This is a genomic window from Aurantivibrio infirmus (genome assembly GCF_054767315.1).
The window spans coordinates 403,699-461,369 of the sequence record NZ_BAAFSK010000002.1 but is presented as its reverse complement, the minus strand read 5'-3'; the positions used below and the strand labels follow the sequence as shown (position 1 = coordinate 461,369).

At 43.5% G+C, this 57,671-nt stretch carries 48 protein-coding genes and 1 other RNA gene (1 of these 49 running past the window's edge); 21 read left to right on the top strand and 28 right to left on the bottom strand.

Annotated features, from left to right (window positions below):
• Window positions 1–1,134 carry the 3' portion of a S8 family peptidase gene (locus ACYUCY_RS05765; protein ID WP_460225503.1) on the top strand. Its footprint begins 1,995 nt before the window's first position, so only the last 1,134 of its 3,129 coding nucleotides appear in the window; its start codon lies beyond the left edge, outside the window; its stop codon occupies window positions 1,132–1,134.
• 53 nt (window positions 1,135–1,187) lie between these two features.
• On the opposite strand, the gene dapB is transcribed toward ACYUCY_RS05765, so the two are convergent.
• From dapB to grpE, 5 genes are all read right to left on the bottom strand, one after another.
• Window positions 1,188–1,994, bottom strand: a complete 807-nt coding sequence (gene dapB, locus ACYUCY_RS05760) for a 4-hydroxy-tetrahydrodipicolinate reductase (RefSeq protein WP_460225502.1) — start codon at window positions 1,992–1,994, stop codon at window positions 1,188–1,190.
• A gap of 51 nt (window positions 1,995–2,045) precedes the next feature.
• The gene (locus ACYUCY_RS05755; protein ID WP_460225501.1) at window positions 2,046–2,624 is read right to left on the bottom strand and encodes a DUF502 domain-containing protein; all 579 of its coding nucleotides are present in this window, start codon (window positions 2,622–2,624) and stop codon (window positions 2,046–2,048) included.
• Between the two features lie 116 nt (window positions 2,625–2,740).
• A complete protein-coding gene (gene dnaJ / locus ACYUCY_RS05750; protein ID WP_460225500.1) occupies window positions 2,741–3,874 on the bottom strand; it encodes a molecular chaperone DnaJ in 1,134 nt (377 codons plus the stop codon).
• Window positions 3,875–4,078: 204 nt separating this feature from the next.
• Complete coding sequence (gene dnaK / locus ACYUCY_RS05745) at window positions 4,079–6,016, bottom strand: molecular chaperone DnaK (RefSeq protein WP_460225499.1); 1,938 nt, start codon at window positions 6,014–6,016, stop codon at window positions 4,079–4,081.
• Window positions 6,017–6,173: 157 nt separating this feature from the next.
• A complete protein-coding gene (gene grpE, locus ACYUCY_RS05740) occupies window positions 6,174–6,749 on the bottom strand; it encodes a nucleotide exchange factor GrpE (protein WP_460225498.1) in 576 nt (191 codons plus the stop codon).
• 330 nt (window positions 6,750–7,079) lie between these two features.
• On the opposite strand from grpE, the gene recN reads away from it, so the two are divergent.
• The gene (gene recN, locus ACYUCY_RS05735) at window positions 7,080–8,735 is read left to right on the top strand and encodes a DNA repair protein RecN (protein ID WP_460225497.1); all 1,656 of its coding nucleotides are present in this window, start codon (window positions 7,080–7,082) and stop codon (window positions 8,733–8,735) included.
• Between the two features lie 114 nt (window positions 8,736–8,849).
• Here recN and fur read toward each other — a convergent pair whose 3' ends face one another.
• Entirely contained in the window at window positions 8,850–9,257 is a 408-nt protein-coding gene (gene fur / locus ACYUCY_RS05730; RefSeq protein ID WP_460225496.1) for a ferric iron uptake transcriptional regulator, read from the bottom strand.
• Between the two features lie 361 nt (window positions 9,258–9,618).
• Between fur and ACYUCY_RS05725 the strand changes: the two genes are divergently transcribed.
• Window positions 9,619–10,005, top strand: coding sequence for an outer membrane protein assembly factor BamE (locus ACYUCY_RS05725; RefSeq protein WP_460225495.1), 387 nt, complete (start codon window positions 9,619–9,621; stop codon window positions 10,003–10,005).
• A gap of 144 nt (window positions 10,006–10,149) precedes the next feature.
• Here ACYUCY_RS05725 and ACYUCY_RS05720 read toward each other — a convergent pair whose 3' ends face one another.
• From ACYUCY_RS05720 to ACYUCY_RS05710, 3 genes are all read right to left on the bottom strand, one after another.
• Window positions 10,150–10,482 carry an RnfH family protein gene (locus tag ACYUCY_RS05720; protein WP_460225494.1) on the bottom strand — a complete coding sequence of 111 codons (333 nt, stop codon included), beginning with the start codon at window positions 10,480–10,482 and terminating at the stop codon, window positions 10,150–10,152.
• Window positions 10,483–10,548: 66 nt separating this feature from the next.
• Window positions 10,549–10,989 (bottom strand): type II toxin-antitoxin system RatA family toxin, encoded by a 441-nt coding sequence (locus ACYUCY_RS05715; RefSeq protein ID WP_460225493.1) that lies wholly within the window; start codon window positions 10,987–10,989, stop codon window positions 10,549–10,551.
• Window positions 10,990–11,012: 23 nt separating this feature from the next.
• Window positions 11,013–12,389, bottom strand: a complete 1,377-nt coding sequence (locus ACYUCY_RS05710; protein ID WP_460225492.1) for a sodium-dependent transporter — start codon at window positions 12,387–12,389, stop codon at window positions 11,013–11,015.
• Between the two features lie 187 nt (window positions 12,390–12,576).
• On the opposite strand from ACYUCY_RS05710, the gene smpB reads away from it, so the two are divergent.
• Entirely contained in the window at window positions 12,577–13,047 is a 471-nt protein-coding gene (smpB, locus tag ACYUCY_RS05705) for an SsrA-binding protein SmpB (RefSeq protein ID WP_460225491.1), read from the top strand.
• Between the two features lie 115 nt (window positions 13,048–13,162).
• On the opposite strand, the gene gap is transcribed toward smpB, so the two are convergent.
• A complete protein-coding gene (gene gap, locus ACYUCY_RS05700; protein ID WP_460225490.1) occupies window positions 13,163–14,185 on the bottom strand; it encodes a type I glyceraldehyde-3-phosphate dehydrogenase in 1,023 nt (340 codons plus the stop codon).
• 145 nt (window positions 14,186–14,330) lie between these two features.
• On the opposite strand from gap, the gene ACYUCY_RS05695 reads away from it, so the two are divergent.
• Complete coding sequence (locus ACYUCY_RS05695; RefSeq protein ID WP_460225489.1) at window positions 14,331–15,305, top strand: calcium/sodium antiporter; 975 nt, start codon at window positions 14,331–14,333, stop codon at window positions 15,303–15,305.
• A gap of 27 nt (window positions 15,306–15,332) precedes the next feature.
• Here ACYUCY_RS05695 and ACYUCY_RS05690 read toward each other — a convergent pair whose 3' ends face one another.
• Entirely contained in the window at window positions 15,333–16,715 is a 1,383-nt protein-coding gene (locus tag ACYUCY_RS05690) for a Do family serine endopeptidase (protein ID WP_460225488.1), read from the bottom strand.
• Between the two features lie 851 nt (window positions 16,716–17,566).
• Between ACYUCY_RS05690 and ssrA the strand changes: the two genes are divergently transcribed.
• Window positions 17,567–17,954: a transfer-messenger RNA gene (ssrA, locus tag ACYUCY_RS05685) on the top strand.
• 173 nt (window positions 17,955–18,127) lie between these two features.
• Here the strand turns inward: ssrA and ACYUCY_RS05680 are convergent.
• The 8 genes from ACYUCY_RS05680 to ACYUCY_RS05645 form a co-directional block, all read right to left on the bottom strand.
• Complete coding sequence (locus tag ACYUCY_RS05680; RefSeq protein ID WP_460225487.1) at window positions 18,128–19,249, bottom strand: ATP-grasp domain-containing protein; 1,122 nt, start codon at window positions 19,247–19,249, stop codon at window positions 18,128–18,130.
• A 34-nt stretch (window positions 19,250–19,283) separates the two neighbouring features.
• Entirely contained in the window at window positions 19,284–20,420 is a 1,137-nt protein-coding gene (locus tag ACYUCY_RS05675) for a CapA family protein (protein WP_460225486.1), read from the bottom strand.
• Between the two features lie 99 nt (window positions 20,421–20,519).
• Window positions 20,520–21,746, bottom strand: a complete 1,227-nt coding sequence (locus ACYUCY_RS05670; RefSeq protein WP_460225485.1) for a carboxylate--amine ligase — start codon at window positions 21,744–21,746, stop codon at window positions 20,520–20,522.
• Between the two features lie 24 nt (window positions 21,747–21,770).
• Window positions 21,771–22,514, bottom strand: coding sequence for a 2-phosphosulfolactate phosphatase (locus tag ACYUCY_RS05665; RefSeq protein ID WP_460225484.1), 744 nt, complete (start codon window positions 22,512–22,514; stop codon window positions 21,771–21,773).
• On the bottom strand, window positions 22,511–23,341 hold the full coding sequence (locus ACYUCY_RS05660) for a phosphosulfolactate synthase (protein WP_460225483.1): 831 nt from the start codon (window positions 23,339–23,341) through the stop codon (window positions 22,511–22,513). The genes ACYUCY_RS05665 and ACYUCY_RS05660 overlap by 4 nt, the downstream gene beginning before the upstream one ends.
• 475 nt (window positions 23,342–23,816) lie before the next feature.
• Window positions 23,817–24,683, bottom strand: coding sequence for a KPN_02809 family neutral zinc metallopeptidase (ypfJ, locus tag ACYUCY_RS05655; protein ID WP_460225482.1), 867 nt, complete (start codon window positions 24,681–24,683; stop codon window positions 23,817–23,819).
• A gap of 27 nt (window positions 24,684–24,710) precedes the next feature.
• Entirely contained in the window at window positions 24,711–25,535 is an 825-nt protein-coding gene (locus tag ACYUCY_RS05650; RefSeq protein ID WP_460225481.1) for a putative RNA methyltransferase, read from the bottom strand.
• A gap of 159 nt (window positions 25,536–25,694) precedes the next feature.
• The gene (locus tag ACYUCY_RS05645; protein WP_460225480.1) at window positions 25,695–27,005 is read right to left on the bottom strand and encodes an MFS transporter; all 1,311 of its coding nucleotides are present in this window, start codon (window positions 27,003–27,005) and stop codon (window positions 25,695–25,697) included.
• Window positions 27,006–27,272: 267 nt separating this feature from the next.
• On the opposite strand from ACYUCY_RS05645, the gene ACYUCY_RS05640 reads away from it, so the two are divergent.
• The 3 genes from ACYUCY_RS05640 to arsB are packed head-to-tail and all read left to right on the top strand — an operon-like array spanning window position 27,273 to window position 29,150.
• Window positions 27,273–27,605: a metalloregulator ArsR/SmtB family transcription factor gene (locus ACYUCY_RS05640; RefSeq protein WP_460225479.1), complete on the top strand. Its 333-nt coding sequence runs from the start codon at window positions 27,273–27,275 to the stop codon at window positions 27,603–27,605.
• A 27-nt stretch (window positions 27,606–27,632) separates the two neighbouring features.
• Window positions 27,633–28,106 carry an arsenate reductase ArsC gene (locus tag ACYUCY_RS05635; RefSeq protein ID WP_460225478.1) on the top strand — a complete coding sequence of 158 codons (474 nt, stop codon included), beginning with the start codon at window positions 27,633–27,635 and terminating at the stop codon, window positions 28,104–28,106.
• Window positions 28,107–29,150 carry an ACR3 family arsenite efflux transporter gene (arsB, locus tag ACYUCY_RS05630; protein ID WP_460225477.1) on the top strand — a complete coding sequence of 348 codons (1,044 nt, stop codon included), beginning with the start codon at window positions 28,107–28,109 and terminating at the stop codon, window positions 29,148–29,150.
• 34 nt (window positions 29,151–29,184) lie between these two features.
• On the opposite strand, the gene ACYUCY_RS05625 is transcribed toward arsB, so the two are convergent.
• The 3 genes from ACYUCY_RS05625 to ACYUCY_RS05615 form a co-directional block, all read right to left on the bottom strand.
• The gene (locus ACYUCY_RS05625; RefSeq protein WP_460225476.1) at window positions 29,185–31,470 is read right to left on the bottom strand and encodes a fatty acid cis/trans isomerase; all 2,286 of its coding nucleotides are present in this window, start codon (window positions 31,468–31,470) and stop codon (window positions 29,185–29,187) included.
• Between the two features lie 346 nt (window positions 31,471–31,816).
• Window positions 31,817–32,977, bottom strand: a complete 1,161-nt coding sequence (locus ACYUCY_RS05620; RefSeq protein ID WP_460225475.1) for a lipase family protein — start codon at window positions 32,975–32,977, stop codon at window positions 31,817–31,819.
• 506 nt (window positions 32,978–33,483) lie between these two features.
• Complete coding sequence (locus ACYUCY_RS05615) at window positions 33,484–33,663, bottom strand: hypothetical protein (protein WP_460225474.1); 180 nt, start codon at window positions 33,661–33,663, stop codon at window positions 33,484–33,486.
• A 55-nt stretch (window positions 33,664–33,718) separates the two neighbouring features.
• On the opposite strand from ACYUCY_RS05615, the gene ACYUCY_RS05610 reads away from it, so the two are divergent.
• Window positions 33,719–34,939, top strand: a complete 1,221-nt coding sequence (locus ACYUCY_RS05610; RefSeq protein WP_460225473.1) for a cytochrome c — start codon at window positions 33,719–33,721, stop codon at window positions 34,937–34,939.
• Window positions 34,940–35,337: 398 nt separating this feature from the next.
• Window positions 35,338–36,603: a hypothetical protein gene (locus ACYUCY_RS05605; protein WP_460225472.1), complete on the top strand. Its 1,266-nt coding sequence runs from the start codon at window positions 35,338–35,340 to the stop codon at window positions 36,601–36,603.
• Between the two features lie 17 nt (window positions 36,604–36,620).
• Here ACYUCY_RS05605 and ACYUCY_RS05600 read toward each other — a convergent pair whose 3' ends face one another.
• On the bottom strand, window positions 36,621–37,235 hold the full coding sequence (locus ACYUCY_RS05600; protein ID WP_460225471.1) for a LysE family translocator: 615 nt from the start codon (window positions 37,233–37,235) through the stop codon (window positions 36,621–36,623).
• Between the two features lie 17 nt (window positions 37,236–37,252).
• Window positions 37,253–38,137: an aminotransferase class IV gene (locus tag ACYUCY_RS05595; RefSeq protein WP_460225470.1), complete on the bottom strand. Its 885-nt coding sequence runs from the start codon at window positions 38,135–38,137 to the stop codon at window positions 37,253–37,255.
• A 169-nt stretch (window positions 38,138–38,306) separates the two neighbouring features.
• On the opposite strand from ACYUCY_RS05595, the gene ACYUCY_RS05590 reads away from it, so the two are divergent.
• Window positions 38,307–39,722, top strand: a complete 1,416-nt coding sequence (locus ACYUCY_RS05590; RefSeq protein ID WP_460225469.1) for an aminotransferase-like domain-containing protein — start codon at window positions 38,307–38,309, stop codon at window positions 39,720–39,722.
• A 73-nt stretch (window positions 39,723–39,795) separates the two neighbouring features.
• On the opposite strand, the gene ACYUCY_RS05585 is transcribed toward ACYUCY_RS05590, so the two are convergent.
• Complete coding sequence (locus tag ACYUCY_RS05585) at window positions 39,796–39,924, bottom strand: hypothetical protein (protein ID WP_460225468.1); 129 nt, start codon at window positions 39,922–39,924, stop codon at window positions 39,796–39,798.
• A gap of 563 nt (window positions 39,925–40,487) precedes the next feature.
• Between ACYUCY_RS05585 and ACYUCY_RS05580 the strand changes: the two genes are divergently transcribed.
• Together ACYUCY_RS05580 and ACYUCY_RS05575 are read left to right on the top strand one after the other, a co-directional pair.
• Complete coding sequence (locus ACYUCY_RS05580) at window positions 40,488–43,160, top strand: helix-turn-helix transcriptional regulator (protein ID WP_460225467.1); 2,673 nt, start codon at window positions 40,488–40,490, stop codon at window positions 43,158–43,160.
• 123 nt (window positions 43,161–43,283) lie between these two features.
• On the top strand, window positions 43,284–45,137 hold the full coding sequence (locus tag ACYUCY_RS05575) for a DEAD/DEAH box helicase (protein ID WP_460225466.1): 1,854 nt from the start codon (window positions 43,284–43,286) through the stop codon (window positions 45,135–45,137).
• A 78-nt stretch (window positions 45,138–45,215) separates the two neighbouring features.
• Here ACYUCY_RS05575 and ACYUCY_RS05570 read toward each other — a convergent pair whose 3' ends face one another.
• Entirely contained in the window at window positions 45,216–46,121 is a 906-nt protein-coding gene (locus ACYUCY_RS05570; protein WP_460225465.1) for a response regulator, read from the bottom strand.
• Window positions 46,118–49,507 carry a hybrid sensor histidine kinase/response regulator gene (locus ACYUCY_RS05565; RefSeq protein WP_460225464.1) on the bottom strand — a complete coding sequence of 1,130 codons (3,390 nt, stop codon included), beginning with the start codon at window positions 49,505–49,507 and terminating at the stop codon, window positions 46,118–46,120. The genes ACYUCY_RS05570 and ACYUCY_RS05565 overlap by 4 nt, the downstream gene beginning before the upstream one ends.
• Window positions 49,508–50,131: 624 nt before the next feature.
• On the opposite strand from ACYUCY_RS05565, the gene urtA reads away from it, so the two are divergent.
• The 7 genes from urtA to ACYUCY_RS05530 all read left to right on the top strand — a co-directional run bounded on the left by urtA (window position 50,132) and on the right by ACYUCY_RS05530 (window position 56,856).
• Entirely contained in the window at window positions 50,132–51,289 is a 1,158-nt protein-coding gene (urtA, locus tag ACYUCY_RS05560; protein ID WP_460225713.1) for an urea ABC transporter substrate-binding protein, read from the top strand.
• A gap of 181 nt (window positions 51,290–51,470) precedes the next feature.
• Entirely contained in the window at window positions 51,471–52,397 is a 927-nt protein-coding gene (gene urtB, locus ACYUCY_RS05555; protein WP_460225463.1) for an urea ABC transporter permease subunit UrtB, read from the top strand.
• Between the two features lie 9 nt (window positions 52,398–52,406).
• On the top strand, window positions 52,407–53,546 hold the full coding sequence (gene urtC, locus ACYUCY_RS05550; RefSeq protein WP_460225462.1) for an urea ABC transporter permease subunit UrtC: 1,140 nt from the start codon (window positions 52,407–52,409) through the stop codon (window positions 53,544–53,546).
• 13 nt (window positions 53,547–53,559) lie between these two features.
• Window positions 53,560–54,324 (top strand): urea ABC transporter ATP-binding protein UrtD, encoded by a 765-nt coding sequence (gene urtD / locus ACYUCY_RS05545; protein ID WP_460225461.1) that lies wholly within the window; start codon window positions 53,560–53,562, stop codon window positions 54,322–54,324.
• 84 nt (window positions 54,325–54,408) lie between these two features.
• Window positions 54,409–55,098, top strand: coding sequence for an urea ABC transporter ATP-binding subunit UrtE (urtE, locus tag ACYUCY_RS05540; RefSeq protein WP_460225460.1), 690 nt, complete (start codon window positions 54,409–54,411; stop codon window positions 55,096–55,098).
• Between the two features lie 32 nt (window positions 55,099–55,130).
• Window positions 55,131–56,363, top strand: a complete 1,233-nt coding sequence (fmdA, locus tag ACYUCY_RS05535; RefSeq protein ID WP_460225459.1) for a formamidase — start codon at window positions 55,131–55,133, stop codon at window positions 56,361–56,363.
• 139 nt (window positions 56,364–56,502) lie between these two features.
• Window positions 56,503–56,856: an FmdB family zinc ribbon protein gene (locus tag ACYUCY_RS05530; protein WP_460225458.1), complete on the top strand. Its 354-nt coding sequence runs from the start codon at window positions 56,503–56,505 to the stop codon at window positions 56,854–56,856.
• 290 nt (window positions 56,857–57,146) lie between these two features.
• Here ACYUCY_RS05530 and ACYUCY_RS05525 read toward each other — a convergent pair whose 3' ends face one another.
• Entirely contained in the window at window positions 57,147–57,626 is a 480-nt protein-coding gene (locus ACYUCY_RS05525; protein WP_460225457.1) for a PA2169 family four-helix-bundle protein, read from the bottom strand.
• Between the last annotated feature and the right edge of the window lie 45 nt (window positions 57,627–57,671).

The following is a 57,671-nucleotide window of genomic DNA, read 5'->3' as shown; positions in this document are numbered from 1 at the left end:
GGATTAAATTTACCGTTAACGTCAGATTCTGTGCCTTTAGCAATTGCTCCCTTTTGGGATGATTTAAACCCAGAAGCAGGTGGCAGTGTCGTTTGGGGTATTCAAGGTGTAGCGCCGAATCGGCAGCTAATTGTCGAATGGCGAGATGTGCCTCATTTCGAAAGTAACGCCAATCCTCTGCTGGCTGGCAGTGCAGGTGTAGTAACGTTCCAAGTGGTATTTTTTGAAAATAGTTCTGATGTTTTATTTAATTATTTAGATGTTGATTTTGAAGATCCTGCCTATGACGACGGTGCTTCCGCCACTATCGGCACCAAAGTAGCGCCAACTGGCATTACGCAATTTAGCAACAACAGCGCGAGTGTCAGCAACAATCTTGCTTTGTTGTGGCAAGTTGCCAATGTGCCACCGACTGCAAATGCGGGCCCAAATCAAGTGGTGCAACTACAATCACAAAATGTTGTGCTTAACGGCAGCAATAGTCGCGACGCCGATAATGTCATCGTCGATTATTTGTGGACACAGTTAAGTGGGACCTCTGTCACGATCAATAATGCAAACACAGCCATCGCTAATATCGATACCCCTACAAGCGCTGAAACATTACGCTTTAACTTAACCGTTACCGACGGAGACGGCCTATCAGCCAGTGACACCGTCGATATTCGTATCAATGCACCACCTAACTCGAACGCCGGAACGCCTCAAACCGTTGGCCGCAATAGCTTCGTTACTTTAAATGGTTCTGCCAGCAGTGACAGTGATGGCAGCATTTCAACTTATAGTTGGGCGCAAACAGCCGGCACTAGCGTGACTCTGAGTAACACTGCAATAGCGAGTCCAACATTTACAGCAAGTGGAACCGCGGAAGATTTACGTTTTGAATTAACGGTGACAGATAGTGACGGAGTTTCTGATACTGCAATGGTAACTATTACAGTCAGCGCCACCGCTATGACAGTTCCCAACCCCAGCACCCCACCCAGTTCTGGAGGCGGGAGTAGTGGCGGTGGCGGCTCAATCAATTTGAGCGTTTTATTATTTTTATTGTTGGTCGTTTTCTATGGTCGTTTTAGCCTTAAAGATTTAGACAACCCGCAACCTATTCGTCTTTTCCGTAGCCGTCAGCATTAAAACGAAGTAATAAAATAAAACTGACACCATGACACGAACAAAAAATGAAATGCTTATTTTAAATTAAGTACATCTTGCATTGAATACAAACCATTTGCCTGCTGATTAAGCCACTTTGCTGCACGTACAGCGCCACGAGCAAATACGATTCGATTCGAGGCTTTGTGAGTAATCTCAACACGCTCGCCATCAGCCAAAAACATTACAGTGTGATCTCCTACAACATCGCCGCCGCGAATTGTGGCAAAGCCAATGGTTTCGCGATCGCGAGCGCCGGTTTGCCCTTCGCGGCCATAGGTCGCGACTTTTTTCAAATCACGATCTAAGGCACCAGCAACAACTTCACCCATGGCCAATGCAGTCCCTGATGGTGCATCCACTTTATGCCGATGATGAGCCTCAACAATTTCTATATCAACATCATCACCCAAGGTTTTTGCAGCCAGCTCAATTAATTTCAGACTCACATTTAAACCAGAACTATAGTTTGCAGACAAGCACATTGCCGTCTCGGATTGATAAGTCGCTATGTCATTTTTTTGTTCTGCGCTTAAACCCGTTGTTCCAATAACTATTTTTTTATTATTTTCTGCACATAATTTTGTGTTGTTTAAGGTAGGAGCGGGCGCAGTAAAATCAATAAGAACATCGAAATCATTTAAAATTTCTTCCAAACTGGCGACCACTGTAATTCCATTTTTACCAATTCCTGCAAGTTCACCAGAATCCGTGCCCACTAAGCTACTGTCTGGACGCCCAATCGCACCAGTCAACGAAACACCATCCGTCTGCGAGATAGTTTCGATCAACATTTTACCCATGCGACCTGCTGCACCAGTCACTGCGATACGAGTTGTCATGTGTGTTCCCCTTGCATTAAATAAGCACTCACTAAAAATCAGTTAAAAAATTCAATCGCTGTTATTATTTACAACGTTAGCCGTTAACACCAACTGCATAGCTTGTTTTACGGAAAGATCCAATGGCTCACAACGTGACTTAGGTAAATACAGCAAGAAACCACCGATCTGATAACTCAGCGGCACATAAATTGAAATTTGCTCTTTTTGATCGCCTAATGTCACATCTTCATTGGTGACGAAGCCAATCATTTTAATATTGTTATCCAATGTAATGGCGACAACTTTTTGCATATTCTGGCTTTTATCGCCAGCAACGAACCTTAATAAATCCTTGGCGCTACCATATAAAGTATTTACAAAAGGAATGCGTCCCACCAAAGACTCAAGCCAAGAAAACAATTTATTAATTAGATAGGCTTGAACTAAAATTCCGTGCACGAAAATAATTATGAGAGCGGACACAACGCCCATACCCGGCATATACCAACCGCTGGGCAACATCCACTCTAAGGGAATCCTAAGAAGATCTTCAGCACTGACAAACAGCCAATAAATTAAGCCGAAGGTAATGACGATAGGCAAGGTAAAAACCAAGCCTTTTAAAAACGTATTGGCGATCGTTTTCATAGTTATTCCCGGTACCGCAATTACTGGAATTCGAATGATTCAATAAATCGCCTGACGGTGCAAACAATTTATGAAGCGGAAACCGGCATCATTACCGAAGCCCACAAAGGGGGTTTTTAGATTTTCATATCACCGAAGAAACTTTTCATTCCTTCAAACCAGCTGTTTTGACGTGGGGAGTTTTTCGTTCCCGTCATTGACGCCTGAAATTCTTTTAGTAATTCTTTTTGCTTGCCGCTTAAACTCACCGGTGTCTCAACAACAACTCGACACATCAAATCACCAGCCGCACCACCGCGAACCGAGGTTACACCCTTACCTCGCAAGCGAAACAACTTCCCGGTCTGCGTTTCTGCCGGTACTTTTAATTTTACTCTTCCATCGAGAGTGGGCACCTCAATTTCACCACCTAATGCGGCCTCTACGAATCCGATTGGCACTTCACAAAAAAGATTTTTGCCTTCGCGCTGAAAAATCTCATGATCTTTAACGGACATTTGCACATAAAGATCGCCGCTTGGACCACCATCAGTTCCTGCTTCACCTTCTCCGGCCAAGCGAATACGATCGCCGACATCAACACCGGGAGGCACTTTAACTGAAAGCGTTTTTTCTTCTTCAACGCGACCATGACCCTTACAGCTGTTACACGGATCAGTGATGATCGAACCTTTACCACGACAGTTTGGACAGGTTTGCTGAACCGAGAAAAAACCTTGGGACATTCTCACTTGGCCAACGCCACCACAGGTAGTACAACCCGTTGGTTTAGTACCAGATTTAGCCCCGGATCCATCGCAGGTTTTACAAGAAATTAATGTCGGCACACGAATTTTTACATTAGTGCCTTTTACTGCATCTTCGAGGGACAACTCTAATGTATAGCGAAGATCAGAGCCTCTTGCCGGCCCGCCACGAGATCTGCCGCCGCCTCCACCACCAAAAATATCACCGAACACATCGCCAAAAACATCACTAAAGTTTCCGAAGCCGCCGCCACCAGCGCCGCCCATTCCGCCCATCCCCTCAACACCGGAATGGCCAAAACGGTCGTAAGCTTCGCGTTTTTCAGAATCAGAGAGGACTTCGTAGGCTTCGCTCGCTTCTTTAAATTTTTCTTCAGCGTCTTTGTCGTCAGGGTTTCTGTCAGGATGAAACTTCATCGCAACACGGCGATAAGCTTTTTTCAGATCTTGTTCTGAAACACTTTTTTCAACACCCAATATTTCGTAGTAATCGCGTTTAGACATAAATTCTTTCTTTTAAATTAGACAAGCTTCTTCAACTTAACATCTGGTAACTATAGCGATCTATAGTTCGCGCTTTTCGCACAAAAGTATTGCTTCCCAGACACGCATAACGCGGGACATGTCCCGCGTTAGTTTTTTGCCAATTTAGTGTGCTAAAAAAGTACGTAAAACCGGCTATCAATTACAAATAATTTATTGCAAAAATTATTTGTTGTCTTCGTCTTTAACTTCTTCAAACTCGGCATCAACCGCACCATCTTCAGCAGCCGTTGGCTCTTCTTGTGCACTTGCGTCTGGCCCGCCTTCACCTTGCGCTTGAGCAGCTTGTTCCGCATACATTTTCTGCGCTAAAGAACTCGATGCTTCAGTTAGCTTAGTTGTCGCCGCGTCGATTTTTTCTTTATCTTCGCCTTTAACAACTTCTTCAGCTTCTTTAATCGCTTCTTCAATGGCAGTTTTCTCTTCCGCCGAGGCTTTGTCACCGGCTTCAGTTAAGGTTTTTTGCGTTGCGTGAATTAAACCTTCCAAAGTGTTGCGCGCCGTTACAATCTCCTCAAACTTACGATCGGCATCGGCATTCGCTTCTGCGTCCTTCACCATTTTTTCGATTTCAGCGTCATCTAAACCAGAAGAGGCTTTAATCACAATAGACTGTTCCTTTCCTGTCGCCTTATCTTTGGCGCCAACATTCAAGATACCATTGGCATCAATATCAAAGGTCACTTCAATTTGCGGAACACCTCGATGTGCAGGAGGAATATCAGCCAAATCAAAACGGCCAAGAGATTTATTCTGCGAAGCTTGCTTACGTTCACCCTGAACAACGTGAATGGTCACTGCTGTTTGATTATCTTCCGCTGTTGAGAAAATCTGCGACTTCTTAGTTGGAATCGTCGTGTTCTTCTCAATAAGAGGTGTCGCAACACCGCCCATGGTTTCGATACCCAAAGTAAGCGGGGTAACATCTAACAACAATACATCTTTAACATCACCTGCCAATACCGCACCTTGAATAGCGGCACCCATGGCTACTGCTTCGTCGGGGTTTACATCTTTACGTGGCTCTTTGCCAAAAAATTCTGCTACTTTGGCTTGCACTAAAGGCATACGCGTTTGACCGCCCACCAAAATGATATCGTCGATATCACTTACCGAGATACCGGAATCTTTAATCGCCATTTTTACAGGCTCGATAGACTTGGTAACCAAGTCTTCAACCAAAGATTCTAATTTCGCACGTGTTAGTTTAACGACCAAATGCTTAGGTCCACTTTGGTCCGCAGTGATGTAAGGCAAATTCACTTCGGTTTGCTGGCTAGAAGACAGTTCAATTTTTGCTTTTTCAGCGGCTTCTTTTAAACGCTGCAACGCTAAAGGATCATTGTGTAAATCGATACCACTGGACTGTTTGAAATCAGCCGCCAAGTATTCGATTAAACGCATATCGAAATCTTCACCACCTAGAAAAGTATCGCCGTTGGTTGATAAGACTTCGAACTGATGCTCTCCATCAACGTCAGCAATTTCAATAATTGAAATATCGAAAGTACCACCACCTAAATCATACACCGCAACAGTATGATCGCCTTTCGCTTTATCCATACCGTAAGCAAGCGCAGCAGCAGTTGGCTCATTAATAATTCGCTTAACGTCTAAACCGGCAATCTTGCCCGCATCTTTAGTCGCTTGACGCTGAGAGTCGTTGAAATATGCAGGCACAGTAATAACTGCTTCTGTAACCTTCTCACCGAGATAGTCTTCAGCCGTTTTTTTCATTTTCTTCAATACTTCGGCTGAAATTTGTGGCGGTGCTTTTTTATCGCCCGCGACCTCTACCCAAGCATCGCCATTGTCTGCCGCAACAATTTTGTAAGGCACCATGGAAATATCTTTTTGCACAACGTCGTCTTTAAATTTTCGACCAATTAAACGCTTAACCGCATACAAAGTATTTTGCGGATTTGTCACTGACTGACGCTTTGCGCTCTGACCAACTAAGATTTCGTTGTCATCAGTGAAAGCAACAATTGACGGTGTCGTGCGATCACCTTCTGAGTTCTCAATTACTTTGGCTTTGCCGCCTTCTAAAACTGAGACACAGGAATTAGTTGTTCCCAAGTCGATACCGATAATTTTGCCCATGAACCTTCTCCTCGTTACTCAAAAGCAACCTAGTGGTTGCTTTACATGTTAATTAACAGTGGCTTCACTTTATCTCGATTACAGCCGACTGATTCTTTAAATTCGTTGATTTCTAATATTGGCGCGATTGCTGATTTTTCAAGCCCCCGCAGCTCAATTACTTATTCGCTGCCTTCGATACAACAACCATCGCAGGGCGAACCAGGCGGCCGTGCAAGGTGTAACCTTTCTGAAACACGTCGAGTACGGTATTTGGCTCTACATCAGCATTTTCGATAGCTGTCATTGCCTGATGCAGTTGCGGGTCGAAAGGTAGACCCTCTGGATCGATTGCCTCTACATTGTGACGCTTAAGGGCATCCACCAAAGACTTCAAGGTGAGCTCTACGCCCTCTAAAACTGGCTTTAGTGCTTCACCGCCATCGTCAATCGCTGCCAACGAACGCTCTAAATTATCGACCACGACGAGCAGATCGCCGATCAATTTTTCTTGCCCAAACTTATGCGCTTTTTCGATATCCGCCGTCGCTCGGCGCGAAGCGTTTTGAGCTTCCGCTGTAGCCCGTAAGGCCTGCTCTTGAGCCGTGATCAATTCATTCTGTAAGCGCTCAATCTCAGCGGAGGCGTCGGCTTGAGCTTCGCCATCGTCATTCATTACATCGTCCAACTCCGCGCCAGCGGCCTCAAGCTGATCTTCTGAGGATATCTCTTCGTTGTTGTCTTCGTTTGTCACTCGGGTCTCCTCTATCACTTCGTCACTTCACTCGGGTCTGCCGTTTTGGCAATTGTTTACTTTTCTCTGTAGGCCGCAACGATACTTGGCTCTAAGTTTCCGCTGTATATGGGGACGACTGTGAAACATTCAAGCGTCGAAGCGCTATTTTTATGATTTAATTGGCGACTTTTAGACATTGATAAGCTCGCTTACGGTTTCTAGCAATTGTCTCGTCAGCCAAGCCCTGACGAACCATCTACGAGAGATCGATAAATTTTCTAGCTGGAAGCTCAAAAATACTGTATAAACAACCAGAAAAATCAGTGCCAAAATTAGTGGAGGCCTTCTGTGCTGACCCATTTAAGCATCAACAATTACACCCTCGTCGATAAGCTCGATTTAGAGTTAGATGGCGGTATGACTACCATCACAGGCGAAACCGGCGCGGGAAAATCCATACTTCTGGACGCCCTAGGCTTAACCCTTGGAGACCGTGCCGACGCGGATCGTATTCGTGCCGGAAAACAACGAGCTGAAATTCACGCTACTTTCGATATCGCAAAACTCAAAGATGCAAAAGACTGGCTCGATCAACATGAGCTTACACTTGATGACGAATGCCTTTTACGCCGAGTCATTTCCGCCGATGGCCGCTCTCGAGCCTACATCAATGGCCAACCTGTAACGCTAGTGCAGATTCGTGAACTGGGTGAAATGCTGATTGACGTTCACGCGCAACATGAACACCAGTCATTACTAAAGAAAGAAACTCAACGACGCCTTTTAGATGAGTATGCTGGCCACAGTGAATTAGTCGAACAAGTCCGCGAAGCTTTCCTCACTTGGCAAACAAAACTAGAGCATTACTCCTCACTCAAAAATAATGAAGAAGAAACTCTCGCTCGAGTGCAGTTACTGCGCTATCAAGTTGAAGAACTTGATCAGCTCGCCATAAAACCCGATGAGTTTGAGCAACTTGAAGCCGAACAAAAAACCCTGGCCAATGGCGAAGCCATCTTGCAACAGAGTTATCAGCTAAGCAGTCTTTGCGGTGGCGAAGAAAATAGTATTTTGGAGAATTTAAACAAAGCGCGTTACATCGCAAACACCTTACCCGCAGAGATCCCAGCCATTAAAGAAGCACAACAATTGTTGGCTTCTGCCCATATCCAAGTTGAAGAAGCCCAGCACGAAATCGAACGCCACATAAATAATTTTAATCTTGAACCTGAGCGCTTACAGGAAGTTGAGCAGCGCTTATCTGCGCTATTCGATATTGCTCGTAAACACCATGTTCCGCCCAATGAGCTGTTTACTCTCCATGCCAATCTGTCAGAAGAACTAGCAGCATTAGGGGGTGGTGACGCTGATCTCGAAGCCATGGCAAAAACGGTTGAAGGCTTAGAAACACAATTCCGCGACCTCGCGACCAAGCTGTCCTCACAACGAGATACGGCGGCGATTAAACTCGCCAAAACCGTTAATCAACAATTAAAGAAACTCGCCATGGAGCATGCGCGACTTAAGGTCGACGCTACGCCTCTGAAACAAGCTTCTGCTAATGGTTTAGAGGATATTCAATTGGTGATAAGCACCAACCCTGGCCAACCCATGAAGCCACTCGCCAAGATCGCGTCAGGAGGCGAACTTTCTAGGATCAGCCTAGCCATTCAAGTAGTGACTGCGCAAACGTCGACAACGCCGACTTTAGTATTCGATGAAGTCGACGTCGGTATTGGCGGTGCAACCGCAGATATTGTCGGCCAACTACTTCGACAACTTGGCGATAAAGCACAGATCATTTGCGTTACCCACTTAGCGCAGGTCGCCGGTAAAGCCCATCATCATTTACGCGTCAATAAAGCCACGAAAGGCTCTCTTGTTCACACCAGTATTGAGCATCTTGATGATGAGCAGAAAGTTGAAGAAATCGCGCGCATGATTGGTAGCAATAAAGTGACGCAGGCGTCTTTAGACCATGCCAAAGAAATACTCGGTGTCTAGCGCAACTGATCTAAAAGCTATCGCGCTGAATATTTAAAAGCGTTTGTTTAAAAAAACCTCGCCCCTTGATAAAGAGGCGAGGTTTTTAATTTGGGAAGTGCTTCGAGAAGGGTTTTACTTTTTAGGCTTTACGTAAAGCACCAAGGAATGACCAACGAGTTCATACCCAGCGTCATCCGCTATTTGCTGCTGTAGCTTTTCAATTTCCTCATTGTGGAATTCAATCACCTTGCCGGAGTCGACACACACCATGTGATCGTGGTGATCGCCCTTAGCCAGCTCAAAAACAGAATGTCCGCCATCGAAATTATGCCTCATCACCAAGCCAGCGTTCTCGAATTGAGTCAAGACTCGATAAACTGTCGCCAAACCGACGTCATCACCTGATTCGAGCAACGCCTTATAGACATCTTCAGCGCTCATATGGCGTTCGTCAGCGCCTTCAAGCATTTGCAATATTTTTACGCGAGGGAGAGTGACCTTAAGCCCGGCATTCCGTAATTCGACATTTTCGGCGGACATATTTATCCCCTTTTCTTTATGGTTATAAGTGGTGTTGTAGGTGTTGTTTTGAGCGCAATTTCGTTACCATGGCGGCCCTGATTCGCGCGGGTCCGTTTAGTTCCGAGAAGTGAGCAGTTGAAAACTCACCTGGTTTGCTACTTTACCCGAGGTCCAAGGTAAAAAGTAACTGGTCAATGTAATTTTTAATCAAAATCGTTGTCTGAAGCTTTCGCGCTGCAGACAATACTAACTAAACTGCACAAACTGAAGAAAATCCTACGGATCAAGGCAATCACGTTATTGTTATTAATCCTTACTTCTCAGCAGTGATTTAATTCGGGTATTATCCCCGTTCGTTGTAATTTGTGGAACCCCAGTAATGAGAAAAAAATCCTTAAACCAGTTAGTGTGCCTAGTCCTTACGGTGTGCGCAGTCGTCGCGATTACGGGATGTGGTCGATTCCAATTCCCAGGGGTATACAAGGTTACAGTTCAACAGGGCAATATCATTACTCAAGAAATGGTTGACCAATTAAAACCCGGCATGACCAAACGCCAAGTGAACTTCATTTTAGGCACTCCGCTTATCATTGATAGCTTTCAGCCAGACCGCTGGGATTATTTATACACCTTAAAAAATCGCCAAGGCGAAACTTCTGAGAAAAAATTCACGGTATATTTTAAAGAAGACCAGTTAACTCACTTTGCTGGAGATTTTAAACCGTCTTCGCCTACAGAAAATACGCAGGCATCCGACAACCAGTGAGCGCCCATTTAAGTAAGTATTTTTGAGCGAGTCTCACCAAACAATTCCTTGCTCGGGCTCTCATTCACTCTCGACAAGCTGCTACTCGCAGCACTCGTACTTCCTACACTTCACAACGTGTTCGCGACACTATTGCAAGACAAATTAATTATTATTTTCCTTCGCCAGCTTGGCTTTTTCTGCGCGCTTTCTGCGAATTTCTTTTGGATCGGCAATTAAGGGGCGATAAATCTCTACACGATCTTTCGCTTGCAACTCATACTCCTCCGCCGACTTTAAACCTTTCGCACCAAACTGCTTGCCGAACAACCCTAACTTTACTGTTTCAAAATCAATTTCGGGAAACTCTATCGTAATTCCCGACATTTCTGCCGCATGCTTCGCTGTAGTACCCGGTACCACTAACATAGAAATAATTTTTTGTTTTTCTGGTGTTGCGTAGGCAATCTCAACCGGTATTTTTTCTTGGTCACTCATAATGCTCTTACCACAATTCTTAATTCACCAAAATTAAATGTTTTCATTATCTGCCACCCAAAAACACTAGACGGCGTTATATAAAAATTCTGCTCGCTTACAAATCGCGTCCACTAACTGGCCGCCAATAGATTCAAACCAGGGGCTCGCGGTCAAATCGAGTATTTTATTCTTGAACTCAAAAACTAAACGCAAACTTACTTTACAACCTACATCCCCTAATTGCTCGAACTCCCAAACACCTTCAAGTATGCGAAAAGGTCCTTCGACAAGTTTCATTTCGATACGACTATTGGGGAATAACTGATTTCGTGTCACAAAACTTTGTTTTATTTTTCCCTTCTGTAAGCACAAGCGTGCTTCAACAAGCTCATCGGTTCTTAACAATTCTTCCGAATCGACACAGCCATCCATAAAATGCGGATACCGTGTAATATCATCAACTAAGTCAAACATTTGCTGCGCAGAAAAAGCGACTAAAGCGCTGCGTTCTATTATTTTTTCCATTATCGATGTCTAATCACCCGCATCTACGCGGTCATTAATTTCCAAATTAAATCTATAAATACTAAACCGACTAAGACTGGCGAGACCCAACGTATGAGCACATGCCAGATTTCAAAGACATCTTGGGATTCGTGTGACAATTCTTTTCTAACGTGGGTTTTATGCATACACCAACCCGCGAAAATCGCAATAAACATTCCACCTAAAGGCAGCATAACGTTGGCAGTAAGCTTATCGATAAAATCAAATACCGTAACGCCCATGATGTGGTAATCCGGACCGCTCCAATCGTTAAACGAAAAAACGGTTCCCAATCCCACAAACCAAGCAATACCTCCCAAGATCATGTTTGCAACTAAGCGGTTACATTTCTTGGTTTCAACTAGCCATGCAACACCCGGCTCTATCAATGAAATTGCAGAACTCCATGCAGCCAAACTAACCAAAATAAAAAACGCCGTACCAAAATACAAACCACCCGCCATATTTCCAAACGCCAATGGCAAACTAACAAATAACAATCCGGGCCCAGCACTTGGTTCAATGCCTTGATGGGCAAAAACAATGGGGAAAATTGCCAGACCAGCGACAATCGCCACCAAAGTATCAAGTGCCGCAACGATTAAAATCGTTTTACCAATTGGCGCATCATCCGGCATATAGGCGCCGTAGGCCATAATCGCACCCATACCTAAACTCAATGTAAAAAATGCATGGCCGAGTGCAGTCAGCACCCCGTCTCGGCTTAGCTTGCCGAAATCAAAATCAAATAAAAAATTAAATCCTTCGCTAAAATTACCTTCTTTGATTCCGTAACCTAACAACACCAACAATAATACAAATAGAATTGGCATTAGTATTCGAACTGCATTCCCTAAACCTTTTGTCACTCCAGCGGTAACAACAAGCAAAGTCATCAACATAAAAATGCTGTGCCACTGAATCAAGTCGGATTTATTTGCTTGGAGAGTTTCAAAATGTGCATTGACTGTGTCGGCAGTAGCATTTGCAAAATCGCCACTGGCCATCATAAAAATATACTTTAATGACCAGCCAGCAATGACTGAATAAAACGATAAAATCAATAAGCCTGCAATCACCCCCATCCAACCTATGCCAACCCAGGCTTTCCCCATACCCGCTTCAATCGTAAGATCTCGCATGGTATTAACGGGACTTTGGCGGCCACGACGACCAATCATGGTTTCCGCCATCATGATGGGAATACCAATCACGGCGATACACACTAAATACACAAGAACAAAAGCGCCGCCGCCGTTTTCACCAGCGATGTAGGGAAACTTCCAGATATTGCCCAAACCAACGGCAGAACCAGTCGCAGCCAAAATAAAGATCCAGCGATTTGCCCAGGTACCGTGCATTTTCCGCTTATCCATCATTCCCCCAACATCAGTCTTGTGCTTACGTGATTCATTTACCGCCCGTTAAAACTCTAATTTGAGTCTTATTCCACGGAATTTTTTGTCAAAAGTGGCGATTGTAGCAGGATTCTGCCCAAGCTAAAGCGTAATAAGGGTAGCTTTACCCCATACCACTTAGGGGCGATGCTCTATATAATCCGCCGCCATGGCCAAGAAACCGAAAGTATCCAGCAATACAATTGCTCTCAATAAGAGAGCACGCTTTGACTATCACATTGAGGATACGGTCGAGGCTGGCGTTGTCCTACAGGGCTGGGAAGTAAAAAGTATTCGCGAAGGCAAGGTACAGCTAACTGATAGTTATGTTTTGTTTAAAGATGGTGAAGCGTGGTTATTGGGTGCGCAAATTCAACCGTTAAATACAGCGTCTACTCACTACGTTACCGACCCTATTCGAACGCGGAAGTTATTATTAAAAAATAAAGAAATCGGCAAACTGCGAGCAGCAGCTGAACAAAAAGGTTATACCATTGTTGCTACAAAATTGTATTGGAAGAATCACTTGGTGAAATGTGCGATTGCGCTAGCTAAAGGTAAACAGGATCACGATAAACGCGCAACAATAAAAGAACGTGATTGGAATCGAGAAAAATCACGCACCCTAAAAGAACGGTAGTTAACTAAAATTTTACTTTACGAAAAGCGCCGGAAATATTCCGGCGTTTTTTCTTAGCAGTCGTTTCTTTAAATTAGTTTAAAGTGATTTATTTGGCACACCCACCCGAGCACAATCAGCTCGACTTCATGCCATCCATTTCTGCCAAACGCCCAATCAATTCTTCCATCCGCGTACTGTAACCCCATTCGTTATCGTACCAGCTGACAACTTTCACCAAGGTCTTATCCATCACCTGCGTGAGCAAAGAGTCAAAAATACTGGAATGGCTATTGCCGATAATATCCCCAGAGACGATAGGATCTTCGCAATAAGCAAGAATTCCTTTGAGCGGCCCCTCAGCAGCTTTTTTCATCGCGTCATTAATCGTCTCAACGCTTGCCTCTTTTTCTAATTCAACCGTCAAATCTACAATACTGCCATCAGGAACTGGAACGCGCATAGCGATGCCATCTAACCTACCCGCCAACTCGGGCAGCACGACACCAATGGCACGCGCCGCACCAGTAGACGTAGGAACAATATTGGAAGCAGCGCTGCGAGAACGACGCATGTCTTTATGAGGCGCATCAATTAATCGCTGATCAGAAGTGTAAGCATGCACCGTGGTTAGTAAACCACGCCTAATGCCAAAACTTTCGTGTAAAACTTTTGCCAGTGGCGCGGCGCAATTGGTGGTACAACTGGCATTGCTAATAATTCTAGAATCCATTTTAACGACGTGATCGTTGACGCCGGTAACCAAGGTTGACTCCAGGGCATCCTTTGGCGGCACAGTTAGCAACACTCGCCTCGCACCCGCATCAAGATGTTTCTGTAGATCAACAAGCTGTCGAAACTTTCCCGTGCTTTCAATCACGTAATCAACACCAAGCTCACGCCACGGCAATTTCGCCGGATCTTTTTCGGACAAGACTAAAAATGGATCGCCATCGATTTCCATTCTGTCACCCGCGACACTAATCTGGCCTGGATACGTTCCATGAATGCTATCGTATTTAAATGCGTATGCGAGTTGATCAGCAGTGGCCAAATCGTTAATCGCTACTACATCATAGTGTTTTCTTAATTTAGCGATACGCATTACCGTGCGGCCAATTCGGCCAAAGCCATTAATAGCAATCTTTGGAACTGTCATGATTGTCTCCAACTTCATTAAATAAAGTGTTTGAGTAAAGTGATGGACTATAAAACAACTATTCTGTGCAAAATACGAGTGTCTAGTTCATAATTCGCATTTTTAAAACATGCGCGTTCAATTCATTGATTTAAGTTAGGTAGAAATGTTTTTAGAGATAATAGCAATAATTATTGGTCTTGCCGCACTGGTTTGGAGTGCTGATAAATTTGTCGATGGCGCGGCGGCAACTGCTGCTCACTTCCATGTACCCCCTCTTATTATCGGCATGGTCATCATTGGTTTCGGAACTTCGGCACCTGAGCTCGTCGTTTCCGCTAGCTCCGCTCTAGAAGGTAATCCCGGCATCGCACTAGGTAATGCCTATGGCTCTAATATTGCCAATATCGGTCTTATTCTCGGCTTTACCGCATTATTAAGCCCTATTGCTGTTCACTCTCAAGTACTCAAAAAAGAATTACCTATCTTACTGTTTGTGACGCTTGTGCTCACCTGGGCAGTTTGGGATTTAGACGTTACCCGCATCGATTCAATCGTTATGCTGTTGGTTTTTGCTAGCGTCATGGGCTGGACAATTCGCCAAGGTATTAAACATTCTCCCGATGGCTTGAGCGCCGATGTCGAACGTGACTTAGCTGCCCATGAAATGCCACTGAAACACGCACTGGCTTGGCTAGCCGTCGGTATCGTTGTTCTCGCAGCCAGCTCGAAATCCTTGGTTTGGGGAGCGAGTGGCGTTGCTTCTGCTTTAGGTGTTAGCGACTTAATCATCGGCTTAACCGTCGTTGCAATCGGCACTTCCGCTCCAGAACTGGCTTCTTCTCTTGCCGCCTTGCGAAAAAACCAACACGACCTTGTACTCGGGAATGTGATTGGTTCGAATTTATTTAACACGCTTGCCGTTGTTGGGTTAGCTGGTGTTATTCAACCAATGAAAGCGCCTGCAGAAGTTATCACTCGCGACACCTTCGTGCTCTGCGGCATGACCTTACTGCTATTAATTTTTTGTTTTGGCTTTAAAGGGCCAAAGAAAATTAACCGAATCGAAGGTGGTGTGCTGTTGAGTATTTTTATCGCCTACACTTCGTGGCTAATTTATGTCGTCATTTCCGCAGTTTGATTTTTTATACCATAACTAAAAAAATAGTTAGCGAATGACGACGTAATAAGATTGCCCACTACGATTAATCTCTACTAATATTTCTCGTCGATTGCGGCGGACTGCTTTCACTAGACTTTCAAAATCTGAAACCCGCACTCGATTCACACCGTAAATAACATCGCCGGGACGTAGACCGCTATAGGCTGCTGGTGAGCGTGGCGACAGGCCAATTACTAACACGCCTTTGCTATCAGGAACTTCTTCAAAACGGATGCCGTCAAGCAAAGGATGGATCTGTCCGTTCTCCGACAACAATTGTCGTGGCGGCCCAATTTCGACTCTAATGTTTTTCTGCCGACCCTCACGAAAAATCGATAAGGCCACTTCCTCACCGATAGCCTTTACTCCCAATTGGCTACGCCATTGTGAAGTAGAACGTGTAAGGTCATTATCTATCGACAAGATAATATCACCAGAACGTAAGCCGCCTTTTTCCGCGGGAGAATTTTTTTCAACATCGGTAATTAAAACGCCGACCTGACCATTGGCGAGATTAAACGCTTCGCGTAATTCGTGCGTGATATCCTGTGTACTGATGCCAATATCGCCACGCCGAACAGCGCCGTGCTCTAAAATTTGATCCGCACTCGATCGCGCCATATTCATAGGAATCGCAAAACCAATACCGACATTTCCACCAGAGGGGGCAATAATCGCAGTGTTAATGCCGATTAACTCACCGCGTAAATTAACCAGTGCGCCACCGGAATTTCCTGGATTAATCGACGCATCGGTTTGAATAAAATTTTCATAACCTTCGATCCCCAGACCGGTTCGCCCTAACGCACTCACTATTCCCGTCGTCACGGTTTGGCCGATACCAAAGGGATTGCCAATGGCGATAACAAAATCTCCAACTTCCAAGGTATTGGAATCCGCTAACTTAACCGCTGTTAAATCTTTCGCTTCAATTTCTAATACGGCAATATCAAGTTCAGGATCAACGCCCCTAACCGTCGCATTGAAATTTCTACCATCGACAAGGGACACTTGAACTTCATCAGCACCTTTCACTACATGATAATTACTAATAACAATGCCATTTTCAGCATCAACAATTACCCCGGAACCTGCACTTTGCTGACGCTTTTGCGGTGCTCGTCGATAACGCCGCTCCGGAAGATTAAAAAAGTTTTGAAAAAAAGGATCGTTACGCAATGGGTTATAGGTTTGCTGAGTTGAAAAAGTAGAAATATTCACAACCGCCGGATTAACCTGTTTTAACATCGGCGCTAAAGACGGTAATTCATCACCATCAGAATCATGTGTCGGCAAGGCAGCGCCAACTTGAGATGAAATGAAAAATGAACCAATAAAAAAAGCAATTGCAGCAACAATAAATTTTCTAGACTGCGCCAAACTTATCATTCCTAACTCTCCAAGTGAGTCTGTCTTTTAAAGTAATTTTCTAACAATGGTTTAGATCGAGGGATATTGGCAATAGCTATTTCAATTCTGCTACCCAATAATCCCAGATCATAATCGCAACGCATTGGGACGCAGAAGCCAGAAAGAGTTCCGAAAAACCAGGCTATATCCGCAAAACCAGCAGTAAAAACCTAGATTTGCGGCCTCAGACCCCAATTTCAAGCCCAAAATACCCTTGAACCCACAATTTATGGCCTTGAACCACAATCAACTACCCCCATATCTCTAGATAACCTACAATGGCTGACCGTCCATAAGACCCAGGTCTAAATGGGTGGGTCTCAAGGGAATGACGAGAATTCTAATTCACAGAGATATTGCTTCAGGCAAGGCGCGCAAAGTAAGAAAAGCGCAAGGTACACAAAGTACCTGAGCATTTTCGAAGCTGAAGCGCAACGCAGCATGAAGCAATATGTGAAGGAATCAATTCACAGAGATATTGCTTCAGGCAAGGCGCGCGAAGTAAGAAAAGCGCAAGGTACACAAAGCACCTGAGCATTTTCGAAGCTGAAGCGCAACGCAGCATGAAGCAATATGTGAAGGAATCAATTCACAGAGATATTGCTTCAGACAAGGCGCGTGAAGTGAGAAAAGCGCAAGGTACGCAAAGTACCTGAGCATTTTCGAAGCTGAAGCGCAACGCAGCATGAAGCAATATGTGAAGGAATCAATTCACAGAGATATTGCTTCAGGCAAGGCGCGTGAAGTGAGAAAAGCGCAAGGTACGCAAAGTACCTGAGCATTTTCGAAGCTGAAGCGCAACGCAGCATGAAGCAATATATCGAAGAATTGGGGGCGATTTGGATTCGACGCCGGTAACAAAACTCAGATGTGCATGTCGTGATGGTAGCCAATCACGTTAATCCAAAGCTGCATTTTATTAGTTGCCAATGATGACAACTACGGTGCCCAACTAGCTGCGTAAGCAGTTATGAAGCACTTCTAGTGGTACGCCGCTAGCGGTCTTTAGCAAGGTGCCAATACCGCGCTACTGACTGTCATATAGAATTGGATCGTGGTGAAACAAGCCTGGGGTGGAACCACTAAACTTTTACAGGATCGCAATTAACGTCCTGCCCGTCGGGCTGTTAAGCGCTAAATTAATTGACGGAATCTAAACATGTAGAGCACTGAGCGGAGTACTGACGGACGCGGGTTCAATTCCCGCCGCCTCCACCAAATAAAAAAGCCCAGCCTGATTTTTCAGGCTGGGCTTTTTTATTTGGTATAGCTGTAGGACTTGAAGTAAATTTGCTCTGGGCTCACAAGTCAGGCAGAAAATTGCTCCTGCATTTTCTGCACTTCCGCCATCCTTGGCGGTCGAGAAAAACTCCCAACCCCAGAAGAATTCTTTATTTTTCCCCCAACATCTTATTAGCATATTTATAAAACTTCTTATTAAAAATAATATATCGAATCTGCTCAGTACTGAGCATGAAAAAATATTTTAAGTAGGACAGCTTGCCTTTAAGTATCGCTTTGACAAAAATCCCCATATAGGATATCCAAATTTTATTTGGGCATTTTGATCTCAGATCTACTTCTTCGCCGAGGGTAGTTTTAATCCCTGCTTCCACAAAGTTCATTCCGTCCATTAATGAGACCATTACTCTCGCCCAATAGCGCGGATTAACCTCGATTAACATTAACTTTCCGTCCGATGCGCGAATTCGCATATCAATATTTGTGGGGCCAGAATACTTACTGACTTCTAATATTTTTCTGCCTAAAGCATCAACATCGTCATTCTTAACAAAGCTGGTAAAACTTAAGCTAATATCATCTTCGTAAAAATCGGTGCGCATAACCGAAGAAGCGATAACTTTACCATCCACCGAAAAACCATTGAAATCAATATCCTCGCCCTCAAAAAACTCTTGCAATAAAGCTGGAAAATATTTTTCTTTCTCTTCCGATGGTTTGGCGAGAAACTTATCCATATCGGATTTAGTTTTACAAAAAATTAAGGTATCGAAACCACCAGCACCTAGTGTGGGCTTAATCAGTAAGGGATAAGGAATCGCAGGATTTTCAGGATCAATCGCTAAAGAATTTTCAACATATGCAGATTCGGGGTGAGCTATACCATTTTCTTTACAAAACAAATAAAAATTGTATTTATCATCTAACAAGCGAACACAGTCGCTATCTGGGAACGGTGCTATCAATACTAATGCACGTAGCTTCTCTTTAAACTCATCCACTACCTGCATACAGGTGATACTAACTGGCAACAATATATCAATAGAATCTCGCTTGATTATCTCTATCAACTCATCAACTACCTTAGCTGAATCACACCCTTTGCCAAGTTCCGCGTTTAATGGAATAAACTTGGCGCACATTGGATGAAATTGAATAGTTTTATTTTTTTCAAGGTTACCAACAACATAAAACTCATAGTCGCCTGAGAGACCTGCACAATACAGTGTGGTCCTCGCTTCTTCCTCACTCATAAACAATATGCGTTTCATAAAACTGCCCCTAAAGCTCGTTAATCAACATCAGCTATCGCTTGAATATCTTCCCTAGCACACCCTTAAAAGCCCACCAAAGATTCTTCAGTTTTAGTTTTTTTAGAATATTTCCCAACCCTACTGAGAAGTAAAAAGATACGGGTGGTAAAAATGCAAATTTGATTGATTTCATCCAAGATATTCGCCATACGATATCAGATAACCATCGACTGTTAATTTTCTTCCAAAACTTCTTGCTTTTTCGATTGTATAATTCGATAAAATGATTTACTAACAACTCGGTTCGATTAAATCCAGAATGTTTATCAAGAACCGGTATATGATTTAACAGTGTTACCGGATAAATTTTTCTACTAGTAAGTTCACCATGTTCATTGATCACGGCGCTGTAAATAAAACTTCTTCTCGCGTTAGGGTACGGTTCGTCAAAGATAAAATTACCCAAACTATGGACTATCTCCCCGCATCCATATTTCTCTATACCTTGAGGAAAGTGCGGGCCATGCCCCAATACCAAAGAGGCTCCCGCATCGATCATTCTTTTCGCTTGCTCACGCTGATAGGGAATTGGATACAAACAATATTCTATTCCCCAATGTATCGTAACGAGGACAACGTACCCTGCTTGCTTTAACGATTTAACTTGACGTATAAGCGGAGCAATTCGATAGTCCGCAACGCCCGGCTTATTGCCCTTTGCACGCTCAGTGCTTGCCGAATAAATCATTACGGATGACAAGATGGCGACATCGATCCCATTAAGATTTATCTTTACGGGACGGTTAGCTTCTTCGTAATTGTTACCAGCACCAAGATGTTTAATACCTGCATCATCAAGATGTCGCAAGGTGTCGCTTAGTGTTTCCTCACCATAATCGAGAAGGTGATTGTTCGCGAGAGTCACTACATCTACACTTAAATTTTTTAATACTGGCAGCGTGCGGGGGTGGCAACGAAAGGCGACATGGGGGTCTTGTTTGGGGTGTGGCGCGCCGCGGGTACCAACGGGATTTTCCAGATTAGCCAACACCAGGTCATTGTGGCCGATCATTTCTCGAATTTCATTAAACTGAAAATCTTCAGGTGCGTGGACAAAGTGCTCGCCGACTTCGCGATCCAACATGATGTCTCCCATCGCAGCGAGACTAAATTCCTTAGTTTGCGACATGTAGGATTCCTAACACAAGGAGAAAACGATAGAACATTTTTAGTTCGGAGGTACTAATATTTCGGGCATTTTTTTAGCAGCATGCTGCTTTAATTATCTCTAGTTACTATTCAACATCGCTCTCATTTTTTTTCGTATAGAAGTCATAATTTGAAAAATAAATCGCACCTTCATATATAAAAACGGTACAGGGTCTTTCCAACTAAACCATGCTCCCTCTTTCACACTTTTAAATGACTTTATCCAATCGACAAATTTCAGCGAGCCTTCTTTAAAATAGTCACAAGAGGACACAAAATCATAATCTTCGATGAGCCACCTGCGTCCTTCGACTGGCTTTATCTCTGGCTGACTTTGTCCAGTTAAATCTAAATATAAACTACGTATTACGTCCATATTATTCTCGGCTACAAATATTCTAAATGCTTGACCAACACGAGGATTAATATCTAATACTTTATATCTACCATCTCTCGGGTCTAAGCGATAACCGATATCCAGAATTCCACGATAACCAACGGCCTTCATTAATGCCTGGGTTTTTTCTGCAACGCGCTCATGCCAACGACATTCGCCCAAAGAAGCGCAACCAACGTGAATGGGATACTGCCTAACTTTATGTCCTGTAAACGCCGCCAAACAATCGGATTGCTCGTTAAAATATCCATTAAAGATATAAACTTGATCGTCATCGCCGGGAATCAACTCCTGCAACATGAGATTGGGATCTTCCGGATCTTCTAGCAATTCATATTGCTTAAACAACTCTTCTTCTGTTTCGACAATCACCATCTTTACGCCGGTGCGAGCAAACAACTTGTTACCGTCGATCGCTTTCAGCATGATCGGAAACTGAACTTGCGTTAAGGCTGCCTTTACATCTTCTAAATTTTGCGGACAAACAATGTGTGGAGTGGGTACGTTGTTTTCTAGCGCCAAAGCAAACATTTTTCGTTTGTCGGCCAATTGATCGAGCAATTCACCGCTATTACTCGGAAACATAAAAAATTCTTTTAGCTCTTCCCCATACTCAGCAACAAAGACTGATAGTTCGTCAGAGGTGGGGATGAGTATGGATTTTTGCCCAATGATTTCAGCAACTTCCAAAACAAAATCTAAATATTCGCGAGGATTATTGGGATCTAGTTTTTTTACAAACGAGCGCTTTAGAAAGCGAGATTTTAGCTCAGGAGAACTACTCTTTTCATCAATACCGTAAATGGGAGCACCCAAACTGCCCAGCGTTCTCATAATTGCGAGCGCACCAATTTTGCAGTTTAAAATTAAAACCGGGGTATCCCAGTTTCTTCCATAATCTTTACTCATATCCGTCCTATGTACTTCGATACTTTAATAATCTAAATGTTGAGCATCTTCAAAATGATCGTTTAAAAATTTTGGGACTACAGAAAGATCATCAACGTGATGCAAAACAAATTCTAAGTCATGCACCTGACCTGAACGCCTTAAATATTCAGCGCTATTACCCTTGCGAATAACATCGGGATCACATCCATCCCATTTATCGACAATTTCCTGTGTTCGCTCGTCTTCTGGCTCGTATCCCAAATTTAACAATTGTTTGCCGACCCAGGCGCATCCAATTTGATCTTCCATTCGAAACTCACCACGAGTTCCCGCTCCTATAACAGCAATTTTGTTGTAACGTTGACTAATATGCTTAGCCACCGCTTTATAATTTCTGAGGCACGCGAGATAACAAGCGGTATTATTAATCGCGCTCATCACTAAAGGCATTCCCGAAGACGACACTAAAATCAACGGACGCTTAGCATTCGTAAAATAACCCGAGGGTATATTTGAAAGCGCCATCACTTGCACAGGGCTATTAGTTAGATCAAAACCGTAGGGGACATGGCCACCCATCTCTCCTAACAACAAGGGATCTTTCAATGTTTTTGCCAACACAATAGCTTCATCAGCATTGCCAGCGGGATACATTTCTCGCCCTAAATATAAGGCTGTCGTTGCCGTCGTTGTTGCACGAATAACATCAATAGCAACAATTGCGTAATCTACAGGGTATTTATTTTTATTTTCTGCATAGCAATCAATAACAAACGTCTTACTCATTTTAAATCAGCACCTGTCGAAGTCGCACCTTTAGGGCGCAAGTTGTCATGCATGAATGCATCGGAATGCAGACCACGACGATATATTTCCACGCGCAATAATTCCTCTAAACGAACATTACACAGCTCAACTGTTGGGCCATAGTGTCGAATAAACGCGAACTGGCTAGCTTTATTGGGCGCTTCAAAAACAATTACATCGAGTCCAAAAGCATCGACGATTGTGTCGGCGCCTTTTAAATCTAAATTACCACTAGCATCAAACAGGCCAACGTTTTCTGCGTTCTCACGAGCTTCAACAACGAGTTGCTTTGCACCCGCATCCATCCACTCTTTACCTTGATCAATAATCTCAGCAACAACTTGAGGGGTAAACGAACCGGTATGTTTTTCGCCTACTTCAAAATGAACTTCAAGACCACGCTCGTCAGCCATTGCTAGCACTTGTTTTGCACTGAGGTGTAAATCAATAAACCCTGAACCCGCTTCGATCCGAGTGAAACCCAACTCAGCACATAGATCCAAATACTCCGGCAACTTATTGCATGCAGTCGCAACTTCGAACGGTCCACCGCCTGTGCAAACAGGCACATTGTTTTTTCTCGCAGCAGCTATTTTCGCTAGCGTCGCATCTTGATTACAAACTTGCCAACAAGCCATGGATAATTTTAGAGAAGACATCAGATGTCCACTTTGCTCTATATGACTAACCACCGTTGCCACATCGTAACCGGGATCAAAAGCGAGCGTTTTCGGCGGAATATCTGGCACACCAATCGCCTGCAGATAGTTAGCTGTCGCTTGATCTAATTTAGAACTTCTCGACATTATTAACTCCAAAATTCCAACAACAAATCACATAAAAAATGCGTGTTCTATAAACACGCACTATCGAAATAAAACAATTTTAGAGTTCTCAGGTTGCTCCAAGGGAATCATTCCCTTTGTTAACAAGATCCTCTAAATGAGCGTAGCGGCCTTCACGAATCATTAACGGGAATCATTATCATTACCGTTAGCGTTAGCGTTAGTGCAGATAATTTAAGAGCTTATTATCATTAATATCAAAAGAAATGAAACTGGATTTGTGACGAAACCTTACATAAGGTGGATAGATGCAAGACAGTAAGCGAATCACCTTACCATCAGAAGATTATTTGCCCAACGAGTTGCCCCCTATCTCCCTTTCCCAACATGCCCCAAAATCATTCAGATCACAAAATCCATTCTTAAATGTCGCCGTCCGAGCATTATACACATCCACCTTAAACCTTTCTCGTCTCCCAGATGCTAGCGCCGTTTCTCAGTTCACAAAAGTGTCACACGCATTAAAGGATCCAGTTTGAAATCCTTTTTTAAACCAAGATACCCTCTGCTCCGATGTCCCGTGAGTAAATGATTCTGGAGTGATGCGGCCCGTCGCTTGTTTTTGTAAACGATCATCGCCGATAGCACTGGCGGCGGTGAGCGCTTCCTCAAGATCGCCCTGCTCCAAAACTTGTTTAGCCGTTTGCGTGTTGTTTGCCCACACCCCCGCCAAACAATCTGCCTGCAATTCCAAACGTACCGATAGGGCGTTCGCCTCGGTTTTACTCATTGCCTGCTTAACCCGATGAACTCGATCAGATATGCCACGCAAATGCTGTACATGATGTCCAACCTCATGAGCAATGACATAAGCTTGGGCGAAGTCACCTGGTGCACCGTGCCGTGAACGTAGATCGCGATAAAAACTAAGATCAATATATACTTTGCTATCGGCTGGACAATAAAAAGGACCCATCGCAGAACTCGCGGAACCGCAAGCAGAATTCACACTCCCAGAAAACAGAACTAAAACCGGTTCTTGATAAGTCACTCCCATTCGTTGGAATTGCTTATGCCAAACGTCCTCAGTATCGGCTAACACAACGGACACAAATTCGGCGAGTTGGTTTTCTTCTGGTGTTGCTTGATAGTTCGAAGGTGCAGTGCTTGTGGTTGATTGCGAACCACCCTCTAAGAACTGCAGTGCCATTCTAGGGTCAACGCCAAAATACATAGCAACTAAAACTATAACGATAGTTAAGATCCCGCCACCTTTGGTTGCACGCCCGCGACCTCTAGATACTCTTTGTCCTCGACGGTCATCGACGTTGCGACTGGCTCTACGATTTCTCCATTTCATCATTGTCTCCAAATTCAACGTATTAAAAAATTATACTTTCTCATACTGACTAATAAAAACGTGGACGGTTACAGCCAACTCATTCAGCTTCAGCAACTCACTTCGCGCGGAATAACTACTTTGCCAAAAAAAGGGTGTCATCGCCAAGAGGTTTTTAATTACGGAAGAGCCCTGTAGATTTAAAACATACTCAACTTGATCTTGCGAGCACAGGGAAAAACCTGGAATATTTTTGGGCTTAGAATGTAAACGCACTTCGTCGTATAAGAATTGTTTAATCTCACGCAAATGGTTCCCCGCCGGACTCAATACGATTAACTTTCCGTCATCTTTTAAACAACGTTGGACTTCTGCGTCGTCACCAGGCGCAAATATTCTTAACAGATAATCGAGACTAGCACTGGCTATTGGCAGACGTGCAGCGCTTCCACAAACCCATGTTGCAGCTGGGAAGTTCTTGGCAGCTAGACGCACGCCGTCTTTTGCAATATCTAGCCCAGAAAATTCTATAGGCCTGGACAAATTTTTCTGAAGGAAATCTAAATAGTAACCCTCGCCACAACCACTATCGACCAACTGACATGGCTCACTGTCCGTACGATTAAATTTTAATTGTTCGATAATCTCAGCGAGCTTTTTTGCAACGTTTTCATAATAACCGCCGCTTAAAAATTCTCGCCGCGCCTTTAGCATTTCTGGCGAGTCGCCGGGCAATTTACTTCCTTTTTGATTTGCCAACAATAAATTCACATACCCTTCTTTTGCTTGATCAAAACTATGCTTGTTGCTACACAGCCACGCAGACTTTTCTTGAATCAAGGGAGCAGCGCATACGGGACAAATCCAGATAGACATAGTCGTGCTTTCGAGGAGAGTAATGTGTTTAAGAGAGATGACGAGGGGAGATTATAGAGGAATAAGAAGTAAGTTACTGAAAAAAATCTGGCCTTACAGTTCTAATTTGTAGTGATACTAAATATGTTTTAGCTCAGTCAAAATCGATACTTAAGTTCGCTAAACCTTTCGCATTGGCCCGCCCAAATAAAAGCAAATCAAGCCTAATGACCCAGCCGCAGCGGCTACCAAATACGGAACACTGTAAGATTGAGAGCTTAAGGTGTAAACCCAACCCAACAAAGCAGGCCCACAAGCCGTTCCCCAAGAAGTCATTAAATTGCTCACCGAAAATATTCTAGCGTATTGCTTCAAGCCAAATGCTTCTGCGATCAGCAAAGGCTGCAACATCAACAAATTGCCGACAGTAATCCCAAACAGAGCCAGACCAATACAAAGTGTGGCCAAGCCAAAACCAAGGGACAGGAGTGACAGAGACAACACTTGTAAAATCATCATCAGTACTGCAAAAGCTCGAATCGAAAACTGCTCAATCAACCACCCGCCCACTAAACGCCCGATAATACTTGCGATAGGTAGTATTGCTACCGCCATAACTGTTTGTTGCTCGGTCAAAGATTCTTTCGCCAAACCATATTGATGCGCAATTCCACCGACCTGTGCCATCATCAAAAATATATATGAAAAACTCACTCCCCAAAAAAAACCACCCCGACGCGCCTCGCGAAAGCTAATGCCATCACTGGCTCGTACAGCAGTAGGATTCATAACAGCAGGACTCACAACTGCGGAGCTAAGCAACTCTCTCTCTTTATCTTTAACACTTCTCGTTGCATGGCAATCTCCATCCACCTGCAAGCCCATCGACTCGGGACTCGGGCGAATCCATAACCACGCAATAGGGATAGTCCCCAACAAATACATCATTCCCATCATCGGAGCAGCTTTTGACAAACCAAAATTTTCGACCAGTAATGCTGAAATAGGGGTAAGGACAACACCTCCTAAGGACAAACCGGTACTTGCAATAGATAAAGCAACCGATCGCCTGCGTTTAAACCATCGCGTAACTAGCGTTGTCGCGGGAATTAATCCTGAAGCGGAAAAGCCAACGCCAAATAAAACATACACCGCATAAAGCTGTGCATTCGTTTTTACAAAAGATAGCGCGGTTAAAGAAATAAAACTAATAATAGCGCCAAAGGTAATACACACTCTTGCATCTGAGTTTGCCAACATTTTGGCAACCCACAAACCGGTAAAACCACCACTAATGAAAAATACCGACACGGCAATCGAGGCCGATTGAACGGAAAACGCCGGCTGCTGCGAAAGTGCATTGAGAATTATTGCGTGATTATAAAAACTAAGACCTGAAGTAAAAGTAAGAACTACTAAGAATGCAGCGACGACCTTCCAGCCGAAAAAAAGTTCCGTTTTATTTTCGTTTTCGATAAAAACTTCTGACATTGAGATCGCTTTGGAAAATTTTTAAAATTATTAATCTAAGCGCTAGTACACGACAGAAAATAATTAATGTAAACAATATATTATTTAAGGAAAGCAAAGCTCGAAGATACGACGCATTCTCAACACCTCAACTCCCCCTAAGATAAAAACCATCTATGCTAGCTATAAGCGACGGAACTACCTCAAAATATTAAATTTTTGTTGCTGGTATTGAATATATGGATATCCATATATTAGTATATGCAAAAACCCAAAACGGACCCAACAATGGACCCAGTTACGCTTTTCAAATGCCTATCAGACCAAACTCGGCTGAACTGCACGCTGCTCATATCCCTTGAGGGCGAAGTTTGCGTTTGTGAGCTCGTCGAGGCTATGGGAGAAAGCCAACCCAAAATATCACGGCATTTAGCGCAACTACGCAATTGCGGATTACTCTCTGATCGCCGGCAAGAACAATGGGTTTATTACACCTTAAAACCGGGATTGCCAAAATGGGTTACATCTGTCATCGAAGCAACCAGCGCCGCTCATTCGGGCGCATTAAAACCGATAGCTAAAAAGCTTGGTGCGATTCGCAACCGGCCAAACCATTGCTAGCTCGACGAATCCTACTCTAGAGGCTCTATGAAAATTCTATTCGTGTGCACGCACAACCGCTGCCGAAGTATTCTCGCTGAAGCAATTACCAATAAAAATGCCGGGGGCAATATCGTAGCCTATAGCGCAGGCAGTGCTCCGGCGGGGGAAGTTCACCCGCTTACGCTGAAGTATCTTAAAGAGTGCGGTTACGAAACCGCCGACCTCAAAAGCCAATCCTGGGAAGAGTTTGCAACCAATGCAATTGACCTGGTCATTACCGTGTGCGATTCAGCAGCACAAGAAGCATGCCCACTTTGGATTGGGAAAACACTGAAAGTGCATTGGCCAATTAAAGACCCCTCCAAAACCGAAGGCAATGATGAGGATGTTGAAACAGCCTTCCTTCACACAATTAAACTAATTGAAAATAAGGTGCGAGCACTCACTGAAACCGTGAATAGAAAATTAACGAAAAATGAAATGCAATTAGAACTTAAACAAATAGCAGAGATTAATTAGATGGGTATTTTTGAACGCTACTTAAGTATTTGGGTCGGTATTTGTATCTTAGCGGGCGTTTTATTTGGCAACTCGTTTACTTCGTTATTTTCCTTTTTTGCAAGTTTGGAATATGCCAGTGTCAACATACCCATAGCCGCACTTATTTGGATAATGATTTATCCGATGATGATTCAAGTTGATTTAAAATCGATAAAAAAAATTGGTCAAAAACCGAAAGGGATATTTCTAACGTTAATTATCAACTGGCTGATTAAACCATTTACCATGGCCGCCCTCGGCTGGCTATTTTTTAAAGTGTTATTTGTACCCTGGGTTGAACCGGCCACCGCCAGTGAGTATATAGCAGGAATGATTTTGCTCGGCGTTGCGCCCTGCACCGCCATGGTATTTGTTTGGAGCCAGCTCACCAATGGCGATGCCAACTATACCTTAGTGCAAGTGACGGTAAACGACATTATCATGATCTTTGCATTCGCGCCAATCGCTGCATTTTTGTTAGGGATATCTGACATTGAAGTACCATGGAGAACACTGGCACTATCCATTATCCTTTACGTATTCCTTCCATTTGTCGCAGGCGTTTTGACACGTTACAAATTTGAGAAAAGTAAAAACATAAATGGCTTAGAGAATTTTTGTAGACAACTTAAGCCCTTATCAATAATTGGGTTACTTGCCACCATCGTATTATTATTTGGCTTGCAAGCGGACACCATTATAACTCACCCTTTCGCAATCGCGCTCATTGCTATCCCATTACTCATACAAACGTATAGTATCTTTTTTATCACTTACTTAATCGCCAAGAAAATTCGATTAACACACGACGTAGCGGCTCCCGCTTGTATGATTGCTACATCCAATTTTTTTGAACTTGCCGTCGCGGTAGCCATTTCTTTGTTTGGCTTGCAATCGGGAGCAGCACTAGCAACCGTCGTGGGGGTCCTTGTGGAGGTTCCAGTGATGCTAACGCTAGTAAAATTTGCTAACGGAACTCGGCATTGGTTCGGCGCTGCAAAAGTAACAGAAAGTTCTCGCTAAAAATAAACTTTCCTTCACTAACTATTATATGTAACTAAAGATTATCTAAACGGTTGTAATCCAAAATTCCTGATCGCAGTGGTTCTAGTTCTTTATATTGTTCATGTATTTCATCACTGAGCGCCCAAAAACGATTGCTGGTGCGACGAACTCCGAACTTATCCAGCAGGCGCGCATAATCTTGAGAATTTTTAAGTTTCGCTAGAGAATCTACAAAGTCAGCTATTTGGTTCACCTCCATTTCCAAAAACACATTGGGATACGCGCCCAGAATTCCATTTACGGCAGTTACCCTATCTTCTTCAGGAAGTCTGCGACTTTCTTCATTTAACATAGAAGCAATATTGGTATGCGCGCTTTCACTCAACACGGTAAACAATCCATAACCTTTAATGTTAATAAAGGCTGTTTGTGGAATTATCGATGCAGCGATCCCACGAATAGTATTAATTTTATCAAGCTCCAACTTTGCCTGAGATGGTAAAGAAGAATATCGAATAGCATATTTTTTCCCAAGCACGGGTTGTAAACGAATTTTTAGCGCATTATAAAATTCGAGCTTAGGATTACTTCCATTACTTTCATACAACGGCTCGGTAATATCGTGGTCATAGTATGCTGAGAGGTATTCTTCAACTTCATCGAGCGCACCTCGGTACCAATGTCTTACTTCTTCCTGACGCTTGTCTTCTGGCAAAAACGCCAAAAAATTCATTTCTGATTCCATTCTCAAAAAATCCATATACATTCTAGTCATAGCTTGATGAGAAACCGTTCCATAGACATCGAAACCGGCCACCAGTAAATAATGGATTCGTTCTAAAATCGGATAATCGATTATCCACGTTGTTTTAGTCGGATCACCCACTAAACCTTTAACAACCGTAGCACTATCGTGATGACGAAAAATTGTTAGCGCTGCATTGTCATTGCTTCCACCGCCATCCCAAACAGCTTCTAGGCTGGCGCGCTTCAATACTTCGTAGTTCTTCGCAATAAACTCTCCCTTGGCATGAACATAATTTTGTTGAGCCTTGGCATAGGCGCGCCAATTTGCAATGGACCACACCGCACTACCCGACTGAGCTGGCATGCGTAAATGTTTATCTTGTCGTGCTAGAAATTCAGAAAATTCCGCTGAACTCTGATTTTCTGGAGCAACAAAGAAAACCCAAAACCTATCTTGAATAACATCAAGTGCAACTGAACCACGACAAACAGGCCCTTTAATAAAATTCATGATGGTAAACTGAGCCTCATCGAGTAAAAAACGATACCGTGAGTCAATTGGAATTTTCCGAAATGTTATAAATGGATTCGATGCAACTTGTGGTTCATAACTAGGTAGAGAATCCACGCTATACTCAGCGTCAAAAAACCATTTTTCCCACTTATTTTTTTTATCCTGGTTTAACACATAGGGCATATGCGTCTTAGCAACTATGCTCTCAGTATCTGGAACTAACCGATAATAAACCCTCTCTACCTTTGGGTCGCTGTACGGCCGACGAGTACTAATTCTTTCAACGGATTCTCCAGGCGGCGTTTTCGATCGAATCAACTTGAAGTATTTTGTATCTTGCCCCTCATCTTCAAAAAACAAATGCGCTAAATAAAGATGCTCATACAAGTAACGAGCACTTAATCGCTGTTTAAATGATTCCCCGTTAAAAAACTGCTCCCATTCTACAATCTTATTTTTTTCTTCTCGCGAGAGTACGAGAGGATTCCCAGCAGTCACCGCACCTTGTGCCAACCAAGTTTGCAAGGTGTCATATTCTTCATCCGGTAAATTTGGCAAGCCATAAGGCATACCCCAAAGTGGATAGGCTTCAGCAAAATCTTCGAAGTTTTCTATTTTTGGACACTTTGATGCCCTCCCTAAAGACAATTCAAAAGTCTTCGGTAACAATTTCTCTTTGGGTAAAGGGTGATCCTGCTTTAGTTTTAACATTCTGGACAAAAGACCCGCATTTAAATTTGCTTGCGGAGAATTTTCTCGCTCATTCAATACTGGCGCAAAACCCTTTTCACGCCACTCAGCAACACTATGTGCATCTTGATTAAGACGAGTTAGAGGCGCTTCCGTTAAACGATAACCGTCATAAACTGGACTACTTGATACACCTCTCAACAAACCATCATAGGATTCGAGCTTCAGTTGGCAGGGGGCGTCGTAACACGCATGGCAAACGACACAACGTTTTTCCATGATCGGTCGAATATGCTCTTCATATTCCACCTCAGTTTCATTGGTCGCAATGTTGCCGCTGTTAGGCGACGGTGGGCCATAAATCGTATTCAGATTACGAACCGCCATTATCGTGCAACCCACAAGTACTATACTTACCGATACAATTAATACGATTGATCTAAGCAAAACTCGAACCCCGTGCTGATGTTAAATTTCGGAGAAACTCTATTCTTAATATCTGTATTTCGGGAGGAGTATATGGCAGCTGCTAAGGCATTTGAAGGAGCGAAATCACAACACCACTTAAAGTATTGCTTTCTACTTATAAACAGCTTGGCGATCTCTTTTAATTTCTCAATTTGCGAAACAAAAAAAACACACAGCCTCGGCGGAATCCGTTTGACCAGCATCGTCAGCATGCTGATTTCTTCACGAGTATCGTGTGTTTTTATTAACAACAGATTGATAAGTTTTAGCTATGCTCCATACATGCAATGGCTTGCTTCGCCTCGGCACCGATCTTATTCATGACTCTCATCAAGGTGTTCCGCATTAACTCGTAACTGAGTTCCTCTTGGCTTGCCATTGGGCTCAATCCAAAAGCATGCATAATTTTGCGCATCAAATAAAAAATCAACACGCCAATATCAAAAGCTTTTTTTACCCCCTCTGACAGCAGCCATGCAATCCTATCGGCCAAGGTTAGCCCAACAATGACTGGTAACTGTAGTAATGACGCATTCGCTTTAACGATTTTTTTGAGTACAAGTGCCAAACTTGCACTTATCCGCGACCAGGTTTGAGGATCATAAGGGCTGACAACGCAATCAGAACACAACCAATTTTCAATCGCTTCACTATCACCACAAATATTGAGTGGACAAATGACCTCTTGCCAACGTTCGAACCGGCAAAGAGATTTTCTGTAATTTAGCATCAAGTGGGAATTATGATTTACCGCAGCACCTTGGTGAGCCAATTGATAACCATTAGTGGAGCTGGGAGCGTGAAGAAAAGGATACAAAGGAAGCATCGGTACGGGATCTGCAGAATGATAAACGCGATGGATATTCTCGCCTCCTAATTTGGCGGTGACTGATTTAGCAAAACTTTCGAAGCCGACCTTAGGCGCCCCAAAAGTATAAACAATGGTTTTTTTACCAAAAAAATGTTGCACCCAATCAGCGACTAAGGTCGCTACGGCACCTCCAGAACTGTGGCCGATACAGTGTACCGTTGAAGCATCGCGATGTTGACGAATAAAAAACTCTAACTCCGCATGCAAACTATAAAATATTTCATTAAAGCCAGTATGAACGGGCAAGCCAGTAATTGACGAATCAATACCCACGCGCACGTTACTTAGCCAATCCAAACCGCAGTGGCCCGTTGAAGAGCCTCGAAAAACGAGAAAGATATCATTGTTAAATTGTCGAGCGCCACGAGCACATACGCCGAAGCCAACCCTCGATTTTATATAATGACCACCAACAGTTGCGCGTACACTTTGCGCCTCACCAACCGAGTTTAAAAATTCAGGTCGCTGCAAAAAGGCGTCTAGTTTAAATTGATCCGTAACCGTATAAGCTTCTGCTGCGAGCTGAGATGACAATTTTGGTGATAAGGTATTCATTCATAATTCCTTTTATGATGGTTTGAAAATATTTATTTTTCTCCTAAAGAAAATCATCCTGTCAAATCTAAGCTCAATTCTCCTTACTTGCGCTATTCAAATACACTAGTCTGCGCAAGTGTTTATCACGAGGATTTTTCACTCAACAATTTTGGAAAATTAATAAGAGAAGAAAAATAGTAAGTCGCGTTAAAGCGAGTGCTGATGGCTGTTGTTTGGTGAAAACTTACCTGCACAAACATCGGAAGATTATTAATATGGCTAATAATTTTGGGAATGAGCGTCATCATTAAAACCGTCCTTGTTTACTTTAAATGCACAAGCTCTTAGCGCTCAAACCGAGAAAGTGTCCAATTTTTCAAGTTATGGTCGAGTATTCAGCCTAATTGAATTACCTACGAAAATCGGGGATTTGAGTCACAGAATTCATGGCACCCTATCATTAGCCACGATTGGCGAAGTTCTGAACAATTTTGCTATCGAAATTATTCAGATACCACACTTCATTACCCAACTATTGCGGCGAACTGACCCTTAAGTCGTAGCATATCGATAATTTCTAAATTAAACTGTCCAACCTTTGCGAATAAGAAAAATAGGGGGAAAGCAATGACACTCATCCAGAAGTGTTCTGTAAACGACAATTCAAAATCACCGAACTCAGTGCTTCGTTTCTCAAGCGCCATCGCGGCTCTCGTTCTCAGCGCTTCAGCGTCGCTTGTGCTAGCGCAACCAGCTGATATGTCTAAAGGTGAATATCTCGCCAGACTTGGCAATTGTGTTGCTTGCCACACCATTGAAAATGGCGAGCCCTATGCTGGAGGGCTGAAAATGGCCGTGCCAATGCTTGGTGCTATTTATGCCACCAACATCACACCGGATAAAGAAACGGGTATCGGCGATTACACTTACGAAGATTTCGATAAATCCATGCGTCTAGGTGTTGCAAAAGACGGGCACCGGCTGTACCCCGCCATGCCTTACCCTTCTTACGCAAAAATTACCGAAGATGATATGAAGGCGCTTTACGACTACTTCATGAACGAAGTTGAACCTGTCAATCAAGCCAACCCTGAAAACGAGATTCCTGGCTGGAAGAGCCCACGCTGGCCTCTAGCGATCTGGAATTTCATTACTCTTGATGATGACCGCTATGAAGACGACCCCGATAAAGATGCGGTGTGGAATCGTGGCGCCTACCTCACACAAGGTCTTGGTCATTGTGGCGCTTGTCATACTCCTCGCGGTTTGATGATGCAGGAAAAAGGCGTCGACGAAAGTAGCAGCCACTTCCTCGCTGGTGCGGAACTTGATCATTGGTCCGCATCGCCTCTAAATGGCGACATTAATTCTGGCCTCGGTCGCTGGACAGTTGAAGATACCGCTGAATTTTTAAAGACCGGCAAAAACCGCTTCGGTACCGCCTTTGGCACGATGGTTGAGGTGATCAATAACAGTACCCAGTATATGACTGATGATGATCTTCTCGCGATGGCGACTTACTTAAAATCTTTACCTCCCAAAAACGAGAAGAACGCAACTGAATACGGTTACGACGCAAGTTCCGCGAATAAATTAGCAGCGTTTAATTTCGAAGAACGCGGTTCACAGGTTTACTTTGAATATTGCGTTTCTTGTCATGGTTACGACGGTGGCGGTCAAAACAAAGCAATGCCTGCTCTCGCTGGGAACCCAATTGTTCTCGATCCAAATCCGTCATCCCTTATCAACCTAACGCTCAACGGTTCTATTCGCGTAGTCATTGATGATGCACCTGAAACTTTCGACATGCCCTATTTCCGTGGATTGCTGGATGATGAGCAAGTTGCTGATGTTGTTACCTACATGCGAAAAGCATGGGGACACAATGCCTCTGCGGTTGATAGCGAACAAGTTGCGGTAATCAGTGAGGCGACAGATCCTACCCACAACAACGATGTGATTTTGCTACGAATGAAATAAATTTCTACAACGAAATTTTATTTAACACATTGTTATCGAGCTGCCGTATTACTTTTTAGTGTTTTTTGGTAATACGGCAGCTTTTTCATTTGGATAAAGATTCCAAGCTTTTTTTAAATCCGGCTTATTGCTCGTAGTTACGTTCGCGTCTTAAAAATATTCAACACTAAAATACTGTCAAAGATTAAATCTCCCACATCATTTCTATATATTACCGAAAGCACTAAAAATCCAACTCTTATATTATTCTCGATTTGATTTACTCGAAACTCGTTAGCACTCCTGCTTTGTGTGCCACCCCCGGCCTAAGTATTGCTAATTCAGGTAACACTACCTATGATTCAGCAGTGACAGTTCATAACGCCCTAGGATCTTTACATTAGCAGGAGAAATTTGGCATGCTGATTCGAATCGTTCTATTTGTTTGCTTTGTCGGATTGACGGCGTGCAGCTCGACCCGCCTTTCCGAGCGAAACATCGATTTAATTGATCAGCGCTGGCAATCACTCCTGAGCACAGAACAATTTGATAACCCAGAAGCTGGTATTAAAATTCCAGAACAAGATCTATTTGCCCTACCCGATCATGTAGTTAACTATTTGGACAAATACGTGGCATCGATCAGAAATCGCGAGACACGTTATTTAGTTTTACGCGACTGGATCTATGACCAATTTCGGATGTACAACTACGATATTGAAACCACCTCAAGTACCAACGAATTATTTAATGGTCGTAGTATAAATTGCCTATCGTTTTCAATACTTTTTGTTGCCGCCGCACGGCACGTTGATTTACCCGCGCAACTACAGCTTGTTAACTCTCCTCCTTATTGGGATCTAAAAGAAAACACCTCAATTCGAAATCAGCATGTTAATGTTGCGACTGACTTAAAACTTAACAGCGGCATCTACGATAAGTATTCAGATATAGAACGAATCAATTGGACCAGCTCCAGTCGCACAGGAGCATTGGGATCGCACATTGACAGCTTTTCTAGCAACAAAAAAATTCATGTAATGGATTTAAATCCTTCAGTAATAAACGTCTCTTACAAGACAGAGGCGCTGAATGATGCACAAGCCTATGCGCTGTACTACAGTAACAAGAGTATTGAGTCGCTATTTAAAGACGAATTTGAAAAGGCTTTCGAAAACATAAAGCTTGCGTTAGAACATGATCGCTATTCAAGCACTGCATGGAATAATTTGGGAGTATTGCTGAAAAGAAAAAATGAAGGTACGCGGGCGAAAATAGTATTTGAAACTGCTCTTCTAGCGGATCAGGAAAACCTTCCTGCAAAAACCAACTTGGCATCCATTTTAAAAAAATTAGGTGAAACCACTCGTGCCAATGAATTAGAAAAAGAGGTAGAAGAATATAGAATATCGAACCCTTATTATCACTACGCGCTTAGTGAAGATGCATTTGCCGAAGGAAAAGTCGATCAAGCCATACAACATCTAGCAGACGCGGTACAATTGAAGTTTGACGAACCACAGTTTTATTTTTCTCTAGCGCGCTGTTACGCAAAATTAGGCGACTATGAAAACACACGAGACAGTTTAGTCATGGCTAGAAATCATGCCAAAGCAGGAGAAAAAGCACGCTATACTTTAAAGCTCAACGATATCGCGCTCGCTAGTCCCGCACTTAAACACTAATTATTTCCCAAACGGTTTTAGTGTCCCAGCATTAACAACCCAAGCTCTTTAAAAACCGGAAATAAAGAGAGGACCAATAGAAACGCCATCACCCAGTTAAACATCATTAATGCCAAATTTGATTTAACGAAATTCCTCGCAACATGTCCGCTACACAACCAAAAACCCACGCAAGGCAAAGACGCTAATAAAAAAGCCGCCGCTATAATAGCCACTGCCAAGATATAATTACCATTTAGAGCGGTAAAAGTTGCGACAGATGTTAACGCAAGCACCCAAGCTTTAGGGTTCACCCATTGAAACAGTGCCGCTTGAAGAAAAGTGAAGGGCTTGCTCGATTCCCTCTCTTCAATAGAGGCTCGAGTCGTTGCGATTTTGTAGGCGAGATAAAGCAAGTAAAGACTCCCGACAATTTTCAAAATTAAATGCAGAACCGGAAAACGTTCAAACAAAAATCCTATACCTAAACCTACCGCAACCACCATCGCAGGAAAGCCGATAAAGATGCCGAACAAATGGGGCAATGATCGCTTAATACCATAATTTAAACCGGAAGAAAACATCATGATGTTATTCGGCCCAGGCGTAATGGTCGAAGAAAAAGTAAATAGTAAAAGTGCTAATATTTCCATGATTTAATGCGTAGAATTTAAACCCCGCACTCCTGAGCAATGAGTTCACCGTATTTTTTTTGAAGCGCTAAAAAAACATCTCCCGGACAGTGTGCAATTTTTTTATTGTCCAGACTACCGACAGGAATAATCCTCGCTCCACTGCCACAAATAAAAACTTCATCCGCCGTATAAACGTCGTAAGGTGTCAATGTTTTCTCGTGATTTTCGAGTTTAATTTCATTGGCAATATCAATTAAAGACTGACGCGTGATTCCGGCTAACGCGCCATCTGTACAAGGCGGAGTGAGCAGCACGCCATCCTTAATAATGAAAATATTCTCTGCACAACATTCTGCGACATTACCAAACTGATTGAGCAACAACGCTTCATCAGCTTCGGCTACATTAGCTTCAATGCGCGCCATAATTGAATGCAAATAATTTAGAGTTTTAATACGTGAATCTAAACCCGTACCCACCGCGCGTTTTATTGTAGAAGTAATTATATGAATCCCTTCGCGATATTTTCGTTCGTCAACAATTTCCAAATCCGCAGACACGATAAAAACATTGGGCAACGGACAACTTTTTGGGTTTAGACCTAGATTACCCTCTCCTCTCGTGACAACTAAACGCAAGTAGCCGCTATCTTGGGGGGCTGCCGCAATACACGCATTGACCCCTTCTACCAATTCCTCATCCTCAAAGGGTATCGACAGCTCTAGAGCAACAAGAGACTGGTGCAGTCGCTTAAGATTCATCGCGAGCCGAAACGGTCGGCGGTTGTAGAAGCGCAGCCCTTCGAATACGCCATCGCCATATAAGAGACCATGATCAAATAGCGATATCTTCGCCTCGCTTATCGGTATGAGCTTGCCATTGAACCAACAAAATGAATGTTGCAGTGCTTCTCGTAACATTGTGTTTACCTCCCTCAAAAACAAGTAGGACCTTCCTATTTATCTAAGGGCGGTGAATGTAATGACATTACGGAGATGGGTACAGATACAGAAATGGATATTTTTGATGGTTACAGATAAGATTAAGGCTTTTCACTCTATCTAAACGGTGACCCAAGAAGCTTTAGCTATGAACCTTTACGAAGAGCTCGCACAGCAACTCGCCACACAAATACAGAATCGCTCTCTATTGCTTGGCGACCGACTCCCAGGAACTCGTCGGCTCGCAACCAAACATCGTGTCAGCATCAATACGGTATTACAGGCGCAAAGCTTATTGGAAAACTGGGGAATGATTAGTGCGAAACCTCGGTCGGGATATTTTGTGTGTTGGCGTGGCGAAGATTCTGCTGAACACACGATTAAACTCACAGAATTTAACCCCGCGCCGCAACTTGTGAAAAATCAAAAACTCGTGCTTGACCTTGTACAAAACACTGAAGATAAAAATTTAGTGCAGTTTGGCGCCGCGCTTCCGGATTCAGATTTTTTTCCAATCAAAAAATTACAACGTAGTGCGTCTCATGTGATTAGAACGCAAGATGAACTTTATAGCCGTTACAGCTTTCCTCCTGGTGATCTTAACTTACGAAAACAATTATCAAAACGGATGCATAGTAAGAACTGCGCCGTTGGCCCAGAAGAACTGGTTATCACCAGTGGGTGTCACGAGGCGATACTGCTTGCATTGAAAGCATTGACCAAACCCGGTGACATCGTCGCTTTAGAATCCCCTACCTACTACGGCCTGTTACAAATCATCGATTCCTTGCAACTAAAAGCCTTAGAGATTCCCACCTCACCACGCGAGGGAATGGATCAAACCGCCTTAACGCAGGCGTGTAAAGAGTGGGATATAAAAGCCTGCGTAATCGTTAGCAACTTTAGCAATCCTCTCGGTTGCAGCGCTTCGCTTCAGCAAAAAAAATCCATACTCTCGATTTTGACGAACAATAATATCCCCTTGATCGAAGACAACATTTATGGAGACCTATCTTTTGATGGTTTTCAACCTTCCACCTTCAAAAGTCTCGACACCAAAGGTAATGTCCTTTATTGCAACTCCTGCTCAAAAACCGTTTCACCCGGACTGCGGGTGGGGTGGATAGCTCCTGGGCGTTATTTAGAAAAAGTTACCTATTTAAAATTCACGCAAACATTGGCTACACCCACTTTGGATCAGCAAATACTTTGTCGCTACTTAATGGAAGGAAACTACGATCAGCACATTCGAAAAATACGCGCCGTACTAGCGGCACACATCTTTCAAATTCGCGCGTTAATACTAAAACACTTTCCACCAGGCACCTCCGTTAGCAAACCCGAAGGTGGTTTCGTGTTGTGGATTACAATGCCAAGGAAGTTTGATTCGATGAGATTTTACGAGTTAGCGCTTAAAAATAAAATTAGCATCGCACCGGGGCCGCTGTTTACAACAGGCAATAAATACAAAAATTGCTTTCGTATTAACTGTGCATTGTCCTGGGATAATAAAATTGAGCAAGCTATAGAGGTTTTAGGGCGGATAGCGGTGGAGTTTTACTAACGACGGGATCCCATAAATTAGATTTTTTGGATTTAAGGAATATTAATAGAAACCTTAAATTAAAAAGCAGAACTCAACCAAAAATTTCTGCACAGTAGATCAACACCATGATTGCGATCACTTGCAGCATAAGCTTTAGGGTAATCCAAGACTCGTTATTCAATTGGGTGGGGGTATCACTGTGTGATTTGCGGTAAATCATTTACTGCTCCCTTTTTCGTATTCATTGTGACTTAGCAATGTTATATCGCAATCGAGACTGCCGGCGCTCTAAATAGTTTAATACGATAAGTTATCAAAAATTATTAAAAGCTCTTCCATGAGCTGATATAAAAACTGCGGCCAACCATCCTTGGAATAACTACAATCCTTACATTCGAATCCATCGAAAATTATCGAAGTTGGCTACCGGATAAACCAGTAATCCGGGTGGTCCCGCCACTCGATGCATGCAGATTACCAGCTATTACGGCACCTTCCTTTCAGTAAGATCACCTAGTTTTTAGATGAGCTTACCTATTTTTCAGCACGTCGATTAATAGTTAGCTATTAAGAATTCCTTTATCTTGTTGTATTTGTTAACTTTATCTCCTTGCCGAACAAGTTTTCGGCTTATTCAAGCTCTAAAATTGTCAGTTTTCAATGTCGGCGGCAAGCAGAAAATTGTATTCTCTAAACCTCTGATAGTGTCAGATATAAGCGTACTCGCAGACTAGCATTGCGCAAAAAATTACACTGTAGCCTTATAAACTAAGCAATAAAAAAATGAGTTTGTTACTCGAACGCGATGAACCAATGCAACAACTACTCGTCCTAGCTGAACAGGCTAAACAAGGGCGCGGTGGTCTTGCATTAGTCAGTGGCGAAGCAGGTATTGGTAAAACGTCGTTACTGCAATTGCTGCGGTCAAAGATACAAAGCAAACAGCGTGTGGTTTGGGGCGGGAGCGATGCATTGTTTACGCCGAGGCCTTTAGGTCCCCTGCACGACATGTCGGCGTCGTTCAATCCTAAAATTCGATATTTACTCACCGAAGGCGCGCAACCATCGACACTTTACACCTTAATGCTCGAGGAGCTAGAAAACGCCAGCCCGGGCACGATTTTAATATTTGAAGATATGCATTGGGCAGATTATGCGACTTTAGATTTATTAAAATTTTTAGGTCGCAGAATTTCTATGTTACCAACACTGCTGATCATTAGTTTTAGAGATGACGAAGTCAACGGAGACCATCCCTTAGCAAGAGTAATTGGTGAATTACCCACAGACCACACCGCTAGGATCAACCTGCAACCGCTGACTAAGCACGCGATAAAAACCCTAGGTCTACCCCCTGGTTACAAAATTGATGACTTGTACAAAGTGACCGGCGGCAACCCCTTTTTTGTTTCTGAACTATTGTCTTACCAACACAATCCTGACTCCCTCATTCCCGCATCGATAAAAGACGCGGTAAATGCGCGCCTTGTGCGATTGTCATCGGAAGAGAGATCTCTGCTCGAAACCATTAGCGTTATACCCGGAGCGATTCCTCTCAATCTGCTTGAGACTTTGGTCGGGCCGTCTGGTGAAACCTTAGCTATGGCTTGCATCGGCCGCAATTTATTAGTCCAAGACACCTCCGAAACTTTACGTTTTCGACACGAGCTTTCACGCCTCGCAACCTTGGCGAGGGTATCGACAACCCAACAAAAAAAGTTACACGAAAAAGTCTTAGATACTTTATTACTTGAATTCAACAAACAAAAAAAACCGATCGAAGCATATTCTAATTTAGATCAACTCGTCCATCACGCCGCCGGTGCTTTCAATTCTGAACAAGTTCTTAAGTTTGCACCTACCGCGGCGCGCACTGCCGCCTCACTTGGCGCCCATAGTGAAGCCGCCGATCATCTCGCCACTGCGTTGCGATTTATTAATAACGCCAGTCCAGAATTAGCCGCACAGCTTTATGAGAATTGGGCCTATGAAGCTGGGCTGGCTTTGCGAATAGATGATGATGTATTAGACGCCCGACGACATGCCATTAGTCTTTGGCGCGCGCTCGATCGGCCGGAAAAAGTCGGTGAAAACCTGCGCTGGATGTCGCGCTTGCATTGGTATCGCGGTGAAGCTTCTGAAGCGAGCCACTATGCCGATGAAGCTATTCAGGTTTTAGAAAGCACACCGGAAAGCGCTGAACACGCAATGGCCTATAGCTTACGCTCACAGTTGCACATGTTAAATGATCGCATGGATGATGCGATCGCGTGGGGAGAAAAAGCATTAAAACTCGCAAATGAATACGACAACGTTGAAGTAGAAATTCATGCCTTAAATAATATTGGTTCCGCGCTGGTTTTTAGAAACAATCCCGAGGGAATTTCTAAATTAGAACGGAGTCTCGCTTTGGCATTACAGGAGGGCTTACATGAACACGCTGCAAGAGTGTATACAAACCTATCCGAATACGCTGTTGATTTTAGAAATTTTGAATTGGCCGAGAGAACATTAGCGAAAGGGATTGCCTACAACAATCAACACGACCTTTTTGCCTGGCGCGATTATTTGTTGGGGCGCTTAGCCTTACTGAGAATGGATCAAGGTAGATTACAAGATGCACAAACCATTGCAGCGGGTGTATTAAAATCAGATCGACTCACTTTGTTAATGCGGCTTCCGGCACTTTCCGTTCTCGCTAAAACTCAAATGCGGCTCGGTGCACAAAGTGCACATAAAAATTTTATTGATGCATTAACTGACGCCCTGGCCACCGATGAAATGCAATACATTGTTCCGATACGTTTAGGTCTTATTGAATTTTCTTGGTTAAATAACAAAACAAAAAATGCACTGGAACATCTCGAATACCTAAATGAACTTGGCCCAGAGAACATGCATTTTTGGAATCTCGGTGAAACTTCAGTTTGGGCACACCGATTGAATTTTTCGCTTGATGTAAGTTTTCACCAAGAATTGCCACAACCGCATCAGTTAGAAATTGACGGAAATTTCCTCGCTGCAGCACAGTCCTGGAAAACTCTCGGTCTTCCGTTCGCTGCTGCCTTAACACTCATGCAAATTAAAGACCCGACCAAAATTCAGGATGCTTTTATTGAGGCGCAAAATCTTTTGGAACCAATTGACGGAGCCGGCGGCCTAGCAAAATTAAAATCTCTGGCTAACGATCTTGCGATGAGCGAGTTGTTACACAGTAATCGGCGCGGGCCCTATAAAGCCGCAAGGAATCACCCCTTAGGTCTCACCAAACGAGAACAAGAAATTTTGCAACTCATCAGCAAAGGGGCAACTAACAAAGAGATCGCCCAAGTGTTATCGCGCTCGCAACGAACCATCGAACACCATGTGTCAGCCATCCTGACCAAACTCAATTCGAACAGTAGGATGGAAGCCATGCTGAGAGTTCACAACGAGCCTTGGCTGCTACCGGAATAGCTTTCAGATAATAAACAGGTCTTTCGGCAGACCTTGATATTCACCTCGCTCTTCTTCCCCACTCCCTGTATAATCGCCCACCGATTGATCAGCTCTCCCACCCTCTCAATACACAGGTTCACCATGTCATCAGATACGCCAGAGTCCAGCTTTGCTGAGCTCAATTTGCCTTCGTTCCTCTTAAAAGCCTTACAACAAGTAGGCTACGAGTCACCTTCTCCCATACAAGAAGCCACTATTCCACTGCTTTTAGCCAATAAAGACGTAGTAGGAATGGCGCAAACAGGGACTGGCAAAACAGCAGCTTTCGCGCTACCGATACTGGCAAATCTAGATATTAAACAAAAGAATCCCCAAGCCTTGGTCTTATGCCCAACGCGTGAACTCGCGATTCAAGTCGCCGAGGCTTTTCAAACCTATGCCTCCTTCATTAAAGGTTTTCACGTTTTGCCTGTTTATGGCGGCCAAGACATGGGTGGACAACTTCGTGGCTTAAGGCGCGGAGCGCACGTCATCGTCGGCACACCAGGACGCTTGCTCGATCATTTGAACCGCAAGAGTTTGGATCTCAGTGAAATTAAAACCTTGGTTCTCGACGAAGCCGATGAAATGTTGCGCATGGGTTTCATTGACGATGTCGAAACGATTTTGCAGCGCACGCCAGACAACCGTCGCGTTGCTTTGTTCTCAGCAACAATGCCGCCGGTGATTCGCAAAGTCGCGAATAAGTATTTAAATAAGCCGGAAGAAATTCGCATAGAAACCTCCGTTACCACCAATGAAAATATTGAACAACACTATTGGTTGGTCACCGGCACCAATAAGCTTGACGCTTTAACTCGCATACTCGAAGTCGAAACCTTTGACGGCATGATTATTTTCGTGCGCACGAAAACTGCAACTGTTGAGCTAGCGGACAAATTAAGTGCTCGGGGGTTTTCAGCGGCTGCGCTTAATGGCGATATGAATCAAAACTTACGCCAACGTGCTGTCGAAAATTTAAAACGCGGCAAGCTAGATATTTTAATCGCTACTGATGTCGCCGCGAGAGGCTTGGACGTAGAAAGAATCAGTCACGTATTAAATTACGATATCCCTTACGATGAAGAATCTTATGTCCATCGTATTGGACGAACGGGCCGCGCAGGGCGAAAAGGTAAAGCGATTTTGTTTGTCGCACCCAGAGAAAGACGGCTTTTGGGTTCAATTGAAAGAACCACTCGCCAAACAATTAAACAAATGACGCTCCCCAGCCAAGAAGAACTGATCGGGATACGCTCGCGGATATTTAAAGAACAAGTTATCGCTTCTGTCGGCAACCCCGACACCGCGTTCTTTCAGAAAATTGTCAGTGAAATGTGCGAGGAAAATAATCTAACCTCCGAAGATGTTGCTGCAAGCCTCGCATATTTGTTGCAAAAAAATCGTCCGCTTATTCCACCTCCGATAAAAGCCAGTAACGAAAGTAACTATAACGGCAAGGGACGCGATGGAAAACGAGATCGCAACGATCGAAGTCGCCGTGATCGCGGAGAAGGCCGCGACCGTGGTGGTAGAGATGGGCGCCGCGATAGAGGCCCAGCGCCAGCTCCAGAAGCTGGAATGACACGCTACAAACTGCAAGTAGGTCATGAAGACCAAGTTAAACCCGGCGAAATCGTCGGCGCTATTGCTAACGAGGCCGGCATCGATGGCAATAACATTGGCAAAATTAAAATTTATGACGATTATAGTACCGTCGATTTGCCCGAAGGCATGCCGAAAGATATGTTTCAATTGCTGCAAAAGGTTCGCGTCAAAAATAAACCTATGCGACTTTCAGCTTTTGATAGTAAATCCACGCCAAGCGGTGGTTCCGACAAGCCTCGTGGCGGGTTTAAAAAACCTTTTAATAAAAAGAAATCAAATGATAGCGGAGATAAAGGCCGTTTCAAAAAAGATTTCAAACGTAAAAAAGAAAAGCCGAAATCTGATTAATCCATTTTCGATTTACAGATCTGGCTAAAAGGAAACTTATTTAAAGACCTTCGTTGAAAGTGAGTGTAAAAATAGAACTCAGCTATCGTTCAAACGTTGAAGACAAATCGACGCGGCTGTTGTTCTATTTTCCACGCCCAGTTTTCGAAACACCTGCTCTAGGTGTTTATTTACCGTTCGTGGACTCATCGACAAAATCTGCGCTATTTCACGATTAGCTTTTCCTCTCGATAACCATAACAGTACTTCGGCTTCTCGCTCTGTCAAAAAAAACTCTTTCCGTAACGTTTGCCGATCTTGTAACTCATTATCTTCGACAAGACGGAGCAAATATTCTCCTGGTGAGATTTGACCAAGATAACGCACTTGCAGAGTTTGATCAGTTTTTCTTAATGACATGAAACTATTTTTTTTCGGACTTCTACTTAACCATTGGTTGATCTGAACGGGTAAAAATTCTTTCATCCATTGGGAATCTTGATTCACCGAAGTCAACAACTCTTTAGCGCCGGCCGTTAGCCATAAGATCTCACCACTCAGATTACATGCGAATGCTAACTGCCCAATCTCATTTAAAGCACCACGTGCACTGCGAGTAATCCGCGAATTATTTAAGTGGACTCGTATGCGAGCAAACAGTTCGTCGAACTGAATGGGTTTACTAATATAGTCCACGCCGCCAGACTCTAAACCTTTGACAACGTGCTCACTGTCGCTGAGGCCAGTCATAAAAATAACGGGTACATCACTTAGCTCCGCATTATTTTTAAGTTGCAGACAAGCGCTAAAGCCGTCGAGATTGGGCATTATTGCATCCAATAAAATAATATCGGGAGCCATTTTGCTGGCAATCGATAGGGCTTGTACTCCATCCATCGCGACTAGAACGGTGTAGCCTTCATTAGTTAGAGCAGAATTCAACATGCCTAACGAATCCGGTGCATCATCCGCAACTAAAACAATACCTTTGCTAGTGTCACTCATGAATCTAATACCTTCTTGTTGACAGCAATAATTTCCGCGAACTGATAGCTATCTAGGTAACGACTCATTGTCGCAATAAACTCCCCTGTACCCTGTTGTCGTTCGATTCGTTTAAATATTTTTTGTAGACCATCAATAAAACCCAGCTCCGCCATACTAATGATTTCTCGGTGGTCTTGTTCAGAAACCTCTCCAAAATTATTTAATGTAGAGAGGCTTTCATTTGAGGTTTCACGTGTAGGAATTAACGAACCCTTGAGCTCATAGCACCATTCAATTCCCATTACCTCAGACATTTTGTCCAGAAGTAGAGATTCACGTACTGGCTTTATTAAATAGGCGTCGTATATTTTAATATCGCCTATTTTATTTAATGAGTTGTGATCTTCAGTGGCATCGGCAGAAACCATAATAATGGGCGTGCGGTTTTTATTTGCGCGGAGTTGTTTGACCAAATCCATACCGCTCATACCCGGCATAGAGATATCAAGTAAAAACAGATCGACATCTTCACTCTCGAGCATATCAATACAACTATAGGCATCCGGTGCTTCGATGATATTAAAACCGAGGGGGGCAAGTACTTCACTAATAAAACCGCGATGGAATGGATCATCGTCGACGATCATTACCGTTTTTTGCGAACCAAAATAGGACTGTATTTTTTTGACCGGCGTCACGTTTACATCACGTTCGGCGACGCTTGAAAGCATGAGCGATAATTTAAAAACGCTACCTACCCCTGGGGTGCTATCCAGTACTATTTCTCCACCCATAATTTCCGTTAACAGTTTCGTTATCGTTAAACCCAAACCTGTTCCAGGCAACTGAGGATGGCCGGCCTTGCGGATGCGTTCGAATGGCCGGAAAATGCGATCGGCCTCATGTGGCTCGATGCCGATTCCAGAATCCGATATCGTAAACTCTGCAACCTGGCTACGATATCGTACCGTCATTGACACTTTTCCTTTTTGTGTGAATTTAACGGCGTTCGATAATAAGTTAATTAAAATTTGTCGAAGGTGCTTTTCATCGGCAATGACCAGTTCAGGCAAATAGCTTTGGCAAATATACTCAAAGCCGATGCCCTTTGCTTCAGCTTGCATCCGAAACATTTCTACTAAGTCAGCGATAAGCTCGCGAATTTTTACACGATCACGATGTAACTCTAGGCGTCCTGCCTCAATACGTGATATATCCAACAACCCCTCAATCAGATCGGCTAAATAGTCTCCACTACGGCGAATAACATTAACCTTATTCATTTGTTGTTGACTTAAAAACAAATCTTTTTCCAACAATTGTGCGTAGCCCAAAATTGAATTTAAAGGGCTACGCAATTCATGACTAATACCTGTCAGGTAGCGGCTCTTCGCTTGATTCGCCGCCTCGGCGATTTCCTTGGCTTGTTGAAGCTGACGATCGGTTTTTTTATGTGCGTAGATTTCCTTACTCAGCAAATCGGTTTGTCGAATCGATTCATCCAAAGCCATTTGTCGACTTTCGTTAGCCAACACGAATAACCAAGTTAGAACGCCAACAATAATTATCAATAACAGAAATACCTGGGTTAGCGTTGACGCGACCACTTCCTTTACTTGAAAATCTATGACCGGCAATTGCACGTACACCATCCAAAACAATACGGCGATAATAGCGATGATCAAGGTTAGTAAACCCGAGAATTGCAATAAACGCGGATTCATCAACAGAACGAGTCGCTGTGGTAAAACCGCCGCAACGAAATTGGTTAGCTGATCGGCGAAACGAGCGTTAGTTTTACATTGGTCGTGGCAGCTAGAATCTAGTGAACAACATAAAGAACAAATTGCACCATCAAATACCGGGCAGGTCGTCATGTCTTCAATTTCAAATTCGTTTTGACACACCGTGCAAACCTGGCTCGATGAACCGGAAGGCCACCGGTTTGCCGGTCTAGCAATGTAATAACGGCCCTGTGTTGCGATCGCAATAATGGGTGACACAATGAATGCGGTCATTAATGCTAGGTAGGGCGACAAGGCTTGCGCGAGATCACCAAAACTTCCGGTAAGCGATAAGATACCTACAGCTGAAGCAATTAACATTGATCCCACACCAACGGGATTAATATCGTATAAATGTGCGCGTTTAAATTCGATGTGTTTGGGACTAAACCCCAAGGGTTTATTGATAACCAAGTCCGCTACTAAAGCACCAACCCAGGCTACCGCAACATTGGAGTAGATTCCGAGAATTCTTTCTAAAGCATCATATACACCTAGCTCCATTAGCATTAAGGCAATGATGACATTAAAAACCAACCAAACGACTCGGCCAGGATGACTGTGAGTCAAGCGCGAGAAAAAATTTGACCAAGCAATAGAACCCGCATAAGCGTTCATCACATTAATTTTCAGTTGGCAGACAATGACAAAAATACCCGTTAAAGCCAGAGTTGCTTGTGGTGATAGCTGTAAAAAATTAAAAGCAACTAAGTACATATTTGTGGGATCAGTCGCAAGCTCCTCAGTGACTCCGTGGCTTAAAGCAAGAACCGCTAAAAACGAGCCGGCAATAATTTTTAATGCACCAACAATTATCCATCCGGGTCCCGCAGAGATTAACGCGACCCACCACTGTATGCGCGTCTGTTGTTTTTGTTCAGGAAGAAAGCGTAAAAAATCAACTTGCTCCCCAATTTGCGCCATTAAAGAAAACAGCACACCAGAGGCAGCACCGAAAAAAAGAATATTAAACCCGCCCTTATCCCCCTCCTCCGCACCTGTGTAGTGCGTCCACTGATCTACAATCGACCACTCATGCCACAAAATAAATACGAAAGGCAGCAGCTGTAAAACCAGCCAAAAAGGTTGACTCCATAGTTGAAAGCGACTGATAAAGGTAATTCCGTGTGTCACGAGAGGAATAACGGCTAAGGCACAAATTAAATAACCGATACTTTTTGGGATACCAAAAAGCAACTCCAGAGCAGAGGACATAATTGCTGCTTCTAGAGCGAAGAAAATAAATGTAAAAGACGCATAGATTAACGAGGTGATGGTTGAGCCAATGTATCCAAAGCTGGCACCTCGACTCAGTAAATCAATATCGACGCCATAGCGCGCAGCGTAGTAACAGATGGGTATGCCAGTGAGAAAAATAATCGCCGATACAACAAGAATCGCCACTAAAGCATTATCAAAACCGTGATGTATTGTGATGGTAGCGCCAATAGCTTCAAGGGCTAGAAATGAGATTGCCCCCAATGCCGTGTTGGAAACACGGGCAATAGACCACCGCCGCGCTTTCTTGGCAGTGAACCGCAACGCATAATCTTCCAGTGTTTGATTTGCAACCCAACGATTGTAATTACGGCGGGTTGTGAAAATTTGTCGCTCACTCATTCCGTGCTACATCCTATACGCATTTTTTCGGCAAGCCCTAACACCCATGAACGCCGGGGGGCCACAGTACAGAATCAGCCCGACAGTAAGATTAGAATCATGATTGATAAAATTTTAATGCGAACGATTTATTTAGTTCGGTCGAATTTATAATCCAAGTAAATTCCTCTAAAAGGAGTTTCCCGTAAAAAATAAATCGCGAGATTCCGGCAGAAGAAAATCTGCTGTAGAGAACTTCAATGCAAGTTTGACTCCATATTTTTACTTAACAGCCTTTATATCTGAATTCCCTCCTTTGGCCTAAACCTAAGCCGCATAGATTGAGACCTGCACAACTAACAAAACGCCGAGCAAAGCTTGGCAAGATAAACCTGCGCGACGGTGTTGACTATGCGTCAAATGACGTAGATGACTAGTGTGCTTGGCTAATTTCCTTTAACTCAAATTTCCTAGATTCTGGTCCTCGAAACGTTAGCTATTTAATGACTTTTTCATAATCCCGCGAAACAAAAGAGAGGTTCCATCATGCAACTTACCCAATCAACACATAGCTTTGGCAGTCTGCGCCGACGTTTTGTGAAAAACCTGATAGCGTTGCCCGCGGCAGCTTTGCTCGCCGGCGGAATGTTTTCTTCAAGCCATGCACAAGTAAATTCAACAGGCCTTGCCGTCACGGACGACACGGTTACCGTAGGAATACTTCACTCAGTAACGGGAACCATGGCAATCAGTGAAACAGGTTCCGTGCAGGCGGAAAAACTCGCCATTGAGCAAATCAACGCAATGGGCGGCGTGCTGGGCAGAAAAATTGAATATATCCAAGAAGATGGTGCCAGCGATTGGCCAACCTTCGCTGAAAAATCCAAAAAACTTTTAGTCAACGATAAAGTCGCGGCGGTATTCGGTTGCTGGACTTCAGCATCTCGTAAAGCCGTACTGCCCGTCTTCGAGCAATACAACGGCATGCTTTATTACCCGACTTTTTATGAAGGTCTAGAAGAGTCACCCAACGTTATTTATACCGGTCAAGAAGCCACTCAACAGATAATTGCCGGTATCGATTGGGTCGTAAAAAACAAAGGCGCAAAAAGTTTTTTCCTGCTCGGCTCTGACTACATTTGGCCTCGAACCTCGAACAAAATTGCCCGTAAGCATATTGAAAAACTGGGCTTAAAAGTCGTCGGCGAAGAATATTATCCCCTCGGTCACACACAATTTAATTCTGTCATTAACAAAGTCAAATTACGCAAACCCGATGTGCTCTACGCCATCGTCGTTGGCGGCTCCAATGTGTCTTTTTATAAACAGCTAAAAGCCGCTGGGATTGATATGACGAAAGAAAAACCAACCATCCTAACGATCTCTGTGACTGAAGATGAAATCTTAGGAATCGGCGGAGAAAATATTGTCGGCGCTTATGCGGCCATGAAATATTTCCAAAGCTTAGACAATGACAACAACGAAGCCTTTGTTAAAGCGTTTAAAGAGCGCTGGGGTGAGGACATTGTTATCGGTGACGTTACACAAGCTGCCTACCTAGGACCTTGGTTGTGGAAAGCCGCCGTTGAAAAAGCCGGTTCATTCGATATCGATAAAGTTCGCGAGGCTTCTCCTGGAATTGAACTCACCACCGCTCCAGAAGGCTATGTACGGATTCATGAAAATCATCACCTTTGGTCAAAAACGCGCATAGGGCACGCTAAAAAAGACGGCCAATATGAACTTGTCTATGAAACTGAGGAGCTCATTGAGCCTGACCCATTCCCAGAAGGTTACCAATAGACCTTTTAACTAAACCATTAGGAAAGATAAGCGGCCCAAGTACTGGGTCGCTACTTAAGAAAATTCACTACAACAAAATCACGTTGATGTTTGAATTAAAAATTACATACAAATTTTTACCGTAAATTTTTTGAAGATGAATCGTTATTAGTTAGCTGTCTTTATATCTGAGGTTCAAACAATGTTTGCCGATTACACCATGTCAGAGCTCACCTCTATTTTTGCCATGCAAGGGTTTGCAGGTCTTAGTCTATTTTCTGTATTCGTTCTCATGGCGTTGGGCCTCGCGATCATTTTTGGTCAAATGGGTGTAATTAATATGGCCCACGGAGAATTTATGATTCTCGGCGCCTATATCACCTACCTAACATCCAACTTATTTTCTTCATATTTACCATCAATGTTTAACGGCTACTTCTTTGTCGCCATGTTATTTGCATTTATTGCCACCGCCGCTCTCGGCGCTTTCGTTGAATGGGCAATGATTCGACATTTATATAAACGACCACTCGATACTTTATTAGCAACCTGGGGACTAAGTCTGATTTTGCAACAAACCTATCGCAGCGTATTTGGCGCTCGCGAAGTCGGCGTGTCTATTCCCGACTGGATGATGGGTTCTTACTCCGTCACGGACATGATTGAGATTCCAATCAACGGAATTTTTGTCATGGTCTTAACAATTTTTATTACGCTAGGCGTGTACCTAATGATGCAAAAGTCACGGCTGGGAAAACAAACCCGCGCCGTTGTGCAAAACAGACAGATGGCTGGGGCCGTCGGCATTAACACCGAGTTAGTTGATCGGTACACCTTTGCGATGGGTTGTGGGATCGCTGGTATTGCAGGTTCAGCATTCACCATGATTGGGTCAACCGGCCCTACTGCGGGCCAACTCTATATTGTTGACACATTTCTAGTTGTCGTTTTTGGCGGCGCTTCAAGCTTACTCGGAACCGTCGCCTCTGCTTTCACAATTTCCCAAGCGCAATCCACTATGGAATTTTTCTTGAGTGGTTCGATGGCGAAAGTTCTGACCTTACTCGTGGTTGTCGGCATTCTAATGCTACGCCCACAAGGTTTATTTACATTGAAAATTAGACATTAGGAGACCGCAATGTCATTGACAGATATACGAGCATTAATGCCGAAAAATGATCTTTGGGGTTTCGCAATTTTGGCGGTCATTATCTTTATTGTATTTCCTATATTTTTGGACATCTTTCGTTTGAATTTACTTGGAAAATACCTGACTTATGCTTTTGTCGCACTCGGCTTAACTTTGTGTTGGGGCTCCGCAGGTATTTTGAGCTTAGGCCAAGGTGTATTTTTTGGTCTTGGCGGATACTGCATGGCAATGTTTCTAAAACTCGAAGCTTCCAGCCCTGAAAACACCTCTATCCAATCGACGCCAGGAATTCCGGATTTCATGGATTGGAATCAGATAACCGAGTTACCGTTTTTCTGGCAACCTTTTCATAGTTTTACTTTTACGATCATTGCCGTTTTTCTGGTACCTGCGCTGTTCGCTTACCTAATCGGTATAGCGATGTTTAAACGCCGCGTCGGCGGTGTTTACTTTGCCATTATCACTCAAGCAATTGCAGCAATTCTGACAATATTAATTATTGGTCAGCAAGGATACACAGGTGGTGTAAACGGTATTACGGACTTAAGGACGCTTCACGGCTGGGATATTCGCGTCGACTCCGCAAAATATATTTTGTATTTCATCAACGCTATTCTTTTGTTTGGCTGTTTATTTGCAGCGCAGTTCATTAGAAAAAGTAAACTAGGTCGCCTTTTGGTAGCAATGCGTGTACAGGAAGATCGGGTGCGATTTTCCGGTTACGACGTTGCCAATTTCAAAATATTTATTTTCTGCATCGCTGCTGTTTTTTCTGCCATCGGTGGCGCGATGTTTACCTTGCAAGTTGGCTTCATGTCGCCCTCTTTTGTTGGCATCGTTCCATCCATAGAAATGGTAATTTTCTGTGCTGTTGGCGGTCGCCTGTCTTTACTCGGCGCAGTGTACGGCACCTTGATCGTGAACTTTGCAAAAACTACATTCTCAGAATTCTTCCCAGAGCTTTGGCTGTTCGCTATGGGCACACTATTTATTGGCGTTGTGATGGCTTTCCCTGATGGATTGGCGGGCGTATACCAATCAAAAATTCAGCCATGGATTTTCAAAAATATTCATCGATTACCAAAACCATTTGGAAGTAAGTCATCGACACAGCAAATATTGGAATAGTTAGAGGTCAGTTATGTCTGCGGAACCAGCGCTTAGAAAAGCAAAAAACTTCGTCTTAAGTATTGAAGGTCTGACGGTTTCATTTGACGGATTCAAAGCCGTCAACGACCTGTCACTCTACGTCGAGGAACAAGAAATTCGTGTCATTATCGGCCCCAATGGTGCGGGAAAAACCACAGTTTTAGATTTGATCTGCGGGCGCACTAACGCGACTTCAGGCTCGATAAAATTTAAAGGGAAAGAGCTGACAAAAATGAAAGAGCACCAAATAGTCCACGCTGGCGTTGGACGAAAATTTCAAAACCCATCGATCTATGAAGACCTAAGCGTATTCGAGAATCTTGAAATTTCTTTCCCTCGCGGCAGAAATGTATGGGGAGCATTAGGTTTTCGTCGCGATTCCGAAGTTGTTAATAAAGTAACGGAAATTGCGGAAATGATTTTTCTCAGCGACAAATTACAAGAGTCCGCGGCCTTACTAAGCCACGGCCAAAAGCAATGGTTAGAGATCGGTATGTTATTGATTCAAGACCCAGAACTACTCATGTTGGATGAACCCGTCGCAGGAATGTCGGTGTCGGAACGCAAACAGACCGCCGGTCTGCTGCGGCGAATCACTCAAGATAGATCGGTTTTAGTTGTCGAGCATGACATGCAGTTTGTTGAAGATATTGCGGATCGCGTGACAGTGTTGCATCAAGGAAAACTGCTATCGGAAGGATCTATGGAGAGGGTCAAAAACGATCCAAAAGTTATTGAAGTGTATCTAGGTCATTAAATTACTTTCCGACAAATTAATTATAGCAATCGTCGTTTTGTTCGTGGCTGATGATGGCCCAACCTTTATTACAGGATTTATCTTATGTTCGAGATCGCTGATTATCACGTAGCTTATGGTCAAAGCGAGGTGATTAATAACATGAATTTGTCACTAAAACCAAAAGAGATTATTGCCATTCTTGGTCGTAATGGCATGGGTAAAACCACGTTAATGAAATCTTTGATCGGTTTGATTCCCTCCAAAAAGGGTAGCTTAAAACTCGAAGATAAAGATCTAAGCAAAATGAAAAGCCATCAACGTGTTGCATCAGGCATTGGATTCGTGCCGCAGGGTCGGATGATTTTCTCAACCATGACAGTTAAAGAAAATATTGAAACAGGTTTAACAACGACGAAGAGAAAGAACGTTCCTGGAGATCTCTACAGTCTGTTCCCGGTGCTACTGGAAATGCGTCACCGAAGAGGTGGAAATCTATCCGGCGGCCAACAGCAACAGCTAGCAATCGCGCGCGCATTAGCTAGTGACCCCAAAGTGCTGCTGCTTGACGAGCCCACCGAGGGGATTCAACCCTCAATCATCAAAGAAATGGCAAAAACACTAAAAGAAATTCGCGACCAAAGAAATTTATCGATCATTGTTTCTGAACAAGTTCTTAGTTTCGCACTTGATATTGCGGACCGCATTATCGTTATCGAAAAAGGACAAATCGTTCACGACGAGCCTCGCGAAGCAGTCAACGAAGAACAAGTATCCGCCTATTTATCCGTTTAGATCCCAGCAATATAACACCAGGAGAAATTCCCATGAGCGAGACCATTATCAAAATAGATTTAAATAAATCCGCATACGAGCACGACAATATTCATAACCGTTGGCACCCGGATATTCCAATGGTGTCAATGGTAAAACCCGGTGATGATTTTATTGTTGAATGTATGGATTGGACCGGCGGACAAATTAAAAATGATGATAACGCGGCGGATGTTCGTGACGTTGATTTATCACAAGTTCATTTTCTATCAGGACCTATCGGCGTAGAGGGCGCAGAACCCGGCGATCTTCTAGTCGTCGATATACTAGATATTGGAACATTCAAAGAAAGCCAATGGGGGTTTAACGGATTTTTCTCAAAACAAAATGGTGGAGGGTTTCTCACCGAACATTTCCCTGAGGCGCAGAAATCGATCTGGGATTTTAACGGCATGTTTACTAAATCACGTCATGTGCCTGGCGTAGAATTCGCAGGCTTAATTCACCCCGGTTTAATTGGTTGCTTACCATCAAAAGAAATGCTGGAAGAGTGGAATAAACGCGAAAAAGAATTATTCGATACCGAACCCGATCGCGTACCCGGCTTGGCAAACTTACCCGACGCATCTACTGCACACATGGGCCGAATGAGCAGTGATTCTGCGAAGGCCGCTGCTGCCGAAGGTGCGCGCACGGTGCCGCCAAGAGAACACGGGGGCAACTGTGACATAAAAGATCTATCCCGCGGTTCTAAAGTTTATTTTCCTGTTTACGTAAAAGATGGCGGCTTGTCGGTGGGTGATCTCCATTTTAGTCAGGGCGATGGTGAGATTACATTTTGCGGCGCCATTGAAATGGCCGGCTGGATTCATCTACGGGTGGAATTAATTAAAGATGGGATGAAAAAATATTCCATCAAAAATCCGATTTTCAAACCCAGCCCTATCACACCTCGCTACGACGACTACTTAATTTTCGAAGGTATTTCTGTTGATGAACAAGGCAAACAACATTATTTAGATGTTCACATCGCTTATCGGCAAGCCTGTTTAAATGCCATCGAATATCTGAAAAATTTTGGTTACACCGGTGCACAAGCATATGCCATATTAGGAACGGCTCCAGTGCAAGGCCATATTAGCGGAGTTGTCGATGTACCCAACGCCTGCGCGACCTTATGGTTGCCAACAGATATTTTTGAGTTCGATGTGAAACCAAACTCGACAGGACCGACGAAGTATCTTGATGGCAGTATTGATGTGCCGTTGGCACCGGATCTCAAATAGGTGATGAAAGATTGTTACTTCATCCGCGTTGCTTAGTGGCGAAATATGCACATTAAGAATGGGCGCCAACTAAGCACGCGTATTCAACCAATTGTTTTCAAATTCAATATGACGAAAATTATTTTTAGGAGGATTACGAATGCCAGTCTACGATTACAAATGCGCCGATCATGGTGTGTTTCATGAACTTGCATCGCTTGACGATCATTCAAAACCGGCGCCCTGCCCCCAATGCAAAGTATTATCCGGGAGGGTTATTATGCTCGCTCCCAATATCTTAGCGATGGCACCGGAAAAGAAACAAGCGATCGAACGCAATGAACGAGCGCGACATGAACCACAACATTCAACCCAGGACTCGCGATCAGAAAATGCGGAAAAGCTCAAGTATGGCTGCGGATGTGAACATAAAAAGCGGCCTTCCAAATTAATGTATACCGCAGAGGGAAACAAAATGTTTCCCTCTGCAAGACCCTGGATGATTAGCCACTGATCTCAACATCGTTTTTATATTTCTAAACTATTTCCGCCCCCAAAGTGGAATACTCGCCCCGTTTGATATTTTTTCGATGGGGCTTTTTTTCATCTGGGTATTCCATTTTTCATTTGGCCTATAGCATGGTAATCATGATGCGAATCCGAAGGAATAAAATAACCATCGGCAGAATAGCCGATGGTAAAATACCTGACTTTATAAGCGGGTTGGCCGTTTGCAAAAAATGTAGATTACAATTCACTTAATTTGAAGTGCTGTTGCGAAGTACAGTTGCGAAGTCCCGCGTACTAATGATGACTGCTCTGATCTTTAAGAGCCTTCATTCGATCATAGGTCATCTGAATTGAAGCAATCTTCGAAGATAATTTTCCTGCTAACTGGTTATCATCAACTGCTTTAACCGCCGCTTTCATCACATTGAGTGTCCTACTCTCTGTTTCAGTTAGCTGTGATATAAACCTACGATCCCCAAAATCACCAAATTTTTCTTTCGCGTTGATGTACCAAATTTTTATGGTGCCGCTAATTGAGCCGAACTCAGCCACATCAATGCCCCGATATGTAACTTGAGGCTCCAATTCATCAACTAAATCTTGGCGGATATCCGCCATTCCATTAAAAATATTTTTAAGTGCCTGATCATCAACGGCTTGGGCAGCTTGACGGTAAAAATTTTTCCCGTCTCTGCAAATCGTAATAATATCGTTGACTATAACGGCATCATGGATTTTCTCAGGCCTTGTTTGCTGTTGACCAACAGATTTCATAATAACTCCTCGATCACTTAGCCAAACCTTAATCAGAATAATCCG

Coding starts and splice junctions, on each gene's coding strand:
- ACYUCY_RS05530 (WP_460225458.1), top strand. CDS start 56,503: ATGCCAGTCTACGATTACAAATGCGCCGATCATGGTGTGTTTCATGAA.
- ypfJ (WP_460225482.1), bottom strand. CDS start 24,683: ATGATGAAATGGAGAAATCGTAGAGCCAGTCGCAACGTCGATGACCGT.
- ACYUCY_RS05640 (WP_460225479.1), top strand. CDS start 27,273: ATGGACCCAGTTACGCTTTTCAAATGCCTATCAGACCAAACTCGGCTG.
- dnaJ (WP_460225500.1), bottom strand. CDS start 3,874: ATGTCTAAACGCGATTACTACGAAATATTGGGTGTTGAAAAAAGTGTT.
- dnaK (WP_460225499.1), bottom strand. CDS start 6,016: ATGGGCAAAATTATCGGTATCGACTTGGGAACAACTAATTCCTGTGTC.
- ACYUCY_RS05565 (WP_460225464.1), bottom strand. CDS start 49,507: ATGAGTGAGCGACAAATTTTCACAACCCGCCGTAATTACAATCGTTGG.
- smpB (WP_460225491.1), top strand. CDS start 12,577: ATGGCCAAGAAACCGAAAGTATCCAGCAATACAATTGCTCTCAATAAG.
- ACYUCY_RS05695 (WP_460225489.1), top strand. CDS start 14,331: ATGTTTTTAGAGATAATAGCAATAATTATTGGTCTTGCCGCACTGGTT.
- ACYUCY_RS05710 (WP_460225492.1), bottom strand. CDS start 12,389: ATGATGGATAAGCGGAAAATGCACGGTACCTGGGCAAATCGCTGGATC.
- ACYUCY_RS05605 (WP_460225472.1), top strand. CDS start 35,338: ATGCTGATTCGAATCGTTCTATTTGTTTGCTTTGTCGGATTGACGGCG.
- ACYUCY_RS05680 (WP_460225487.1), bottom strand. CDS start 19,249: ATGAAACGCATATTGTTTATGAGTGAGGAAGAAGCGAGGACCACACTG.
- ACYUCY_RS05610 (WP_460225473.1), top strand. CDS start 33,719: ATGTCTAAAGGTGAATATCTCGCCAGACTTGGCAATTGTGTTGCTTGC.
- gap (WP_460225490.1), bottom strand. CDS start 14,185: ATGACAGTTCCAAAGATTGCTATTAATGGCTTTGGCCGAATTGGCCGC.
- ACYUCY_RS05600 (WP_460225471.1), bottom strand. CDS start 37,235: ATGGAAATATTAGCACTTTTACTATTTACTTTTTCTTCGACCATTACG.
- ACYUCY_RS05525 (WP_460225457.1), bottom strand. CDS start 57,626: ATGAAATCTGTTGGTCAACAGCAAACAAGGCCTGAGAAAATCCATGAT.
- ACYUCY_RS05675 (WP_460225486.1), bottom strand. CDS start 20,420: ATGTCGCAAACTAAGGAATTTAGTCTCGCTGCGATGGGAGACATCATG.
- ACYUCY_RS05720 (WP_460225494.1), bottom strand. CDS start 10,482: ATGAGTGACCAAGAAAAAATACCGGTTGAGATTGCCTACGCAACACCA.
- ACYUCY_RS05615 (WP_460225474.1), bottom strand. CDS start 33,663: ATGGCGCTTGAGAAACGAAGCACTGAGTTCGGTGATTTTGAATTGTCG.
- ACYUCY_RS05625 (WP_460225476.1), bottom strand. CDS start 31,470: ATGGCGGTTCGTAATCTGAATACGATTTATGGCCCACCGTCGCCTAAC.
- ACYUCY_RS05650 (WP_460225481.1), bottom strand. CDS start 25,535: ATGTCTATCTGGATTTGTCCCGTATGCGCTGCTCCCTTGATTCAAGAA.
- ACYUCY_RS05575 (WP_460225466.1), top strand. CDS start 43,284: ATGTCATCAGATACGCCAGAGTCCAGCTTTGCTGAGCTCAATTTGCCT.
- ACYUCY_RS05660 (WP_460225483.1), bottom strand. CDS start 23,341: ATGTCGAGAAGTTCTAAATTAGATCAAGCGACAGCTAACTATCTGCAG.
- ACYUCY_RS05725 (WP_460225495.1), top strand. CDS start 9,619: ATGAGAAAAAAATCCTTAAACCAGTTAGTGTGCCTAGTCCTTACGGTG.
- ACYUCY_RS05665 (WP_460225484.1), bottom strand. CDS start 22,514: ATGAGTAAGACGTTTGTTATTGATTGCTATGCAGAAAATAAAAATAAA.
- ACYUCY_RS05590 (WP_460225469.1), top strand. CDS start 38,307: ATGAACCTTTACGAAGAGCTCGCACAGCAACTCGCCACACAAATACAG.
- ACYUCY_RS05570 (WP_460225465.1), bottom strand. CDS start 46,121: ATGAGTGACACTAGCAAAGGTATTGTTTTAGTTGCGGATGATGCACCG.
- urtC (WP_460225462.1), top strand. CDS start 52,407: ATGTCATTGACAGATATACGAGCATTAATGCCGAAAAATGATCTTTGG.
- ACYUCY_RS05580 (WP_460225467.1), top strand. CDS start 40,488: ATGAGTTTGTTACTCGAACGCGATGAACCAATGCAACAACTACTCGTC.
- urtA (WP_460225713.1), top strand. CDS start 50,132: ATGTTTTCTTCAAGCCATGCACAAGTAAATTCAACAGGCCTTGCCGTC.
- ACYUCY_RS05690 (WP_460225488.1), bottom strand. CDS start 16,715: ATGATAAGTTTGGCGCAGTCTAGAAAATTTATTGTTGCTGCAATTGCT.
- ACYUCY_RS05755 (WP_460225501.1), bottom strand. CDS start 2,624: ATGAAAACGATCGCCAATACGTTTTTAAAAGGCTTGGTTTTTACCTTG.
- ACYUCY_RS05595 (WP_460225470.1), bottom strand. CDS start 38,137: ATGTTACGAGAAGCACTGCAACATTCATTTTGTTGGTTCAATGGCAAG.
- fur (WP_460225496.1), bottom strand. CDS start 9,257: ATGTCCGCCGAAAATGTCGAATTACGGAATGCCGGGCTTAAGGTCACT.
- urtE (WP_460225460.1), top strand. CDS start 54,409: ATGTTCGAGATCGCTGATTATCACGTAGCTTATGGTCAAAGCGAGGTG.
- ACYUCY_RS05635 (WP_460225478.1), top strand. CDS start 27,633: ATGAAAATTCTATTCGTGTGCACGCACAACCGCTGCCGAAGTATTCTC.
- ACYUCY_RS05715 (WP_460225493.1), bottom strand. CDS start 10,989: ATGGAAAAAATAATAGAACGCAGCGCTTTAGTCGCTTTTTCTGCGCAG.
- ACYUCY_RS05620 (WP_460225475.1), bottom strand. CDS start 32,977: ATGAATACCTTATCACCAAAATTGTCATCTCAGCTCGCAGCAGAAGCT.
- dapB (WP_460225502.1), bottom strand. CDS start 1,994: ATGACAACTCGTATCGCAGTGACTGGTGCAGCAGGTCGCATGGGTAAA.
- urtB (WP_460225463.1), top strand. CDS start 51,471: ATGTTTGCCGATTACACCATGTCAGAGCTCACCTCTATTTTTGCCATG.
- urtD (WP_460225461.1), top strand. CDS start 53,560: ATGTCTGCGGAACCAGCGCTTAGAAAAGCAAAAAACTTCGTCTTAAGT.
- ACYUCY_RS05670 (WP_460225485.1), bottom strand. CDS start 21,746: ATGAGTAAAGATTATGGAAGAAACTGGGATACCCCGGTTTTAATTTTA.
- arsB (WP_460225477.1), top strand. CDS start 28,107: ATGGGTATTTTTGAACGCTACTTAAGTATTTGGGTCGGTATTTGTATC.
- ACYUCY_RS05645 (WP_460225480.1), bottom strand. CDS start 27,005: ATGTCAGAAGTTTTTATCGAAAACGAAAATAAAACGGAACTTTTTTTC.
- ACYUCY_RS05585 (WP_460225468.1), bottom strand. CDS start 39,924: ATGATTTACCGCAAATCACACAGTGATACCCCCACCCAATTGAATAAC.
- fmdA (WP_460225459.1), top strand. CDS start 55,131: ATGAGCGAGACCATTATCAAAATAGATTTAAATAAATCCGCATACGAG.